Source organism: Clostridium gelidum (genome assembly GCF_019977655.1).
In the GTDB taxonomy this organism is placed as follows: Bacteria; Bacillota; Clostridia; order Clostridiales; family Clostridiaceae; genus Clostridium; species Clostridium gelidum.
In genome coordinates this window covers 4,160,905-4,218,575 of sequence record NZ_AP024849.1, presented here as the reverse complement: position 1 = coordinate 4,218,575, position 57,671 = coordinate 4,160,905, and the positions used below count along the sequence as shown (strand labels likewise).

The following is a 57,671-nucleotide window of genomic DNA, read 5'->3' as shown; positions in this document are numbered from 1 at the left end:
TTAGTATATGGTATTCCAGAATTTAGACTTCCAAAAGAAAAAGTAGTTAAAATTGAAGTTGAAAACATTAAGAAACTTGGTGTTAAAATTGAGACTAATGTTATTATCGGAAGAACAATAACTATAGATGAATTATTTGAAGAAGAAGGATTTAAAGCTGTATTTATAGGTTCAGGAGCAGGTCTTCCAAGATTTATGGGAATACCGGGAGAAAATGCTAATGGAGTATCTTCTGCAAATGAATTCTTAACAAGAGTAAATTTAATGAAAGCAGCTGTAGACGGATATGAAACTCCAGTTAGAGCTGGAAATAAAGTTGCAGTAGTTGGTGGAGGAAATGTTGCTATGGATGCAGCAAGAACTGCACTAAGACTTGGAGCTGAAAGTCATATTGTTTATAGAAGAGGCGAATCTGAACTTCCTGCAAGAATTGAAGAAGTTCATCATGCTATGCAAGAAGGCGTAATATTTGATGTTTTAACTAATCCAAGTGAAATTTTAGTAGATGAAAAGGGATGGGTTAAAGGGATGAAATGTATTAGGATGGAACTTGGAGAACCAGACGCATCTGGTAGAAGAAGTCCAGTTGAAGTTCCTGGATCAGAATTTGTTATGGATTTAGATACTGTAATAATGTCTCTTGGAACATCACCAAATCCATTAATTTCTTCAACAACAGAAGGATTAGAAATTAATAAGAGAAGATGTATAGTAGCAGAAGAAGAAACTGGGCTTACTACTAAAGAAGCAGTTTATGCTGGTGGAGATGCAGTTACAGGAGCAGCAACAGTTATATTAGCTATGGGCGCAGGAAAAAAAGCTGCTAGCGCTATAGATGAATACCTTAGTGCAAAATAGTAAGTAGTAATCTTACATATGTTAAAAGTATAACTTTGAAAATAGAAATTTCAAAGTACAAGCACTCCACTAAATGCGAATTTAGTGGAGTTTTTAAAATAGATATGGAATTTTAATAAAGATCATAGAATTTGCCAATATTTTAAATCTGAAGATAGTGGCAGAGGGGAATAAACAGGATTATCAGATGATAACATTAAAAGAATATACTTTAAATAAGAAAGGGGAATGTTAAATGAATACATTTATAAATTTAAGTGTTAAGAAAAAACTTGTTTCAGTATTTTTGTTAGTATGTATTTTTATGCTTTTACTAGGGGCAGAAGGTGTATTAAGTTCTGCAAAAATAAATAATAATGCAGCGGAAATGTATAACAACAATTTAACATCTATTAAGGCTTTGGAGGAAATAAAAGGAAATATATCTCAAGGTAGAGAATCTCTAATTAAAATTGTTCTTGAAAGAGATAGTTCGAAAATAAATGTTGATATAGCTACTCTCGATGCTTTAACACAAAAAAATGATGAGATAAAAAAGACATATGAAAGTACTCCTTCAACACCAGAAGAGAGGAAAGCTTATGATGATTTTAAGACTGACTTAGCAAAATATCGAGAATTACGAATTAAGATTATTGACCTTGCTAAAGCTAATAACTATGATGAAGCAAATAGACTATTCAATTCAGATGTAATTGCTCTTAAAAATAGCATGGCTGAAAAATTGCAAAAATGTATTGATATAAATGGAAAAGTAGCAGCACAAGCTAATTTAGATAATACAGCTGAGTTTAACAATGTTAGATACACGATACTAATTTTCACAGCCGTAGCATTTTTAATTATTATTCTTTTGGCGTACATATTAAGTAAAAATATAATAAATCCATTGAAAAAAACACAAGAATTAGCACAAAGACTATCAAACTATGACTTTTCAACTCCAATTATAATCACAAGAAAAGATGAATTTGGACAAACAGCTGTAGCATTAAATACTGCACAAGAAAATGTAAGTAGCTTAGTAAAAGTAATTATGGAAAATTCTAAAGATATAAGTGCTTCATCTGAAGAACTTTCAGTAACGGTTCAAGAGTTATCCGCTAAAACTATTACTATAAATCAAGCAGTAGATACTATTGCTTCTAGTATGCAAGAGTCAAGTAGCGTCACAGAAGAGATAAGTGCATCTATTGAAGAAGTGGATTCAAGTATTAATATACTTTCTTCTAAAGCTATGCAAGGAAGTAATAATGCAAATCAATCTAAGGAAAGATCTACAGAAGCTAAAGATAATAGCCAAAAAGCTATCTCGGAAACTAGAAAAATATCCTCTGAAAAACAAAATAAGATGGCAAAAGCTATTGAAGATGGCAAAGTGGTAAATAGTATAAAAGTTATGGCAAGTACCATTGGAGATATAGCAGAACAAACAAATTTACTTGCATTAAATGCAGCAATAGAGGCAGCACGAGCAGGGGAGCAAGGAAAAGGTTTTGCAGTGGTAGCAGAAGAAGTCAAAAAACTTGCAGAAGATTCATCACAAGCAGTAATAAATATTCAAGATACTATTATTAAAGTTCAGGGGGCATTTAAAAGTAGTATTGATACAGGTAGAGATATATTAGAATTTATAAATACACAGGTAAATGAACAATTTGATGCTTATGGTGAAACAGGTACCCAGTATTATAATGATTCAGATTTTGTAAGCAAAATGTCTGATGAAATTGCGACTATGTCTGAAGAAATAACAGCTATGGTGGGACAAGTAAGTGAAGCTGTTCAAAATATGGCATTGTTTTCACAAAAATCAAGTGGAGAAGCAGACACAATAAGAGAAAGCATGAATGAAACTACAAAAGCCATAGAACAAGTAGTATTAACGGCACAAAGTCAAGCAGAACTTGCTCAAAAGATTAATGAAATAGTTCATAAATTTAAAATATAATTAAGAGTTGATTTTGAGAGGAGCTATTATTGAAATAGTTAATAAATGCTATTCTGAGTTGCAATGATTTATGCTCATATGAATTAATGTAAAGTAAATGTTTATTTATGGTATTAATTATAAATAAGACTTACACAATTCCAATATTCTTGTTTTCAAGGTTTTAAATAACTATATAACCCTGAACCTTTTGTACCCCATAGCTGTTTACTCTATGCGAGTATTGTGTATCACTTTCCCCAGGTTCTCTTGCTATAAAGACATCTAATCTATTGTCTACACCAAAATATTTATCAGAGCCTTTATCATTAACAATAACGAGGCCATAACTTTCTAAATATATTTTAGTATTTTGAGGGATTACATTATTAGCTACACCACCTGGTGATAATGGTTTGTTTTGACAAGTAACTGCACCTGCACTGCTATTTTCAGATTCAAGAGATGTATAAAAAGTGAGAATAAACTCTTTCAATTCAGGTTCATTCTTTTTTTCTTCCTTTTCCTTTTGCATAGCAATTTCTTTTTGTTTGAATTTTTCATCTTGCAATTCAATAGGATTTTCAATTAATTCAGTCTGATCTTTATGTACTATTTCTATATTATTATCTTCTACAACCTTTGTTGCTAAAGCGTTAAATGTTGTTATTGTGCTTATAGTATAAGTATTAAATATAAATAAAATACTTAATAAGCAAAGTAACCTATTTACTCTTAGCATTTGTCCACTCTCCTTTTATGCATATTTAATGCAACACAATAGAACTCATTAATAAATTATAACACTAATGTAAAATATTTACAGTATAAATTTTATTATGTAAGAGACTAGTTACAAAATTCAATAACTAGTCTCTTAGGCTATGGATTATTTTTTTATAAATTCAATCTAATTTACCACGAACATCATATACATCAACATCTTTCTTTGTATTAGCATGAGCGAACTTTGCGAGTGTTGGTATTCCCCAAGTAGGGTTTGAGCTATTTTCATTTTGAGCAATTGTATCATTTGAACTAAAAGTAGATTTTGAGTGTGCTACATAGCTTTTAACCTCTCGAACTTTTTTAGAATCAAAAGAAGGGTCAGATTCTAGTGAATGGATATCAATTATTTTTTCAGTATCATAAACTTTTGGAGCTGGACCATCGGGTGTTCTTTGTTTGCTCACAGTAATCACTCCTAACATAATAATTTTAAAACTTATCAGTAATATATAATAATTAAATTAGATAAATAAAATTTAGTTACATCATTATTATCTAAAAAAATAGGTATATTAATACGTGAAGTATTCAGATTATAGAGAAAATCATGGTGAAGTAGAAAAGATAAATTTTTTTAAGATTCAGAAATCAAGAAAAGGTGTTAGGATAGTATTTAAATGTAACCAAGTGGATTTTCACTTGGTTACATTTTAGATTAAGATATTTAATTACCAAATCTGTTGAAATGTTGACTTTTAAAGCCCTGATTCTCTATAGACTTATGTTTTGCATTAGGATTATGGTTATGTCCTTCTTCAGTTATTGGAGTTTGATAATTACATTTTTCCATTCTTGCAATTTTATTATCTGGTTGACTATCTTTTGTCATTAAAATACCTCCTTGCATAGTATTTTTACACAGTTAGTTTGTACAATACTGTACAAATTATCCGCTTATCTAAAAAAACAAATACCAAAGTATACTTATGATTGATTTGTTGCATCAAAACAAGATATAATGTAACGAGAATTATATCTAAATATAAAGAAACTAAGCGAAAATTGTTTGTTGGAAAGGTAATGGTTAAATGAAAGAAGTAATGGTCAAATCATTGGGATTTATTTGTATCGTGATTCTAGGATACATACTTAAGAAAAATGGCTTTTTTAAAAAAGAAGATGGACTTTTTTTATCCAAGATAGTGATGAATATAACATTGCCGGCCGCGTTAATTGCTGGTGCAAGTAGTATGAACATAAATTATGTAGCAATTATTATTATTTTAGTAGGTTTAATTAGTAATTTATTTAATATTTTTCTTGTAAAATATATAGAGCGTAGAAATTCTCCAGTTACAAAAGCTATCAGTATAATTAACTGTTCAGGTTATAATGTAGGTAACTTTGCTATTCCATTTGCAGCCAGTTTTTTTGAACCAACAGCTCTTCTTTATATGTGTATGTTTGATATGGGTAATTCTTGTATGGTACTTGGTGGTTCCTATGCACTGGCTAAAAATGAAGTAGATGGTAGCGGAAGACTAAATATTAAAAAATTAATCAAGACATTATTAAGGACAGTTCCATTTGATGTCTTGATAGTTTTATTTGTTATTTCAATATTAAAAATATCAATTCCTAAAGAAATTACGACTATTGCTTCTATGATTGGTTCTGCTAATGCATTTCTTGCAATGTTAATGATTGGAATTATATTAGAAATTAATATTACTAAGACTCAAGCAAAAGGAGTTACTAAATTGCTTGGAATTAGGTATTTTAGTAATTTAATTTTTAGTTGTAGTGTTTACTTTTTTTTACCAGTTCCAATTTTAGCAAAGCAAATGATTGTACTTGTTTTATTTGCTCCATTGTCTACAATATCAGCAGTATATAGTAAAATGATAGATCCAGATAATCCAATTCCAGCTTTAGCTAATTCCATTAGCATCATATTAGGAATTTTCATAATGACGGGTTTATTGATTGTGTTTACATAAGGTAATTGCCAACTGTATTATTATTACAATGTTGTTGTTAGTAAAATTATCAGTTTAAATACATAAAATTAAAGGTATTATGTATGATATGTCGAAGTATATATGTATATTTATTTATAGGCAAAATATATTTTATGGAAGGTGATTTTTATGTATTTAACTTGGAATTGTAGTTTGAATATAGGAATTGATAGGATTGATAATCAACATAAAGAATTATTTGATTGTTTGGAGAAATTATTGACAGCTATTGAGGATGGGAAAAGTAATGATGAGGTTATTAAAACTCTAGATTTTCTTGAGGAATATGTAATTAAGCATTTTAATGAAGAAGAAGAAATTCAAAATAAAACAAATTATCCCCTAATGGATATACAACATATACAACATGAAGATTTTAAAAGTGATCTTAAAGAATTCAGAAGAGTTTTTGAAACTCATGGAGGATCAACAGTATTAGCTTTAAATATTCAGGAAAGCCTAGTTAATTGGTTGAAAAATCATATAATGAATTTAGATAAGGATTTAGGAGACTTTTTGATTGAAATTGGTTATAATAAATAACTTGGAAAATAAGATATGTATCTAAAACAACATATTGATATTGAAAGTGAACTTAGAGCATTTAATATCAATGATATTAATGTTCTTTAAAAAACAAGTAGCTATAATAGATATTATTAATGAGGTGACTAGAATAATGGAGTTTGTAGAAAAGACTTCGGGAATGAAGTATAGAAAAGACAAAAAGGAAAAGCAGCTATCTATATTAGGCTATGGTTGTATGCGTTTTACTAAAAAAGGAAGTAGCATTGATATTGATAAGGCAGAAAAAGAAGTTATGGAAGCAATAAATAATGGGGTAAATTATTTTGACACTGCTTACGTTTATTCAGGCAGTGAGATAGCATTTGGTGAAATTCTAAAAAGAAATAATTGTAGGGATAAAATATATATTGCTACAAAGCTTCCCCATTACATGGTTAAGTCAAAAAAGGATTTAGAAAAGTATTTTAATGAACAATTAAGAAGACTTCAGACAGATCATATTGATTATTATCTTATGCATATGCTTACTGATGTGAAGACCTGGGACCGCTTAAAAGCATTAGGTGCTGATGAATGGTTAAAAGAAAAAGTTAATAATGGGCAAATTCGTAATGTTGGATTTTCTTATCATGGGAATACAGATACTTTTATTCAGCTCTTGGATGAGTACGATTGGGACTTTTGCCAGATTCAATATAATTATTTAGATGAACATAGTCAAGCCGGAAAAAGGGGATTAGACGCTGCCAGTAAAAAAGGACTTCCTGTAATTATAATGGAGCCACTCCGAGGTGGACGACTTGTTAATTTGTTACCGGAGAAGGCTAAGAACATAATAAAGGAGAATTCAAGGAAGCGTACCGCTGCAGAGTGGGCATTCCGTTGGCTTTGGAATCAACCTGAAGTTACCTGTGTATTGTCTGGAATGAATTCTCTTGAAATGGTTCGGGAGAATGTAAAAGTTGCAAAGGATGTAACCGCAGGTGAATTTACAGAAGAAGATTTTGATCTTATAGAACAAGTTAAGAATGAAATCAAGAGAAACATTAAAGTAGGCTGTACAGGTTGTGGCTATTGTATGCCATGTCCTAAAGGGGTAGATATTCCGGGGACTTTTCACTCCTACAATATGATGTATGCTGAAAATAAGAAAAATGGCAGGAGAGAATATCTTATGTGTACTGCCCTGCGAAAAGATCCAAGCAGTGCGACCCAATGTATCGAATGTGGTAAATGTGAGATACGTTGCCCACAGCATATAGAAATTCGAAAAGAACTGAAGAATGCTCGTAGGGAGCTTGAAACACCTGTATATAAAATTGCAAAGACTGCGGTGAAATTATTTAAGCTATATTAAAAGCAGAGTTTGCAAGTAAGATTTCAATATCTTTAGCAACGAGTTATATAAGTTTGAGGATCCAAATTTTAATTTAGGTTGTCAAACTTATATATAAATAGAAGTAGGCACAATTAAAAAAATAACAAGTCCATTTGTCAATGTCATTTAGATAATGATTTATCCTTGTTAAAGCCATCTAAGTATATTAAAAATATACTTAGATGGCTTTTTCTTTTGATGTATAGGAAAGCATAGAATTGAGGGAACCTGAAAGGCTGACAAGAGAAATCTTATTTGCTACTCCCCTTATTAAAAAAACTATTTGATAATAATTATTAAATAGTATAGATTAGTTTGGAATAATATGATAATATATAATTAATATAAGAAAAGAAAATTTAATAGAGTTAGATCTCTATACAGGAGGGAATGAGAATGGGAAATATAATTAAAATTAATATGTATGCAGAAATTAAAAGAAAAAATAATAATCAAGTTAAATTAGAAACTGTAGAAGAAGCTATTTTAGAATATAACGATTGGATAAAAAATACCAACAGAGAGGATAAAATAGAGAACTATGAAAAATTTTTGCAAGCTCAATAATTATTTTTAGAAGTAGGTTAGACGTTATAGTTTAATCTACTTCATTTTTTATTTTGTGGAAAACTTGTCCGAATTATAGTATTATACATATAAAATAAGTTAATGATAAAAGTAGGGGATGATAATATGATTAAAGAACACATAAAGAAAGTAATAGCTTTAGGAATAATTACTACATCAGTATTGGCATTAAATTCAATTGGAGTTTGTGCGGAATGGAGAAAAGATAATAATGGATGGTGGTATACAGAAGGTAATTCATGGACTACAGGTTGGAGGAATGTAGGTGGCTCATGGTATTACTTTAATTCAAATGGTTATATGGAACATGATACTAGCATTGATGGATATTACTTAAATTCTAATGGAGCTTGGAACATAAATTCACCTGGAAATATGAATAATGAAAACAATAATAAACAAATGGTAACTTTTGCAGATGAAAATTTAGAAAAGGTAGTGAGAAAAACTATAGGAAAACCTACAGGAGATTTATATAAGAGTGATGTTGAAAAAATCACTGAATTAGATGCAGCATTAAAAAAAATAAAAGATATTAGCGGTATTGAAAATTTAAAAAATTTACAAACACTTGATTTATGGGGTAATAAAATAAGGGATATAAGTGAATTAAGTGGATTAACTAATTTAAAAGTAATTTCTTTAGATGGTTTTAGTGTTGATGGCATAAATACATTAAAGGAATTAACTAATTTGAAAGTGCTTACTATAATTGGTCAACCAAGAGGTCATATAAATGAATTAAAGGAATTAACGAATTTACAAGAACTTACTTTAAGTGGTAGTCAAATGAGTGATTTAGAGAAAGAATCATTTAAGAAAGCTTTATCTAACTGTTATATTTATTATAATTAAGAACAGATTTTAACAATAAGTATAATAAAAAAATATACAATCTAAAAGGTATTGAAGTTAATTCATGTTATAAATGTAAAGAGGTAATTTTAACTTGATGGAATTATAACAAGAAATCCTAATATACCAGTACCGCGATACAGCATGCAAGAAATATTAAAACTTGAAGGAAGTGACTTAAATCCATTATCTCCACTAGAACGTAGAAGATTGGAAAAGAAAGTTGAGGATTTAGAAAAAGAACTAATCATTTGTAAAGAGAAAATTGAAAAAGCAAAGATATGTTTAGGTTAGGATTTATATTTTTCTAGCCTATTTTTATCTGAATTTTTATAACACATATTAACACATAAGTTTTAACGCAATACAAAAAGTTGCATAATTATATGCAACTTAAACTGTTGGTAATACTAAGCTTTTATAAATGGTGACCCCTAGGAGAATCGAACTCCTGAATCCACCGTGAGAGGGTGGCGTCTTAACCGCTTGACCAAGGGGCCGTACAACAAATACAATTCTACTCTTATTTAACTATAATGTCAATGATTTTTTCACCAGAATAATAATAAGGTGGCATTTGTATTATTTAGAAATAAATAACATAGAGTTTTTTTGCTGAATTATTGAATAAATCATAATTTTCTAAATATTAAAAAAATACACTTGTTTTTCAGTGGAAATATGTTAAACTATAATATAGTTAGTAATTTAAACAGAGGTGTATATTACTAGATATACTCATCGCTCCTCTAGTATGATTAATAAATCATACTAAATTACGACTCCTTTTTAATATTTTGTGGGATATCCATTAAGATTTGACTGCTATACAGTTAAAATTTTAATGGATATTATTATTATATTCATTAAATTATTAGTCTAGGGCTTTCTTATATTTTAATTTAGTATAAAGTTAGAGTGATGATAGTAAATCGTACAATTCTACTATTTGCAAACATTGTTATTTAAAGTGCAATTTTCTAAATTCACACTATCTTTATTAGCTAGTAAATAATCACACTTATTATCGCTTATTTCTGAATTTTTTATTGTTATTTTGCTGTTGCTGATTCCAGAATAATCAATTGTGTTAAAGAAATAGACCTTATCGGATTGGAAGTCTGAGTTTACTGCTTTTGAATTGTTTTTTATTACACACTTATCTAGTAAGACATTTGAGTTATCTAATGCTTCAATAAAACTCCAACTGAAGTTATTACCTGCAATTTCGCATTTTTCAAATGTAATATCCTTTGATCCATTTATCATTATTATATTGCTGTAAGCTTCATGATTAACTATTTTATTTTCTGTAAATTTAATTGCTTCAGAATTATAAATCTGTATTGCTCTCAATGAACAGTGATCTATTTTACAGTTTGATGCGTTAAGTTTCTTTACATTATTTAAGCTAAGGCCTATACTTCCACAGCCATATAGTTCTGAATTCATTATTGAAATGGAATTACTATTGTTGAATTGAAACACGCCTGCATCACATTCATATCCTGTTGGTGTATGACCTGCAATAATGTTTTTTATAGTAATATTGCTGGTATTAGTAAAGTTCATTATATGAGCATAACGAGGTGCTACTTTTATTTCTACATTTCCCGATTCTATACCCTCGATAGTTAAATTATGAACGTCTTGAATATTTAATTCGTTTCCATCATATACGGTGTTCCATATTACTGAATTATCTGCTTTATTAATTTGATCAATATTTGATAGATTATATACTCCTGGTTTCAATAAAATTCTTTTATTGGAACCTATGGCATTAACAAATTCCTGAGCAGTTTCAACAGTAACCTCATCAATTTTCACATCTGAATTGCTTGTTGATGCTGCCTTTTGATTAATTACCCATGCACCATCAGAACCTAATTTAAAACCATCAATTGTTTTGTCATGAGCCATATAACCATCAGAATAAAAATAATACCATTTTCCATCAATTTTCATCCAGCCTGTAGCTGATGAATCTACTGTATACCACCATCCTTTACTATTTTGTCTCCAAGAAGCACTTGCTCCTATTGAATTTAAGGACAATACTGAAGCTACTACTAATAAACTAGCTATTACTTTTGTTAATTTTAACTTTTGCATATTGTTTATCCCCCTTTTTATGTTCTAATATATTTATTTTATCATAATAAACAATTTATGAGAAATGTTATATTTAATTCCAATTTGTAGGCATAAAAAAGAGTGCTATAAAAAACAACTCATGAATTAATCTATATATTTTTTTTATAGTAGAACTGCTAAGGGAATAGATTCTTTATTTCAGATTATTTTGCAGATGAGTGGACAATAAGAAAACACCAACAATTTAGATACCTAAATGTTGATGTTTACTATAGTGGTGATAAAAGGAGAATCGAACTCCTGATTCCGCCGTATACTACTTCATATTAAAGTTCTATTTTGCTAGCCAATCTAAAACAGCTTGGTTTGCAAATGCTGAAGATTTTGCATCTATTTTTGTTACAAAGATAAGATCTCCTTTGTTTGCTACGGAGCTAACTTCAGCAAATATTTCATTTGCAGATGAAGTTGTTTTAACAAAAAATCCTTGAGGTAAAAATTGAGCCCAAGCGCCTAAAGATTTAATTTTTCCAATTAAATGAGCTTCTCCATATACAGGTTCATCAGAATGAGAGTGATCTTCGCCACATCCACAATCTTCTTTTTCATGAGAATGTGCGTGATCTTCGCCACATTCACAATCTTCTTTTTCATGAGAATGTGAGTGATCTCCACCACATCCACAATTTTCATCATGTACATGATTGTGTCCAGTAGTATCGCTTATAAAATATGTAATCATATATGCTGACATAATTGCACCGCCTTTAAAATTTGTTATATTAATATTTTTTTTAGAAATCTGAAGTAATAAGTCAAATATATAACAGATATTTTCAGATGTCTTATATTAAAATTATACTAGAATAAAATGAATTGTAAATCAAAATTATTTCTGTCTTAAAAACTTTTGCAATGAATAATTAAATTAAAACTACTTTTGGGTTGAATAAAGTATTTTAGTACTTTATAATTTAGAGGTAAGGGATGTGAAAGGAATAATAAGTCAAGGACACGAAATAGATTAGTAATCTGACTTGGTAATTTTGTAATATATATATAGTTAAAAATGATTTTTAGGTTTTATTAAAAAATTAAAAGGGAAAGTAGTGCAAATCTACTACAGCCCCCGCTACTGTAATGGAGGACTAATCTCTAAAATATCCACTGAGAAATTATTCTTGGGAAGGAAGAGATTTAGGATGACACCAAAGTCAGGAGACCTGCCTAGAAGTTTTATAAAAAATGCTACCTTCGGAGGGAAGATACTAGCAAATGGTGGAATGTAGTTCTAAGTGAAGTGAAGCGTTTAAGTGGAGTTTTATATTATAGATAAGTTTTACATTCTTAATTTGTTATTATGTATCCTCTTTGCCTAAAAACGGGTAATGGGGATTTTTTGTATATTCAAAATAATAAAATTGATACATAAATTAAAAAAGTAATGAAATGAAATTTATTTTTTAGATTATTATTTAGGAGGAAATCAAATGAAAAAGGCTATTTTAGTAGTAAGTTTTGGAACGAGTCATTTAGATGCGCTTAAAAATTCAATAGAAAAGGTTGAAGATAGAGTTAGGGATGAATTTAAAGATTACGAAGTATTTAGAGCATTTACTGCTCATATTATAATAAAAAAATTAAGAGAAAGAGATAATTTAATCATATTAACTCCAGAAGAAGCTTTAGCAGATTTAAAAGCTAAAGGATTTGAAGAAGTTATAGTTCAACCATTACATATAATTCCGGGAGAAGAATTTGATTACATAAAAGGTGTTGTAGAAAATATAAAAGATGATTTTAAGGTTATTAAACTTGGAAGACCTATATTCTTTTATCAGGGAATGAATGGACTTCCTGAAGATTACTTCTTATTTATAGATAGTATTAAAGATGTTTTACTTGGAGAGGAAAGTGTTGTATTATTTGGACATGGCACTGAACATCCCGCCAATGCAGTGTATGGAATGCTTCAAACTGTTTTAATTGACAATGGTTATGAAAATGTATTTGTAGCAACAGTAGAAGGATATCCAACAGCGGATACTGTATTGAATAAGCTTAAGAATAAAGGAATAAAGAAAACAAAGCTTGTTCCATTATTAGTTGTTGCAGGGGATCATGTGAAAAATGATATGGCATCAGATGAAGAAGATTCTTTAAAGAGTATACTACAAAGAGAAGGAATAGAAGTAACTTTACATATGCATGGACTTGGCGAAGTAGATAAATTTAATGAACTTTATATAAATAGAATTTATGATTCTATTCATGAAAAATATTTAAATGCGGGAACAACTAAGAAACTTAGATATAAAAGCAATTAATAATTACTCATTGTAAATTTTAAATTAAAACTATAAATTTCAAACTGTACATTTGTGAAATAGAAAGGAAATTATTATGAAATCTATAATCATTTCTTCAAATTGTAGTGGTGGCGGAAAAACGACTTTTACCCTTGGACTTATGAAAGCACTTAAAAATAGAAAATTAGAGGTTCAAGGATATAAAGTTGGACCAGATTATATCGATCCAGCATTCCACACTGAGGTAACAAAAAAAGCGTCAAGAAATCTTGATACTTTTTTAATGGGTGAAGAAGGTACTATAAAAAGTTATATTAAAGGTAGTGGAGATGTTGGAATAATTGAAGGGGTAATGGGCTTGTACGATGGAATTGGAGTATCCGAAAAAGGTTCAACATATGAAATTTCAAAACTTTTAGGAAATATGCCAATTATATTAGTATTGTCTCCAAAGGGCCAAAGTGCAAGTTTGTGTGCTGAAATTAATGGCTTTAAGAATTATAGAAATGCCAATATTGTAGGCATTGTATTAAATTCTATTAGTGAAAAATATTATAAATTATTAAAGTATGCAATAGAAGAAAACTGCGAAACTAAAGTGTTTGGATACATTCCTAAAGATCATAAAATAAGTTTAAACAGTAGGCATTTAGGGCTTGTACAAAGCATGGAAATACTTAATCTTCAAGAAAAATTAGATATTTGCGGTAAATTAATTGAAGAATATGTGGACTTAGATGGAATTATAAGTGGAATGCAGGAATTTCAGATAAACAATGAGTTTGAATTAAAATATGAATCTGTAGTAAATAAAGAATTTAAATGGAACAATAAATTTAAAACAAGTAAGGAAAAGAACAAATTTGCAGATAAACCGTTAAGAATTGGTGTTGCTTTAGATAAGGCATTTAGTTTTTATTATAAAGATAACTTAGAACTTTTAGAGGAACTTGGAGAAATAATTTATTTTAGCCCAATTAATGATAAAGATTTACCACAAAAGCTAGATTTTTTATATATAGGTGGAGGATATCCAGAGGTATTTAAAAAGGAATTAGAAGATAATTATTCTATGCGAAATAGTATAAAGGAAGCTTTGGACAATGGATTAAGATGTTATGCAGAATGTGGTGGGCTTATGTATTTAACAAAATCAATAGATGGAGCACAAATGGTTGGCTTTTTTGATGGAGAAAGTGTAATGACAAACAAACTTCAAAATTTTGGATATTGCAAGGTTAAGATTGATAAAAAATACTTTGATGAAAAACTTGTAATAGAAGAAGACTTTGAAATAAATGCTCATGAATTTCATAAGTCACAAGTTAACTTAAATGAAAAAAATGTATATGAAATAGAGAAAATGAAGTATGATGGAGAGATTATTAAATGGCAGTGCGGATATTTTAAGGAAAATACATTAGCGGGATATGCACACATAAATTTCCTGGGAAATATGGAATTAATGAAAACTTTAGTTAATATAAGATAGTTTTAAAATTGTAGTTATAGTTCTAAAATAAAAGGCTTAAATTAATATGTACACAATTTTGAAACAAAGAAAAATATAGAGAAAAGCTGGTGATAATATGGATTATTTAAAAGATCCTATGGGCATTGAAAAAAGAAGTTTTGAAATTATTGGAGAGGAAATGGGAGCGCATTCATTTACAGAAGAAGAATTATTAATAGTTAAGAGGACAATTCATACTACTGCTGATTTTGAATATAAAGATTTAGTGGAAATAAGTAAGAATGCAATTGAAACTGCAAAGAATCTTTTTAGTCGTGGTGTTAAAATTTATACAGATACTAATATGGCTTTAAATGGGATTAACAAAATGGCATTAGCTAAAACTAATAGTAATGTTATTTGTTATGTTAATGAAGAAAGTGTACATAAAGAGGCTAAAGAAAAAAACATAACTAGAAGTATGGCAGCAGTTGAAAGAGCTTGTAATGATAATGTAGATATTTTCGTTTTTGGAAATGCACCAACTGCACTTTTTAGACTGAAGGAATTAATAAAAGAAGGAAGAGCAAATCCAAAGCTAATAATAGCAGTACCAGTAGGCTTTGTTGGAGCAGCAGAAAGTAAAGAAAATATGGATGAATTAAAAATTCCTTATATAAGAGTCAAGGGAAGAAAAGGTGGAAGTACTGTTGCAGCATCAATAGTTAATGCACTAATGTATATGGTTGCTCCGAGATAATTAAACAAAAAAAGTTAATTAGTTAATGGATAGTGTTAGTTAGAAATTGAATAATAATGATATTGGCAGAGTTTGTAGTTTTTAGAATGATACCATAAGGTAATATAAATAGGGAAATTATCAAAAATGACAAAATAGTTATAGAAACGGGGGAATAGCGATGATACTTTCAGGAAAAGAAATAAAAAATAAGTTGGGAAAAGAAATAGTAATTGAACCATTTACCGAGAAACAACTTAATCCGAATAGTTATAATTTAAGGTTGCATAATGAACTACTTGTTTATGATGAAACAATTTTAGATATGAAAAAACAAAATAAAGTAAAAAAGATGGTTATACCTGAAGAGGGTTTGATTTTAGAACCAGGAAAATTATATCTTGGTAGAACATTAGAATATACAGAAACAGATAAGTATGTGCCAATGCTAGAAGGAAGATCTTCAATTGGAAGACTAGGATTATTTATACACGTTACTGCTGGATTTGGTGATGTGGGTTTTCGTGGATATTGGACATTAGAAATATTTTGTGTTCAACCAATAAGAATTTATTCGGGAGTTGAATTATGTCAAATATATTATCACAGCATTGAAGGCGATTATGATATGTATTGTAGTGGGAAATATCAAAATAATGAAGAAGTTCAGGCAAGTCTTTTGTATAAGGATTTCGAGTAGAATGTAAGCTTTATAAGTATAGATTGAACTATAGTAGATATTATGCTTTTTATAACATGATAATGTGATTGTTAAAAGATATAAAAATAATCCTAATCCTATTATTAAGTAGAATAGGATTAAGAACATTTTGTATATTATCAATTTATTTTAAAGTTGTTAATTAATAAATGTAACATCTAATGGATTTCTCTCTACTAGTTTCTTATATTTATATTTTGGATATCCAACCATAACAGCACCTGTTATAACTCTGTCTTCAGGTATATTAAATAGAGAAAGCAGTGGTACAAAGTTTGAAAATGCACACATTTCAAATAGTCCAGCCCAGCAAGAACCAAGTCCAATGGAAGTTGCATATAGTTCAGCATAGGTAAGCTGAGAAATAGTATTTTCTCTTCCATTTTTAAATTCTTTTGGAGCTGTTGCTAGGATAAGATGTGGAGAATTACGTAACACGGTATCCATTCCGGTAGTCTTATGAGTTTGAACATGTCTTTGAAAACTCCAATGAGATGGATTTTCAAGTTGCTTTTCCATCCATTCATAAATAATGTTTATAGCCTTTTTCAATATCGTTTTATTTTCCACTATTACATAAGAAATGCCTTGGCTGTTACTGGCAGTAGGTGCATAATGTGCAATATTAATTAATTCTAATAAATTTTCTCTAGGTACAGGTGCATCTTTATAACAACGTATTGAACGACGAGATCTAAGAAAATGCTCTGCAGTTTTTGAATTTATAACTGGAAAGTTTTCTATGTCAATTTGGTCGGCTATAGGGGATTTTATATTATCTAGTGCTCCATTAGGACATACAGCAACACATTGTCCACAAGCAATACAGCTATTTGCATTAGTTACATTAGGTCCGGTTTTGTTTATAGATAAAACTCCACTTGGACATACTTTTGAACAAAGCCCACATTTAATACATTTTGATTGGTTTACATTGATTAAATTCATTAAATTTCACTCCTAATTAGTTAACAATATTTACTTCATAATCAAGTTTCTATGATATAATACACTTTACTTGATTATGTTAATATTATCTAGTACGCACTTTTTAGGAACGTAGTTACCATTTGTATACCATATAGAAGTGCTTAAAGATGTATGAAGGAGTTAAAAATGATAGAATTTAAAGGCATTGATTATAATTGTTCTATGGAATTAACATTAGATATTATAGGAGGTAAATGGAAACCTATTATTATTTGGCATTTAGGTAAAAAAACTATGCGTTTTAATGAGTTGAAAAGAAGTTTACCTAATATCACACAAAAAATGTTAACTCAACAGCTTAGAGCATTAGAAGAAAGTCAGTTAATTAATAGGGTTAGTTATAATCAAGTTCCACCTAAAGTGGAATATTCACTTACTGATTATGGAAGAAGTCTTTTGCCAGTTCTAACTGATCTTTGTGAGTGGGCAATTAATTATTCTAATTTAATTAGATGTGAAAATACATACAGACAAGAAACAAAATAAAAATAAAAATATTAAACAACTAAAAAATTCTTATATAGCCAAGTGGGTTTGAATGTAGAAATTTAATTGCAATATATATATTTAATAAATTTGGAGGTGAATATTATGTTTGAGATGTATATTGAGACTGGTGGAAAAAAATTAAGATGTGGATATACTACTGGTTCGTGTAGTGCGGGAGCTGCAAAGGCTGCTACTATGATTCTTTTTAATGAAGCAGAAACATTAAGGGAAATAGAAATAACATCTCCAAAAGGAATTAATATAACAATGAATATAGAATCTATAGTGAAATATGATGATTATGTTGAATGTACTATTTTAAAATATAGTGGTGATGATCCAGATAGTACAAGGGGAATTGAAATAAAGGCAAAGGTTAAAAAAATTGGGACAGTTGATAATACACAATGTACAGACAAAAGTAAAGATGAAGTAACTCATAATTCGCAGTGCAAACTGGATGATGATTTTAATGAAATTGAAGATGCAGATATGGTTGTACTCAAAGGTGGCATTGGTGTTGGGACTGTTACTAAGGATGGACTTTTTGTACCTAAGGGGCAGCCTGCTATTAATCCTGTTCCAAGAAAGATGATAAAAGATGAAGTAATGAAGGTTTTACCTAAGAAAGAAAGGGTTGAAGTAACAATTTCGGTACCACAAGGAATAGAAATTGCTAAAAAAACTTTTAATCCAAGGCTTGGGATTGAAGGTGGAATTTCAATACTTGGGACAACAGGAATTGTTTATCCAATGTCAGAAGAATCCCTTAAGGCATCTATAAAATTAGAAATTACTCAAAAAGCTTTAAATAATGAAAGATTAATTTTAACTTTTGGAAGTTTAGGCGATAATTATAGCAAGGAGCTTGGATTTAAAGAAGACGAAATTGTTATATGCTCAAACTTTATAGGCTTTGCACTAGAAACTTGTGTTTCATGCAAAGTTAAGTCTATTATTATAGTTGGACATATAGGTAAGATGAGCAAAATAGCTTATGGTTGCTTTAATACCCATAGTAGAGTAAATGGAGTAAGGCTTGAAGTTGTTGGATTGGAGCTTGCACTTCTTGGATATGATATTTCGCTTGTTAAAAAAGTTCTTGAGGAAAAGACTTGTGAAGGTGCAGTTAAGATGCTAGGCTTAGGATATTCAAAACTTTATGAAAACATTGGAAAGAAGATTGTTGCTAAAATTAGTGAATATGTTTATGGAGAATTAGAAGTTGAAGCAGTTATGTATTATGGAGCATCAAAACCTAATTTGCTTTGGAAGTCAGATGGAATTGATAAGGGGAATATTCACAGGAGGATGCAAAAATGATTTATATTGTAGGGCTTGGACCTGGACATAAGGATTATATTATGATTAAAGCTTTGGAAATAATGAATAAGTCTGATATTATAATTGGATTTAAAAGAGCAATAGATTCATTAAATTTCATTGATAAGAAGAAAATTTACATAAATAAGTTAAATGATATTGATAAGTTTATAGATAGTGAAGAAAATAGAGATAAGAATATTTCGATTGTTGCATCCGGAGATCCAACCTTTTATGGTATAACTAATTATATAAAAAGTAAAACTGTTTTAGAAATTGATGTGATACCAGGAATTAGCTCATTTCAATATTTAACTTGTAAGCTTAAGATGCCATGGAATAATGCATATTTAGGTAGTCTTCATGGAAGAAAACAAGAATTTTTAGAGAAGATTAATAATAATGAATTAAGTATTTGGCTTACAGACAAAGAAAATAATCCATCTGCGCTATGTAAAACTTTGCATGAAGCTCAAATTAATTGTAAAGTAATAATTGGAGAAAATTTATCTTATAAAGATGAAATTATAAGCGAAGGAAGTCCAAAAGACTTTTTAAGTGAAAATTATAGTCCACTAAGTATTTTTATAGTTAATAGATACAATGAAATGTAAAATTAAAAACATACACGTTTATACATTGGAAATTCTAAAATTCTTTAGAATATTAGAACTTTAGAATTCTAGAATTTTAGAATTTGCTTGCAAAATGCCAGTTAAGAGAGATCGGAAGGAAAACTTAGGCTCAGTATGTTAGTAAATTTGAGTTCTCTACAAAAGAAACTTAGGGCTCACATGCGTTCGCTGAGTACTCACAGAGTAAGCGACCATCATCAAATCATAGATTAGAGATGTCTGCTTAACTGATTCACAACAAAGTATTTTTTTTATAAGCTAACGAACTTAGGCTGTTAGTTAAGGCTGTGAGAACCTAAATGTAAAAGCTCACAGAGAAAGTTCGAAGAACGAAATGTAAAATGCTCGAAGAGAAAGTTCATGTTTCCAAATATAAAAGCTCTAAAGAGAAAGTTCTGCTAACCAAATATAAAATTTGGAGCATCACTTTTTGGACATTCACTTTTCGATTCTCACTTTTTGGACTCTCGCGTATCTACTTAAAACAGAGGAGGGAACTTTTATGGTTATTATAAAAGATGAAGAATTTATTAGAGGAAATTGCCCAATGACAAAGGAAGATATAAGAATACTTTCGATTGTGAAGATGAATTTAAACGAAAATTCTTTAGTTTTGGATGTGGGAAGCGGAACAGGAAGTATTACAGTTCAAGCAGCTAAGATTGCAAAAAATGGCAAGGTACTAGCAATAGAAAAAGAAGATGAAGCTTTTGAAGTTACTGAAAGTAATGTTAGAAAGTTTGAGTGTGATAATGTGAAAATAATGAAAAAAGAAGCAAGTAAGGTATTAGATAATTTAATTTCACAAAATCTAAAGTTTGATTCAGTATTTATTGGTGGGAGCAGTGGAAATTTAGAAGAGATAATGCTTAAAGTCAATTCTGTTCTAATTAAAAATGGAACAATAGTTATGAATTTTATTACTTTAGATAATGCATGTAAAGCAATTGAAATTATTAAAACTTTAAATTATAAATTTGAAGTTTCACTAATTAATATAAGTAAAAATCGTGAAAATACATTGATGATGATAGCAAATAATCCTATATATATAATTCAGTGTATTAGAGGTTAAGGCACAATCAAAAAAATAACAAGTCTATTTGCTAGTCTATTTTCCATTATAAAGGAAGCTCGACTCGCATACGCTCTTCTTGAGTAAGCGAGTCACACAAAATCATTTTTTAATGAGGTTAACACCCTTTGGTTGTTAACTAAGTTCGAAGAGCCAAATATAAAATTTGGACTCTCATTTATCTGCTCATCGGCCAATCGACCTAATAGGCTCGCTATGAGGGCGATTTGATGAAAAATATTCATGGCAACTTTGGGCTTGTTATTTATTTTCATGTGCCTAAATTAGAAAGTGAGGAATTAAACAAATGGCAACATTATACGGAATAGGGGTAGGACCTGGAGATTCAGAACTACTAACAGTTAAGGCAGTAAGAACTATAGAAAAGTGTCAAGTTATAGTTGCGCCATGTGCAACAGAAGATGGTGAAAGTATTGCACTTGAGACTGTTAGAGAATATATAAAACCAGGAACGGAAGTAATTATAAAGCATTTTCCAATGGGAAAAAAGGATAGAGTTATAAAAGCATTGGAAGCTTATGAATTTATAGAATGTAGACTTAAAGAAGGAAAAGATGTTGTATTTTTAACAATTGGAGATCCTTATGTTTACAGTACATATAGTCACATGTTAAAGCATGTTAGAGATTGTGGATTTGAAGTACAAACAATTCCAGGAATAACATCATTTTGTGCAGCAGCAAGTTTAGTTAATAAAACTTTAGTAGTTGGTGATGAAAAATTAGTAGTTATGCCAGCAACTAAGGCATGTGAAATAACTGATGAAAAGTTTGTTATAATAATGAAGTTATATAAACATGAAGAAGAGGTACTTGACATTTTAGAAGAAAAAGGTTTCGATTATGTTTACGCAAGTAGAGTTGGAAGAGAAGGCGAAATGGTTTCAACGGAGCGAGAAGAGATATTACAACTTAGAGATTATATGTCTTTAATTATAGCAAGCAGAAATTAGATCAATTAACAGTTAACAATTAACAATGAACAATTGAGGAGAAAATCTCTACGAGATTTTTTATAAAATATATTGTTACAGAAATTGCAGAGCAATTTCAACCTTAATTGTTAATTGTACACTGTTAATTGTTAATTGAATCAGAAGGAGTGTAGAATATGATTTATTTTATAGGTGCAGGTCCTGGAGCTGTTGATTTGATAACAGTTAAGGGGAGAGATTTATTAGAAAGAGCAGATGTTGTAGTATATGCTGGCTCTTTAGTTTCTAAGGAACATTTAGAATATTGTAGACATGATGTCCAAGTTTACAATTCTGCAAATATGACTTTAGAAGATGTAATGGAAATTATGACAATGGAAGAGCAAATGGGTAAATTAGTTGTAAGATTACATACAGGCGATCCATCAATTTATGGAGCTATAAGAGAACAAATGGTGGAGCTCGATAGAGTTAATATTTCTTATGAAGTTGTACCAGGGGTTAGTTCATTTACAGGAGCAGCAGCAGCAATTAATAGAGAATTTACTTTGCCGGGAGTATCTCAAACTGTTATTTTAACAAGGGTTGAAGGGAGAACTCCAGTTCCAGAAAATGAAGATCTTGAAGCGTTAGCATCCATTGGAGCATCAATGGCAATATTTTTATCAATTTCTATGATTGATAAGGTTGTTGAAAAATTAAGAAAAGGATATAAAAAAAATGTTGCTATAGCTGTAGTGGAAAGAGCAACGTGGTCAGATCAAAGAATAATAATGGGTCATTTAGATGATATAGCAGAAAAAGTTAAAGAAAGCAATATAACTAAGTGTGCTCAAATATTAGTTGGAGATTTTATTGATAGTGACTTTGAAAATAGTTTATTATATGATAAGAATTTTTCACATATGTATAGGGATGCTGAGGATACAAAATAATGGAGAAAAGCAATTCTTTGAGCGAAGATGTTAATTGTAAGAATAAAGAAATAGATAATAAGAGAATTGATAATGAGAAAAATGATGACGTAGCTTTTGGATATTCTGAAAAGAGCATAAGCATAGTTTGTCCATCGCCTAAAGGAAAAGAAATAGCTTTAAAACTGCAACAACACTTAAATGCAAAACTTTATATAAAAGAAAGTCATAATGAAGATTTTAAATTAAATGACATTACAAAAGAAGTTATGAAAACTTCAAAAGGAGTTATATTTATCGCTTCAACAGGAATTGCAGTAAGAGCAATTGCAACATTTTTAGAAGGTAAAGATAAAGATCCAGGAGTTGTAGTAGTTGATTTATCATCTAAATATGCAATAAATATTTTAAGTGGACATTTAGGCGGAGGCAATGAACTTACACTTAGAGTAGCACAAATTCTAAATGTTCAATCTATTATAACTACAGCAACTGATAATTTGGATTTAATTGCACCTGATGTCCTTGCAAAAGATAACAATTTAATCATAGAAGATTTAAAGAAGGCTAAGTATATAGCTTCACTTTTGGTAGAGGAAAAAACAATTGGAATAAAAGATGAATATGATATGATTAAAATTAGTAAGGGATATGAGAAAATTCAAGGTTTAAAAGAAAATTGCATTTGGATAACTCATGATTTAGAGAAGAATATTATCCAGGGGAAGTTAGATTATTCTAAGATATTAAGACTAATAAAAAAAGATGTGGTTTTAGGAATTGGCTGTAGAAGAGGTACACCTTATGAAAAATTATATGATTTTATAAATAATAGTTTGCTAAAATATAATTTAGATATAAGAGCAGTGGCATATATAGTCTCTGTGGATGTAAAATCAAATGAAGAGGGAATTATTAAATTATCACAAAAGATTAATTGCCCATTTAAAACCTTTGAAAGAGAAGAAATAAAAACTGTTCAAGATAAATATGAAAAAAGTGAATTTGTACTAAAAACTCTTGGAATAACTGGAGTTTGTGAACCTTGCGTAGATCTTGCAGGAGCAGAAGTTATTGTAAGTAAAGTAAAGCATGAGGGGATGACTCTAGCTATAGGAGTACTGAAAAATACTTAGGCACAATCAAAAAAATAACAAGTCCATCTGCCAGCCTATTTTCCATCATCCTGCGTCATTAAAATACCATAATAGGCCCGCTATGATGGCACTTTACTTCCTTGCATGATGAAAAATATTCATGGCAGTTTTGGACTTGTTATTTATTTTCATGTGCCTTAGCAGAATTCTTTACAAAATATGTTATGATAGTTATAGGTTATTCAATTTTCGTTACACGTGAGATTATTGCAGAAGGCAAAAATATTATTTTTAAAGTTAATGAATAGATTTTAGATAAATAAAATCTATTAAGGGAAAAGGGGGAGAATATGACGATTTTAGATATGTTAATTAGTAGACATACAAATAATAACTTAATAACAAATGCATTAGAGATTATTAAGGATGATTATACAAACTTAGTAAATGATAATTATGAATTGACAATCGATGAAAATAGTGAATTAGCAATTAAAATTCCCAGCTTAGAAAAGCGAGATGAATATGTATACAATAGTATAGCTGAATATCAATATCCTTTAATAATGTGTATGAGGATTTCAGAATCAAATAATAATGAAAAATATGGACATGTATTAGCTAAGTTTTTGGAATTATATAAAGATAAGTTAGAATTGTTTTTTAAAGATGTAATTACAGTTAATAAGTTAAAGGAAAGAATATTAAAAACTAAGTATAATATAGATACTGTAACTTATGCTTCAATAATTATAATGGTTTTAGGCGCAATATCTTTATGTATATTATCGGATGCGTCTCAAATAGTAAGAAATGTAATTGTAATAGGAATAGTGATATTTTCTATAACGGCTTTAGTAATGCAAATTACAAAAGAAGGACAAGTTAAAAATGTTGTAGACGCTTATATTAATTTAGTAAAAACAGAATGGTATGTAAAAGAATTAAAAAAACAATATGTGTTTCTTTGCAACTTTATGGGATAAAGTATTAAAAATTTAATACAATATTATTAATATAGATAACCACAGTGGAACTCATACTTATGCCTACATCCGCCGAAATTGAATATGCTCCTAAGTATAGTAAATGTTGAATATAATACCAAGCATAAGTAAAACTTTAGTAGTGGGCATCTATATGATTAAGACATATTTAAAATTTAAAAATAGCAACTTAAATGGACCTATCTGTAGTAATAGAGGGTCCTTTTATTATGCTAAAATTATTTGTAATAGTGTATTAATTATGGTAAGTATATATACTTAGTAGTAGGAAAACATATAAGGATAATTAAACTTGATTTTAGTAAAAAATTGACTTGATTTTACTTGTGATATACACTAAAAGTATATTAATTAATTTATGCAAAGTATTTGAATAGTATTCTAACTATTTATTTTAATGATTATTATTAATAAGGAGGAAATTCAGGTGGCTACTATAAAAGAAATAGCATCTCTTGCAGAAGTTTCTATATCAACAGTTTCTAGAGTTTTAAATTTTGATGAAACATTAAATGTTACTGATATTACAAGAGAAAAAATACTAAAAATCGCAGATGAGCTTGAATATATATCATCAAAAACTAAAAAGTCTAAAAACAAAAGATCTCAAAATATAGGGATTGTTTATTGGTATAATTATGAGGAAGAGCTAGGAGATCCATATTATTTATCAATAAGATTAGCAGCTGAAAAAAAGTGTAATCAAAATAACTTTAATTTAGTAAAATTGAGTGAAGATAGTGATATTAATGATATTAAAAATGTTAATGGAATAATTGCAATTGGAAGATTTACAGAGTCTACTATAGAAAAATTAGCAAGTGCAAATGAAAATATAGTGTTTGTAGATTTTTCACCTGATGAAAATAGATTTGATTCTGTAATGGCGGATTTAGGGAAATCTACAACTAAAATATTAAACTATTTATATGAACTTGGTCATAGAAAGATAGGTTTTATTGGTGGTAAGGGACCAGACGATTTATCTTATGAAAATATCAATGCGGATGAAAGATATATTAAGTATAGGGAGTTTATGGAGCAAAAGGGTATATATAATCCTGAATACAGATACCAAGGGGAAAGATTTTCGTTTAAAGTGGGATATGATCTTGCAATAGAAGCATTAAAATCTAAAGATAGAGTTACTGCACTTTTTGTTGGAAATGATACGATGGCAGTTGGAGCGTATAAGGCAATCTCAGAGGCAGGCTTATCTATACCAAACGATATTAGTATTGTTGGATTTAATGATCAACCTAGTGCGAAATATATGATTCCATCATTAACAACTATAAGGATACCAAGCGAGTACTTAGGAAGTGCAGCTGTTGATTTGTTAATTGAAAATATAAATGGAAGCAGAGAATATAACAAAAAGGTAATAATACCAACTGAATTTAAAATAAGAGAAAGTTGTACACCATTGAAAAAATCGGAAATGTAACCTAAAACTTATTAAGTGCAACTCCAAATTTTAATATAATAAAAAAGTTTACTAAAAACAATAAATATTTAGTAAACTTTTTTGTTGCATAAAAGAAATTATCTAACAAATTAGTAGGATTTCCTTACTGAACAACATAAAAAATTACTATAATCTAAAAAAAGAACAAATTTAATTTTTGATGTTATAAAATTATTACCAATTATCATTAATATTATAATAACGTTTACTATGCTGAAATTGCTATAATGTAAACAGATACATAAGTGATATAAATAAAAGAAGTTATGTATAAACCGAAAAAATTTAAGGGGGAATTATTTATGAAACTTAAAAAAATTATGGCAACTGTTTTAACTACTGCAATGGTATTTGGCTTGGTTGGATGTGGATCATCATCAAGTAGTAGTTCGGGATCAACAACTAAAGCAAAAGATGATAAAAAAATTACTGTTTGGGCTTGGGATGATACATTCAACATCAAAGCTGCAAATATGGCGAAAGAAAGATATTTAAAGGATCATCCAGATGTTACTATTGATGTAGTAAGTATGGCACAAGATGATGTAGTACAAAAATTAAATACAAGTCTTTCATCAGGTACATATGATGGACTTCCTAATGTTGTATTAATTGAAGATTATAAGATTCAAAATTATATACAATCTTATCCAGGAGAACTTAAAGATTTAAGTAGTAAAGTTGATAAAACTAAATTTATGGATTATAAATTAAATGTTATGACAGAAGGAAGTAAGTTATATGGAGTACCATTTGATAGTGGTGTAGCAGGATTATTTTATAGAACAGACTTAATTGAACAAGCTGGATATACGAAAGAAGATATGAAAGATCTTACTTGGGAGAAATATATTGAAATTGGAAAAGCTGTAAAAGCAAAAACTGGAAAAGCAATGCTTACTATTGATCCAAGTGATTTAAATCAACTTAGAATCATGATGCAATCAGCAGGTTCATGGTATGTAAAAGCAGATGGTAAAACAGTAGATATAGCTGGTAATGAAGCGTTGAAACAAGCTGTTACTATCTATAAACAAATGGTAGATGCAGGCATTACAAAGCAAGTATCTGGATGGGATGCATTCCTAGCAGCGTTCCAAAAAGGTGATGTTGCAAGTGTTGCAAGTGGTTGTTGGATTTCTTCTTCAATACAAGCTTCACAAGATCAAAGTGGAAAATGGGCAGTAGCTGCTATTCCAAGATTAGGAGCAAATGCGAAATCAGTAAATGCATCTAATAGCGGTGGTAGTAGTTGGTATGTTTTAGATAAAGTTGGCAATTCAGACTTAGCTGCTGACTTCTTAGGAAGCACATTCGCATCAAGCGATGATTTAATGAATGATTTAGTACCAGGAATTGGATTAGTTAGTACATTAAAATCAGCAAGCTCAAGCAAAAATTATACAGAACCTGTAAAATTCTATGGCGATCAAGCAGTATTTAAAGATTTTTCAGATTGGTCTACAAAAATCCCTACTGTAAACTATGGTCTTTACACATATAAATTAGAAAGTGTTATGTCAGAAGGAATGCAAAAAATCGTTGCTGGAGAAGACATAGATTCAACACTTAAGAATACACAAGCTCAAGCAGAAGCTGCAGTAAGTAAATAGTAAAATAACTATAATTAAAAAATAGAAATTTATAGAGACTATTTGTTAAAATTTTAAATATAGATTTAGCAAATAGTCTTTATAAATCCTAAGGGAGTTGATTAAAAATGAAGCGTAAAAACCATACAGGAATGAACAGCAAGGAAAACCTTTGGGGTTGGATATTTGTATCATTAGGCACATTTTTATTAGGATTATTTGTATTTTATCCTATGGTACAATCTTTAATTATGTCATTAAAAACAGGTAAGGGAAATAGTTTAAAGTTTAGTGGCTTAGATAACTATATAAGAATGTTCTCAGATCCAACTTTAATTAAAGCCGTAGGAAATACATTTATATTTTTATTAGTTCAAGTTCCAGTAATGATTATTTTTGCACTTATTATTGCTTCAGTTCTTAATGATAGAAAATTAAAATTTAGTGGATTTTTTAGAACAGCAATTTTCTTGCCTTGTGTAGCATCTTTGGTTGGATATTCAGTTATTATTAAGAGTATATTTTCATCAGATGGTTTAGTAAATAAATTACTTATGGCTATTCATGCTATTTCAGTACCAATTGAGTGGGTTACACATCCATTTTGGGCTAAAATATTAATGATAATTGCAATTACTTGGAGATGGACAGGATATAATATGATATTTTATTTAGCTGGGTTACAGAATATTGATAATTCAATTTATGAAGCAGCTGATATTGATGGAGCATCTCCATTTAAGAAATTTACAAGTATAACAATACCATTATTAAAACCTATAATTTTATTTACAACAATTACTTCAACGATTGGGACGTTACAACTATTTGATGAAGTTGTAAATATTACAAAAGGTGGTCCAGCTAATTCAACAATGACTATTTCAAAATATATATATGATTTATGCTTTACGTATACACCAGACTTTGGATATGCAACAGCAGTAGCTTATCTTATTGTTGTTATGGTAATAATATTAGCCTTAATTCAATTTAAAATAGGAGGCGACAAAAATGACTAGGAAGTTAAATTTAGCAATTAAGTATTTATTTTTAAGTGTAGCATCGTTAGTTTCTATATTTCCATTCTTTTGGATGATTATTAGTGCAACCAATAAATCAGTTGACGTAACAAGAGGGAAGTTATCTCCAGGAAGTGATTTTATGGAAAATTTAAATAATCTTTTAAAGCCAGAGCTGGGATTTGTTACTTCTTTGAGTATGTCAGCAAAAATTGCAATTATAACTACTATACTTGCACTACTCGTGTCATCTATAGCTGGCTATGGGTTTGAAATATTTAGAACTAGGTCTAGAGATAGATTATTCACAATTTTACTTTTATCTATGATGATTCCATTTTCAGCATTGATGATACCGTTATTTAAACTTTTTGCATCAGTAAATGGAACACCTTTGAAATTCATGGGATTAAATTCATTATGGGCTGTAATATTGCCTGGTGTTTGTACTGCATTCTTAATTTTCTTCTTTAGACAAAATACAAAAGCATTTCCTAAAGATATTTTAGAGGCAGCAAGAATTGATGGTTTAGGGGAAATTGCAATCTTCTTTAAAATATTTATGCCAACTATGAAATCAACTTATGCAGCAGCAGCAATTATTACATTTATGGGTTCATGGAATGCTTATTTATGGCCATTAATTGCATTACAATCACCAGAAAAGAAAACTGTTTTACTTATAATTTCCAAAATGTCATCAAGTTATTCACCTGATTATGGTTTAATTATGATAGCTATAGTAATTACAACTATACCTACTGCATTAATATTCTTCATTATGCAAAAGCATTTTGTTGCAGGAATGACTGGGGCAGTAAAATAACATTCCATAAAATTAGAAAATGTAATTTAATCACAAGAAGTTGAAATAGAGAATAAATTTCTTGTAAGATAATGAAAATAAGTGTGTTCATAAAATATTGGAGGAAAAGCTTATGAAGAACGAATTTACCATACTTAATAGTAAAATAAATGGATTTCTACACGGTGGTGATTATAATCCAGATCAATGGCTAAAATATCCTGAAGTATTAAAAGATGATGTTCGCCTTCTCAAACTTGCAAATTGCAATTGCGTTTCTATAAATATATTCGGATGGAGTGCAATAGAGTCAGAGGAAGGTAAGTATACATTTGAGTGGTTAGATAAAATTATGGATGACATGGCGAAAAATAATATTCATGTAATTTTATCTACACCAAGTGGTGCAAGACCTGCGTGGATGTCAGAGAAATATCCAGAAGTTTTAAGAGTAAATGGTGATAGAACTAAAAACCTTCATGGGCAAAGACATAATCATTGTTTTACTTCACCAATATATAGAAAAAAAACTTATGAAATCAATAAAATTTTAGCTAAAAGATATAAAGATCATCCAGCTTTAATTATGTGGCACATTTCTAATGAATATGGAGGCGAGTGTCATTGTGAACTTTGCCAAGAAGCATTTAGAAATTATCTTAAGGGAAAGTATAATAATGATTTAGAAAAATTAAATGAAGTATGGTGGACGGGATTTTGGAGTCATAGATTTAATAGTTGGTCACAAGTAGAAAGTCCATCAGAAAAAGGTGAAATATATGTTCATGGACATAATCTTGATTGGAAGAGATTTGTTACAGAGCAAACTATAGATTTTTATAAAAATGAAATTGCACCAATAAGAGAAATAACTCCAAGTGTTCCTGTAACAGCTAATTTCATGGGAAATTATCCTCATATGGGATTATTCACAGGCCTTGATTACTGGAAATTCGCAAAAGAAGTAGATGTAGCATCTTGGGATAACTATCCTGCATGGCATAATGATTTTGAAACTACTGCTGAACTTGCAGCTAATGTTGGATTTGTACATGATATATATAAATCTTTAAAAGGAGGGCAACCGTTTTTAATTATGGAAAGCACGCCAAGTCTAGTAAATTGGCATGATACTAATAAATTAAAACGTCCTGGAATGCATTTACTATCATCAATGCAAGGTTTAGCTCATGGGGCAGATTCGGTTTTATATTTTCAATGGAGAAAAGGAAGAGGAGCTTCAGAAAAATTCCATGGAGCTGTAGTAGATCACTCAGGACATGAAAACACTAGAGTGTTTAGGGAAGTAACAGAAGTTGGAGAAACATTAAATAAGTTAAAAGAAATTCAAGGATCAACTAGCAAATCAGAAGTAGCAATAATATATGATATTGAAAATAAATGGGCTATTGATGATGCACAAGCTCTAAAGAAATATAAAAAGGGCTATGAAGAGAGCTGTCAAGAATGTTATAAGGTATTTTGGGGAAATGGAATTCCAGTGGATATTATTAATATGGACTGTGATCTTTCAAATTATAAACTTATAGTAGCACCAATGTTATATATGATTCGTCCGAATGTTTCAGAGAGAATTAATGAATTTGTAAAGAATGGTGGAACACTTGTAACTACTTATTTTAGTGGGATTGTAGATGAAAATGATCTTTGTTTCTTAGGAGGATTCCCAGGACCGCTCCGAGATGTTACAGGAATTTGGTCAGAAGAAATAGATTCCTTATATGATAATGAAGTAAATTATATAGACTTTAATGATGTCAAAGTAGATGGATTAAAAGGCAGTTACAAAGTGAATGATTATTGTGATTTAATTCATGCAGAAACTGCAGAGGTTCTTGGAGTATACAAAAATGATTTTTATGCAAATATGCCAGCACTCACAGTAAATAACTATGGAGAAGGAAAAGCATATTATATAGCAGCAAGAACAGGTGAAGATTTTAATAATGATTTCTATTTAAAGCTTACTCACGATTTAGACATAAAGAGTGTTATTGATGGAAAATTACCTAAGGGTGTTACAGCGCAAATGCGTAGTAATAAAGATAATAAATATACATTTATCATGAATTTTACAGAAGAAGAAAAGAAAATATCACTGGGAAAAGAAGAATATGTAGATATGATTACAGGAGAAAAAGTGAGCAAGGAAATTATATTAAATCAATATGGGGTAAAAGTGTTAAAACAATAAACTGATTGAGGGTTTGTGATATTTTTGGGAATTGAACTGTTATCTCTCTAATTCTTGAAAATATTATTTGATAGGAATAATTTTTAGTAAATATAAAGTTAACTTGCTTTCATAAGAAGGGTGAAACTATGAAAATTAAAGCGAAATTAGTTTTAGCATTTGTTTTAATTGTAAGTACTATTTCAATAAGTATATTTGCAATTATTTATTCTAATATTAGTAAAATGGCTTATGCTAATTATGAACAAACAGTAACTACTACTAGTAAATTAGGTTATGCATATGTGGATATGAAATACCTTGGTAAATGGAAAGCTTCTGATGGAAAACTATATAAAGGGGATTTCAAAATTAGCGATAATAATCAAATCGTAGATTATCTTCAAAATGAAAGTGGTGCTATGATTAGTATATTTTTAGGAGATACTAGAGTTTCTACAAACGTTATGGATGAAAAGGGGAATAAAGCAGTAGAAACAAAGGCTTCTGATGAAATCATTGATTTAGTTTTGAAACAAGGAAAAACATATGTTGGAAAAGCACAAGTGTTAGGTAGAGATACATTGTGTCAATACACGCCTATTAAAAATGCCCTTGGGGACACAATAGGAATGTGGTCTGTTGGTATAGATTATAGTGTTATAACTCAATATGTATTTAGGACTATTTCAAGCATTGCTATAATAATTTTAATACTTATAATTATAGGAATAGTCATATTTAATAAAATAGGATCTATTATTGTTAAATCAATTCATAAATTTAATGAGTGCTTATTAGTTATGTCCAGTGGTGATTTTACAGTTGCTTTAGATGATAAATTCTTGAAAGCAAAAGATGAAACAGGTACTATGTTTAAGAATCTAACAGTAATGCAAAACAACATAAGATTAATACTGAAAAATATAGAAAATCAGATATACTTGACTTCAAATACGAGCAAAGAATTAAATTTAACAGTTACAGAATTAAACTCTATTGTTGAAGATGCCAATATTGCTACTGAACAAATTGCAGCAGGATTAGAAGAATCAGCTGCATCTACAGAAGAAATAAGTTCAACAACTAATGAAATGGAAAATTCCGTTGAAGGAATTTCTGATACTACTAAAAAAGCATTATTATATTCAGAAGAAATTAAAAATCGAGCTAATAATTTTAAAACTGATTCTATAAACTTAGAAAACGAAACGCTTAAACTATGTAGTGAAAATAGTGATAAATTAAAAGAAGCTATAGATAAATCTGCTAAAGTGAATGAAATAAGTAATTTACTTGATGCTATATCTGATATAAGCAGTCAAACAAATCTTCTTTCTTTAAATGCATCAATTGAAGCAGCAAGAGCAGGTGAATCAGGAAAAGGATTTGCAGTAGTTGCAGCAGAAATCAAAAAATTGGCAGAAGAATCTGATATGACAACTAAAAGGATAAGAGATATAACCACTCATGTAATTCAAGCTGTGGATTCTTTGGTTACTAGCTCTACAAGTATATTAAAATTTATTGATGAGACAGTTATTGAAAATTATAAACAATTTTATGGAATTAGTAATTTTTATAGCAGTGATGCAAATTATTATAATGAAATATCACAAAAAATTGAAGAAGATGCGATGCAATTGTTATTATCAACAAAAGAGATTGCTTCTGCAATTAATAATGTTGCAATTTCGTCAGGCGATGGAGCTAATGATGCTGTGAATATTGCATCTAAAATTAATTTGTTATCAGAGAAATCACAAGATATTGAAAGAAATTCTAAACAGTGTGAAGAAGTTTCTAATCAATTGGGTAAAGCAATTGGTCAATTTAAAATATAGAATATCATACTTGCGTGTATCATCTGTGGAAATAAGCTGTTGAAACTTCTTAATGGAGGGTCATTCCATTTTTGCTTGTCCTGAGCTTGCAGAAGTGGGTGCACCCCTCCATTTAGAAGTTTATAGCAAAATTTTCCTAGTCCTGTGGAATAATATGCCACCTGAGGGCACAAATATGTATCCAATTTCGGTGAATTATACGCATTAGTCTTCTATAAATTCTTTTTGAGCAGGGATTATTACTTTTACAGTGGTTCCTTTGTTTAATTCACTCGTAATTGTTACCCCATAATCATCTCCATAAATAAGTTTTATTCTATCATTAACATTATGAACACCAATACTTGTGAAGTGTTCATGTTTTTTAGTAGATTTCTTAAGTATGCTTTTCATGTCCTCACTTGCTATTCCAACACCATTATCTATAATTTCACAAATTAAATTTCCAGCTTGTTCATTTACAAATATGTGTATAGAACCAGTTGATTTATCAGTAAATCCATGAAAAAATGCATTTTCAATAAATGGTTGCAATATTAATTTAGGAATAATATAATCCTCACAATTAGGAATTACAAAAAAGGTTACGTTAATGCTATCACCATAACGAATGTGATTAATTAAAACGTAATTTTTTAAATTGTCTATTTCCTCGAGTATGGTTATCATCTCATTTTTATTGCTAATTGTATTTTGAAGAAGAGAAATAAATGCATCAATAGTTTCGGTTGATTTTTCAATATTTCCTTGCCACATAAGCCACTTAATTGAAGATAAAGTGTTATAAATAAAATGTGGATTAATTTGCATTTGTAATGCATGGATTTCTGCTTTTCGTTTTTCCTTTTGCATTTTTATTTGTTCCTGAACATAATTATTTAATCCATCTAGCATATAGTTAAATGTAGATGATAATTCACGAACTTCATAGCCACCAACAACAGGAAGATGATTATTAAAATCACCGTGAATGATTTTAGGCATTGTTTTTACCAGAGCAGAAATTGGTTTTGTTGTCCTTCGTATAATAAAGAATGTAAGAATAATAAACAGTAATGCAATTAGTATAATAACCATAATGATTTGAGAAGAATTATATAGTTCATCTAAAACTATGTTTTTATCAATAGTGCCTACTATATTAAAATTATAAGTAGGTAAATGTTTTGATAATATTGCTACATCTGAAGAATTCAAATGAGTATTAATATATTTAAGATTATTTTCTAGAATATTATTTGATATATTATATAAATCTAAATTTTTAGTACCTATATTAGAAGTTAGATTGGAAGAAACAATAGTACCATCACTGGACATAATAGCAATATTGTTACCATTACCTACAAAATAATCGTAATATTTTTTGAATGTATTTTGATTAATGAGTACATAAACAAATCCATAAGGCACTCTAGTAAATTTATCACATAAAACTTTTGTTGTTACAATGGTACTAGAGTATTGTGTGTATTTTGTAAAACCGTGATCTAAATATTGATATAAAACCATATTTTTACTAGCTAAAGCATTCTTTGTAATATTATTATTTAAAATATCATTTACATCTGTAGTGATACAATCACTATTTCCAATAAAAGTTTTACCATTAAGTCCTATGGTTAATATAGTGATATCAAGAAAATCTTTTTTTGGCGCTATTTGATTTAAATTTGTAGACATATTATAAATAGTTTTATAATTAAGTTGTGGACTCAGCTCTGCTTCAGTAAGGTATCTTTCAAAATCTGGTATACTTTCAATTGCATTCATAGCATTAATTATCTTATCATTTAGAGAAATATAATTTTCAGTAATTTGAGTTAAAACCTTATAATTTGATTTACTAAAGGTATCAACAAGTGCATCTTTTGAGATTTTAATTGCAATCATACTAGTAGAAAAAGATACTAGTATAATACTTATAAGTACAATTGAAGCAACTCTAAAAAATAAGCTAGTAGAATGAAGAAATTTTAAAATTTTCAACATAGTTTTTATTCCCTTCTTGATATAAGTGTTAATTTTAAACATAATGAATTAATTAGTTTAATCATTAATTTTAATGCCATTTTTTCTAAAATTACTAGGAGTAAGTCCTGTAAATTTTTTAAAAACCTTGCAAAAGTAGCTATGATCAGAATATCCTACCATGCTACTAATATCAGAAATAGGAATATCTTGTTTTAAAAAATCACAAGCTTTTTCTATTCTGATTTTATTAAGAAATTCATTAAAACCTTCTTTGTTATGAGAGCTAAAGTAGGATGATAAATAGTAGTAATTAAAATTAAATAACTTTGAAACATCTGTTAAATTAAGTTGTTCATCATAATGAGCATGAATATACTGTATAATTTTATTAATCATATGAGTAGTTATTTTGCTTTTATGTTCTTCTATTATTTCTGTGAAATAGCTTAATATAGATTCATAATTTAGCATTAAATCTTCTGCATATCTGCTATTATCAATTTTATCGAAGCAATCACGTTTTAATATATTTGATGTAGCTGGATCAAAATTTAAATATTCTAAATTAGAAATAGCATTATAAAAAGAATTTTGTATTAAAGTTTTAAGTTCAAATTCCGTAAGAGATTTATTAGAAATTGCTTTTATAATGTACTGGGTTAACATTTCAAAAGCATTTGAAATTTGTAGTATAGCAATTGATTCAGAAAAACTTTTAAAATTAAATTTATCCATTGATGGTGGAATTTCAAAATTTTCAGAACACAAAAAATGAATATTTTTATTATAAAAATATTGTTGTGTTAAGACTGAAAAATCTTTATCATATACGGTTTTAATATTTGCAATAGAATCAAATTTTTTGCTTAAAACAAAAAATACTTCAGGAAAATTACGTGAAACTGTATCACAAATTTCAGCTAATTTAGTTACTATATTACTATAATTTTCATTGTGAAAATTTATAACAAAAACAATGATTTCGTTTTCAATATTTACGAGTTGAATACTTTGATTTTGGTTAACATCCTTTGAGGAAAATTCTTGATCAATTTCAGAAATAATGAAATCAAGCATTTTATTACGTTTATCATAGATATTATATGTATTTTTTGCATTTATGCCAAATAGACAAAAAGATGGATTAATGAATAAAGTATTTAAATAGTCAAAATCGATATTACTATCAAAGCCGAGAATAAGTCTATTTAATATACTATTTGCATTAACAGCACCTTTAGTAGGTAAAGTAAAGTTTTGTACTTCACTTGAAGCCTTTTTTAATGTTTTAATTAGTTCCGCTGGATTCAATGATGGTTTTAAAATATAATCAACAGCGCCATGTTGAAATGAAGACTTTACATATTCAAAATCACTAAAACTGCTTAAAATGATAATTTGAATTTGAGGATATTTTTCTTGTACGAATTTAGCTAATTCAATACCATCCATTTGTGGCATTAGAATATCTGAAATAATAATATCGGGGGGATTATCTTTGATAATTTCAATAGCTTCTTGACCATTTGAAGCTTGACCGATAAATTGAAAGCCTTCTTGCTCCCAATCAATCATGTGAGTAATTCCCTGGCGCATGATAAATTCATCATCAACAATCAGGATTTTACAAAATTCACTCAATAACTGCACCTCAATTCTAAATTTCCGCAATATTTAGTATATAATATTTAATATTTTGACAATTATAGTATATTGTTTAATTTCAATTATAGCTTATAAATAAATTATTTTCAATCAAGAAAAATGTTTTACTGAATTTTTACTAAAAAGCATTGATATTTTAGTAAAACTTTAATACAATAAAAATATGAATTACTTAAAATTATAAATATAACTAAGGCGTTGGTATTTATCAAAAACAATGCTATAAAGATAAGAAAGTGATGGTATAAAATGAAAGATATTAAACCTACATTAGATTGGTTAGAAGATCCAGAAGTTTTTAGAGTAAATAGAATTGATGCACATTCTGATCATTGGTTTTATGAAGAAATGGAGCAAGTTAAACTAGAAGATGAAATGATTCTTAAGCAAAATTTAAATGGAAGATGGAGATTTTCATATAGTGAAAATTCATCTTTAAGACTTAAAGATTTTTATAAAGAAGATTTTGACGTAAGTGGTTTTAAATATATTGAAGTACCAGGGCATATCCAATTGCAAGGATATGACAAATGTCAATATATTAATACTATGTATCCTTGGGAAGGTCATGATGAACTAAGACCACCTCATATTTCAAAAACTTATAATCCAGTGGGAAGTTATGTAACATTTTTTGATGTAAAGGAAGAATTGAAAAATAAGCAAACTTTTCTTTCATTCCAAGGTGTTGAAGCAGCATTTTATTTATGGATTAATGGTGAATTTGTAGGATATAGCGAAGATACGTTTACTCCATCAGAATTTGATATTACAGCTTACCTAAAGACTGGAGAAAACAAACTAGCAGTAGAAGTTTATAAAAGAAGTAGTGCAAGTTGGATTGAAGATCAGGATTTTTGGAGATTTTCAGGAATATTTAGAGATGTTTATTTATATGCAATTCCTGAGACTCATGTAAATGATCTTTTTGTGAAAACAGAATTATATGATGATTTTATAAATGCAAAACTTGATGCAGATTTAAAAATAATAGGAGATGCTAATACTAAAATAGAAGGATATCTAGAAGATAGTGATGGAAATAAAATTGTTGAAAGTGAGAAAGTCTCATTTAAGAATGATTTAACATTATCTTTTGATGTTAAAAATGTTAAGTTGTGGAGTGCAGAAGAACCGAATTTGTATACTCTTTATGTAATAATTAGCAAGGAAGATAATACTTTAATTGAGGTGGTTAAGCAAAAAGTTGGTTTTAGACATTTTGAAATGAAAGATAAAATAATGTGTCTTAATGGAAAAAGAATAATATTTAAAGGTGTTAATCGTCATGAGTTTAATCCAAGACGTGGACGTTCTATTACGAAAGACGATATGCTTTGGGATATTAAGTTTTTAAAACAACACAATATTAACGCAGTTAGAACATCACATTATCCAAATCAAAGTTTATGGTATAGACTTTGCGATGAATATGGTATTTATCTAATTGATGAAACTAACTTAGAAAGTCATGGATCTTGGCAAAAGATGGGGCAATGTGAACCATCATGGAATATACCAGGTAGTCTTCCAGAGTGGCAAGAAGTAGTAATAGATCGTGCAGCTTCAATGCTAGAGCGTGATAAGAATCATCCATCTGTTCTTATTTGGTCATGTGGTAATGAATCTTATGCTGGAGAAGATATATTCCAAATGTCAGAATATTTTAGAAAGAAAGATTCTTCTCGTTTAGTTCATTATGAAGGTGTATTTTGGAATAGAGAATATGAAAAAACAAGTGATATGGAAAGTAGAATGTATGCTAAACCAGTAGATATAGAAGAATATCTTAGTAATGATCCTAAGAAACCTTATATTAGTTGTGAGTACATGCATGCTATGGGTAATTCTTGTGGTGGAATGATGAAATACACAGAACTTGAGGATAAATATCCAATGTATCAAGGTGGATTCATTTGGGATTACAGCGATCAAGCCCTTTATAGAAAAGCACCAAACGGAAAAGAAGTTTTATCTTATGGAGGAGATTTTACTGATCGTCCATCTGATTATAACTTTTCAGGAAATGGTATAGTTTATGCAGATAGAACTGCATCACCAAAAGCTATGGAAGTAAAACATTTATATCAAAATATAAAAATAATTCCAGATGAAAAAGGTGTTACTATTAAGAATCAAAATCTTTTTGTAAATACGGAAGTTTATGATTTGTTTTATGTTTCTGAAATAGAAGGAAAGCTATTGCAAGAAGGCAAAACAAAAGTATCCGTAGCAGCGGGAGAAGAAAAGTATATAGAATTACCTTTTGAATATCATAATTATTCAGAAGAAATTGTATGTATTATTTCGCTAAGATTATCAGAAGATACTATTTGGGCAAATAAAGGTCATGAAGTAGCTTTTGGACAAAAAGTTTTTGAGAGAAAAGAAGAGGTAAAGAATACATTTAATAATAAGATAAAAGTTGTTCATGGTGATGTAAACATAGGTGTTCATGGGGAAAATTTCAAAGTGATATTTTCTAAACAAGAAGGGGGAATTGTTTCTCTAAGATATAATGGAAAAGAGTTTATCACAAGAACTCCTAAGACATTCTATTGGAGAGCAACTACAGATAATGATAGAGGAAATAAACATGAATTTAGATGTGCTCAGTGGCTTAGTGCTACAATGTGCCAAAAATATGTGGATTTTTCAATGGGAGAGCATGAAGATAAAATTATATTAGAATACACTTATGAATTACCAACAATCCCATCTACTAAGGTTAAGGTAACTTATGAAGTTACTGAAAATGGAGCAATTAAAGTTAATGTCTTATATAAAGGAGTAGAAGGATTACCAGAACTACCAGTTCTAGGCATGAATTTTAGACTTCTAACTGAATTTAATTCATTCTCATGGTATGGTATGGGACCAGATGAAAATTATATGGATAGATGTGAAGGCACTAAATTAGGGATTTATAAAAGTACACCAATAGATAATCTATCTAAATATTTAGTTCCACAAGAATGTGGTAACAGAACTGGTACTAGATGGGTAACTATTAAAAATGAAAATGGAGACGGACTTAAGTTCTCTTATGAGAAATCACCATTTGAATTTAGTGTTTTACCGTACAATAATATGGAACTTGAAAATGCTCTTCATCAAGAAGATTTACCACCTATTAACTTTACAAATGTTAATATTATAGGTAAACAAATGGGTGTTGGTGGAGATGATAGCTGGGGAGCACCAGTATTACCTGAATTCTGTATAGATTCTAGTAAAGATTTAGAATATAGTTTTATGATTTCTAATATATAGATACCCACAGTGAAAATCTTACTTATAAGGATAACCACCGAAATTGAATACATGTTTGTTCCGTAGGACTAAGAAAATTTCGCTGGAAGCCACTAAATGGCAGGTTGCATCTATTTTAGTTTGCTCCCAATGTAAAATTGGGACAAACTAAAATGGAACAACCAGCCATTAAGTGGCTTCATCAGCTCATTTTCTAATGCCTACTGCACAAACATGTATCCAATTTCTCTGTTTGTGTCTACGCATAAGTATGGTGGGTATATAATTTAATTGTACGTATAAGAAAAACTTGCATTGTGGTTATATATATGTAGGTGCGCAAGGAGAAAATTGTACTTATGCATGTATTCCACTTAAATGAGGGGGCATGCATTTGTTACATTTACTTAAGATTCTGAGGAGGTAAATAATGCAAAATATATTTCTTTTTATTTCAACTTTATTAGCGTACTTTGTAAAAAGTATAACCGGATTTGGAAATACACTTGTTATGGGTTCATTATTTTCATTTGTAGTATCAAATAGATTAACTACACCTGTAGATCTAATTTTTAGTATTCCAACAAATATGTATATAGCTTGGAGAGAACGGAAAAATATTTCTCTTAAAGTTGTTATTCCATTATCACTTATGCTATTAGTAGGTATTATTCCTGGTACATTTTTTCTAAGGGTAGGTAATGATAGGATATTAAAATCAATATTAGGAATAGTAGTTGTGGGAATGGCATTAGAAATGTTGACAAGAAAGCCTACTGAAAATGAAACAAAGAAAAATAGTCCTATTTTTCTAATAATTATAGGCATAATTTCAGGTGTTTTAGCAGGATTATATGGAATTGGTGCTCTTTTGGTTGCATACATTAGCAGAACTACTAATAATAAAAGTGAATTTCGTGCAAACATCTGTTGTGTTTTCTTAGTAGATAATGTATTTAGATTTTTTTTATACTTGTTTACTGGTATATTAAACAAAGAAATATTTATGTTAACGCTAATTCTTTCACCAGCAGTTATTTTAGGGATGATTATAGGTGTTAAGGTTGACTCAAAGATGAAAGAAGAAACTGTGGAAAAATCAGTTATTGCTTTACTTGTAATAAGTGGAACAGTTTTGTTGATTAAAAGTCTTTTATATAATTAATATAAAATCAATAAGTGCATGAAAAATATTATAATTTATGGAGGTTATTATGACAATTAGAGAGAAAATGAAAAATGGTATGTTGTATAGAGATGTAGGAGAGGGTCTTGAAGATGAACGTAAAAGGTGTCAAGAATTATTATATGATTATAACCATACACGTCCAAGTGAAGAAACAAAAAGGAAAGATTTACTGAAAGAATTATTGGGTGATATGGGCGAGAATATTTATATTGAGCCACCAGTACATATGGCATATGGTACAAACGTACATATTGGGGAGGGTTTTTATGCTAATTTTAATCTTGTAATTGTAGATGATATTGACGTTTATATAGGTAATAATGTTATGATAGCACCTAATGTAACAATAACACCTACAGGGCATCCAGTTGACGCAGAACTTCGCAGATATGGCACTCAGTTTTCAATTCCTGTAAGAATTGGCAACGATGTATGGATAGGCTCCAATGCAGTGATTTTGCCAGGAGTCACCATAGGTGATAATTCAGTTATAGGTGCTGGAAGTGTTGTTACACATGACATTCCGGAAAATGTTGTTGCTGTAGGAAATCCATGTCGTATATTAAGAAAAATAAATGAACGTGATAAAGAATATTATTATAAAAATAGAAGGGTTGAATAACTTTTATAATATTTCAATACTATATAAAAATATAGGTAAAGTTTAAAATAAAATTAATAATTATAAGAAGAAAGATTTAGAAGATCAAACTCAAGAAGAAATTTGATCTTCTTTTTAATATGTCCGTAGTTGGTAACGATTTAGTGAACGTTATAGTTAAGGCTAATTATCAATGGTGAAGAAACTAAAAACATGTAGAGTATATTCAAAAGTATCCCTAAAAACCAAAAAAATATTAATTGGATTAGTTGAAAATAATAACAAGAATATATCGTATAAAAATAATTTGTGAATTTATATTTTATTTAATAAAAAAACCTTTACAAAATAAAATAGAGCGATTATAATAAATTTGTAAACAGTTACTAAAGATTATGGACAAATACAAAACCGGTTTCGTATTTTGAAAGAAATATAAAACTTTTTATTTTATCATTTTACGAAATGGGTTTCGAAAAAACTGTGTTAAGAGAATATATTAATAAATATTTTTTTACAAAGTATCGAAACTGGTTTCGAAAAATAAAGTTTTAAAACTTTTTTAAAAACTAAATTAATTTTGTTAGGATATACCTTTAGTAGAAATTAATCTTAAGGGGGAAATTATAATATGAAAAAAAATTATTTACAAAAAGTATTAATATTTGCAATGTCAGTTGCAATAGTGGGATCTGTTTTCACAGGTTGTGGTAAATCACAAAGTTCAACTGAAACAGCAGCAACCGCATTTACAGAGAAGGATCCAAAGGAGTACAAAGGAACAATCAATATGTGGTCCTTTACAGATGAATTTAAATCATCACACTTTATCGAAAAATTTAACGAAGTATATCCAAACATTGAGATTAAGTTGACAGTTATACCGACTGATAACAATGCATACTCAACAAAACTTTCATCAGTATTAGCTTCAGGATCAGGTGTACCTGATGTTTTCACTTCAGAAGTTGCAAATGTAAACAAATATGTTAATACTGATTACTATGAAAATCTTTCAAAAGCTCCATATAACGCAGATGAAATTGCAAAAAGTGAGGCTCAATATGTTGTAGATCTTGGAAGAAATGCAGAAGATAAGAGTATTAGAGCACTTTCTTGGCAAGCAACTCCAGGTGGATTATTCTACAAGAGAAGTTTAGCTAAACAATATCTTGGAACAGATGATCCAGATGAAATTTCTAAGAAATTTAGTTCATGGGATTCTTTAATTGCAACTGGTAAAGAATTAAACGAAAAAAGTGGTGGTAAAGTTAAGTTACTTCCAAATTATTCTGAAGGATTCGTTGTTGCAACTGGAAGTAGATCACATGGATGGGTAGAAAATGATAAATTAGTTATCGATGATAAGATGATGGAATTTGTTGATAATTCAAAGAAAATCAGAGATGCAGGTATAGACGCTAAGTTTAATACATGGTCAGCACCATGGTCAGCATCAATGGCTGGCGCAGTAGATGGGACAAACGTATTAGCTTATGCACTTCCAACTTGGGGGTTACCATACGTAATAGCTACTAATGCTAAAGACACAAAGGGAGATTGGGGACTTGCTAAAGCACCAGCAGCTTACTACAATGGTGGTACTTGGTTAGGTATCTACGGTAAGAGTGAACAGAAGGAACTTGCATGGCAATTTGTTAAGTTCTTCAATTCTAAAGAATTCCAAACATGGGATATGAAAACAAATGGTGATTTCTCATCTATGACAGACGTAAGTAAGCAATTTGCAACTACTGATGATGGAAAAAATGATTTTGCAGGTAAACAAAATTTAGCTAAGACATATAATGATATAATTCCATCTATCACTGGTAAGTTAGTTACTAAGTATGATGAAACTCTAAACAGTAAATTCCAATCTGATTTAGACTTATATGTAAGTGGAGAAAAAACAAAAGAAGAATTTTTACAACAATTTAAAGCAGATGTTAAGACTGCATTCCCAGATATAACTGTAGAATAACTTTATAAGAACTTATTAGCTGTTTATTATATTTTAAACAGCTAATAAGGAATTTAAATTAGGAGGCGTTTTGATGCCAAAGAAAAAAAACAAAGTAGATAAAGGGAAATATGGAATATACTTTGTTATTCCATATTTTATTACATTTTTATTATTTGCATTATATCCTGTTATATATACTTTAATTATAAGTCTTCAAAAGTGGGATGGAATGTCACTAAATCCAAAGTTTGTAGGACTTAAGAATTATGTTACTCTTATACATGATGCTTTATTTTATCAATCTATAGCAAATACATTCATAATGTGGATTTCAGCTGTAATTCCACAGATGGCTTTTGCACTTTTACTTGCAGTATTATTTAATAGTGCAAAAAAGATTAGGGGAAAAGAATTTTTTAGAGCAGCTATGTATCTTCCTAACCTTATTACACCATCAGCAGTAGCAGTATTATTCTTCTTTTTATTTGACTGGCAAACTGGTGCAGCTAACAAAATCCTTTTAAATTTTAATTTGATTAAGGAACCTATTAACTGGTATTTAACTGCACCTAGCTATAGAGGAATAATATCACTTATATCATGGTGGATGTGGTTTGGATATAGTACAATAATTTTTGGGGCTGGTTTAAACAATATACCGGCAGAATTGTATGAGTCTGCTAGCATAGATGGAGCAACTCCTTGGCAGAGTTTTAAGAGCATAACAATGCCGCTTTTAAAACCAACTATATTATTTGCTGCTGTAACATCACTTATTGGTGGTATGCAGACATTTGATATTCCTTATATTATGACTCAAGGACAAGGAAATCCTAATAATAAGACATTGACAGTAGTTATGTATCTATATAATACTGCTTTCCAAAATTCAAACTATGGATATGGTTCTGCTATTGGATATGGTTTATTTATTTTGATACTCGTATTTTCTATAATAACTTACAAGTTTATTAATAGAAATGCTGAGAATGATTAGGGGTGATATTAATGGAAACAAAAGTTAAAAAAACTAATAATATCAGGACAAGTAGTAAAAAAGTGGGTTGGTATATATTTTTAATTATTCTTACTCTTATATGTTTAGTTCCCTTCTATATAATGATCATAGATGCTACTCATACCAATGGGGAAATAGCATCAAAATTGTGGCTTTTACCAGGTACAGCATTATTAGATAATTACCATAGGTTAGTTGAAAGTGTTCCTATATGGAAAGGATTTGCCAATAGTTTATTCATTGCAGTTGCTGTTACAGCAGTAAGTGGGTATTTTAGTGCTCTAACTGCATATGGATTTTCAAGATATAAATTTAAGGGTAATAAAATGCTTTATGCAATTGTATTAGGTTCAATGATGATTCCTATGCAGTTAGGATTCATAGGATTTTATCAATTAATAAGCAAAATGCATTTACTTAACAGTTATATTCCTTTAATAATTCCTTCAATAGCTAATGCAAGCTCTGTTTTCTTTATTAAAGGATATACAGATGGTGCGGTTAGTGAATCGCTAATTGAAGCAGCGAGAATAGATGGTTGCAATGAATTTTCTATATTTAACAAAATAGGATTACCTCTTATTATGCCTTCCGTTGCAACGATGTCTATATTTACATTTATAGGAACTTGGAATAACTATTTAACACCTCTTATTCTAATATCGGATATGGAAAAATATACGCTTCCAATTATGCAGGTTGTTGCAAGAGGTGTTTACAAGACTGAATTTGGTGCAATATATACATGTATTGCAATTTCTGTTGTTCCAATAATGATAGCATTTGCATTCTTGTCAAAGAAGATAATTGGTGGGTTGACAATCGGAGGAGTAAAAGGCTAAAGGTAAACATAACATAATAAGACATAGGATTGATTCTTTGTGTATAGTTGAAAATAAAAATTAAATGTTAATTTAAACTAATGAAGCAGACTTATACTAAAATCAAATCTTAAATGAAGATTTTAGGGATAATAACTTAGGGGTGATGTCAGAATGAATAAAAGACTAAAAAAACAAAAAAATTCCAATAAAAACGTTGGAGATTTTAAAAAAAAATATTTAAAAAGTAGTTTTTTTCAAAGTGTTTTTTCAAAACTATCATTTAAAAATATAACTATAATTAGAAGTTTTATCACTATAGTAGTTATTTCGATTTTAACTACTTTAGTTATCGGAATAACATCTTTTGTTACTATAAATGGGACCTATATCAATCTTAAGTTAATGTATACAAGCTGTCTTCAAAGAGAAATTTTATTTAATTCAATTAATGTACACTTAAATATATTGAGGGAAAATGTTTCGCTTCACATAGAATATCCACAAGATCAATATAGTAATAATATTAATAAGGAAATTGATAGCGTTTATGAGGAATTAGCTCAATTTAAATCACTAGAACTTTCAGGTGATAATGATGAAATGAATAAGATTATAGATCAGCAATTTCTCATTTTAAAAAATCGCTGTAGTACTATAACTCAACTTAAAAATACTAATACTCTTACCAAGGACTCAAAGGATAAGAATAAGCTTAGTTTTCAAGGAGAGGAGTCTAATTTTTCATCTTCAATTTCAACAGCGGTTACTAAAAATAAAGATGAAGCAGAGCAATTATTTAGTAAAACTGAAAAAGCTTATGTAAGTGGCATTGCTATTTTGGTTATATTATTTATTATTTCAATTATATTGATATCCTTAATTGCAACTGTAGTTATTAAATCATTAAAGAAATCCATCAAATCATTTACTGGTATTCTAGATACTATGTCCATGGGAGATTTTACTGTTGATATTAAAACAGATGAAAAATCTGAAATAGGAATAATGAAAAAGAATCTAGCATCTACTATAAGCTCAATTTCTCATATTTTTAAAGAAATTAAGGAAGGTAGTTTATTGACTTTAGAAAAGGCTGAAGCATTATCCGCTGTATCAAGAGAAATGGATGGCACAATGCAGCAAGTTGCTGTTGCAATACAAGGAATGGCTGAGGGTGCTTCAGTTCAATCAACCGAATTGATGGTGATAAATGATACTTTTGATAAATTTGGTGATGAAATTGGAAGTATTGTTACATCAATTAAAGTTGTTGATCAAAATACTAAAGCTGTTAATCATAAGGCACAAGGAAGTAATGTTCAATTATCTTCTCTTGTTGAAACAATAAATGATATTAGTAATTCATTTGAGAATACTAGTGGAAAAATACAAGGGCTAGGTATTAAAATTTCAGAAATTAATAAAATAACAGATATTATAAAGAGCATTGCAGAGCAAACTAATTTGTTGTCATTAAATGCCTCTATAGAAGCCGCAAGAGCAGGTGAAGCTGGAAGAGGATTCGCAGTTGTAGCTAATGAAATTAAAAAATTAGCAGAACAATCAAAGAGCTCATCTAATGATATCAATAGTTTAATCCAAGATATTTCTAAGGAAACAGGAGCTGTAGTAAGTACTACTAATGGAGTTAATGAAGATTTAAAACAGCAAATAACTGTTATTGAAAATTCAGTTCAAGATTTCAAAGAAATAATTGAAGATATTAATGATATTCTTCCGCAAATAGAAGAAATAAATAATACTGTTGAAGGAATTAACAATAAGAAAGATCACATTGTTGAAATAATACATTCTACAGCTAGCATAGCAGAAGAGAACTCAGCTTCTTCAGAAGAAATAGCTGCTTCAACACAAGAAGTTACAGCATCAACTGAAAGTTTAGCTAATACTGCACAATTACTTGAAGATACTTCTAATAATCTTATAAAACAAGTTAATAACTTCAAATTAAAAGAAGATATAAGATAAAGTGAATGTATATATCTTTTAGAAAGTAATTTTCATTATAAAAATGGTTGTTGGAAGCAAAAATATATTTGTGAAAGAGATAGGAAAAAATTATGAGTAAAAAAAGAGAATTCGATGATGGTGTTGTTGTTAAATTTTTTAATTATGTATGGTGTTTTTTATTAGGAGACTTTTATTTTTGGATTTTAAATATTCCATTTATATTTGTAGCATTAGGAATGATAATTAATAACACTGTTAATGTGACTATGATTGTTATTTTAATGTTGTCCTCAATACCTATTGGACCTGCACTAACTGCACTGCTAAGTTTGATGGGTAAGCTCACCAGAGATGGATATACAGATGTTACAAAAGACTTTTTTGAAGCCTATAAGGTGAATTTTAAACATTCAGTATTTTTTTGGATAGTAGGGATGAGTATTTTAACATTAGCATGGGTTGAGTTATTATACTTAAATAATAATTCTAGTTTGACTCAAGTGGGAATTATACCTCTTGTAATTATTTTTGTATGTATTGCTGTAGGGAGTTATATCTTTCCTATAATATCAAGATTTTATATGAAGAAAAAAGAAGTATTAATATTATCTATAATATGTTTGTTTAAAAAAAGTTATATATGTATAGTATCTATTGCAACAACATGTGTACTATGGGTTATACTCATTAAAATTAAATTATTTATAATACTACCATTATTTTTTGTAAGTATTATATGTTATTTAATAATGCTTATGGAAAAAAGTATGCTTCAAGATATTGAAGAGAAATACAATAATAAGGACATTGAAGTTCAATAAATATAAACAAATAAAATAATATAAATTAATATATTTGGGAGGCAAATAATGAGAGAAGTTGTAGCTAGAAAAGTTGAACAGTCTGCAGAGCAGAGATTAAGAGAAATATTTAATGAAAGAATTGAAAAATACGCTGTTATAGATGGTATATTCTATGATAGTACATATAAAAAAGCAGTGGGCGTTGCTAATTTACCAATTAAAATTCCTGTTACCTTAGAAATGTTTAAGAATAGAGAAATAGCGGTACTGTTAGATAGAATTTTAGAAGACAATGAATTTGTAATCATAAAACTTACTAAAAATATAGATGATGCTACTTTATTAGCATTTAACAAAGGATTGATTACTGAAATAAACTTAGACATTGAGATTAGCAATAAGATAAACAGAATAGTAGAAAAGATAACTTATGGTGTGGGAAGTATTAATGAAGATGGAGAACATGAAATAGATTTATTAGCGCCAGCTCCTGGACCACATTTTTATACAAATTTATTGTTAGGAAATAGAATTGACTTTTCTCATCCCTTACAAACTACCCCAAAGAGCGTAGTAGATAAACTAGGAAGAGGAAGCTTTAGATCTCATGCTGCTACTCAAGTATTAGCTACAAGATGGGATATGCTTCAAGAAGAAAATGGTTTCCCTGCAAGTCGTCAGTTTTATTTAGTGGAAGATGGAAAACAAATATTTTACTCAGCAAATGTCACAGATGAAAATATAGAATCTGGTAAATGTATTCATTCTCAAAATCACACTAAAATTATCTATAAGACTAAATGTGGATTAGAAATTGAAAGATTAATTTTCTTACTTCCTCAAGAAGAAAACATGCCTATAGCTGTTGAAGCACAACAAATTAAAATAAAGAATAATACAAATAGAGTAAGGAATATTAAAATAGTTTATACTGGTATGTTTGGAAGTGCTGCTCCGAGTGCATTGATGGAGGATGTTTTATACAGTAATGTAATTATGCAAGCAAAGGTATTGCTCAATGATGAAGGCTCTGTAATGGCTATATCTTCAGATTATTATCCAATGTATACAAGCGGCGACTACAGATTTCATACTATGATTACCCATAATGAAAAGGAATCAGTACTTCCGAAGGAGTTTTGTACAAGCTATAGTGAATTTGTGGGAAGTGGTTCGTTGGAAAGACCAGAGGGATTATACAAACTTAGCAGCAATTTAAATAGAAAAGGACCAGGTTTCTTTGCTGTTAGCAGTGAGATTACAATACAACCAGTAGCTGAAATTTCTATTGATAATTTAACAGGATTAGTTTCAACTAAGACAAATGATAACTTTAATGAAAATACCTTCAAAACTGAGGTGCAAAATCTAATTATTAAGTATAGCAATAAAAAAGAAATACTTAATGCCTTTAATAAAAGTATGAACTTTATTAATGAATATAGAAGTTATCTACAAGTTATTTCAGGAGATCAGCAATTTGATACTTATGTTAATAAGAATTTACCTTTTCAAGTTCTATATCAAACCTTTGTATCACGTTCTTTTGATCAAACCCAAAAAGGATATAGAGAAATGGGATTTAGAGAAATTCAAGACATTTATGCATCAATGTACTACTTTATAGGAATGGGTAAAAAAGATCTAGCTAAAAATTTGATAAAGGAATGGTCTGAAAAAGTATTTGAATTTGGTTATGCCTACCATAATTTCTTTTGGGTTGGTAAAGAACCAGGAAAATGGTCTGATGATGGATTATGGTTAATTCAGGCTGTATATAGATATATAAATCTTACTGGCGACATTGGATTCTTGGATGAACAGTTCATTATAGGAGGAAGTAATCCAATAAAGAAAAGAAGTTTATATGACACAATTAAAGCTATTTTAAGATATTCCGGAGAAATTTCAATAGGAAAACATGGAATACCTCTACTTGATTTCGCAGATTGGAATGACTGTCTAAAACTTGATACTGATTTTATAAATGGTGTTGAAAAAGAAAGAAGATATAATGAACAGATAGCTAGAACAGGAAGAGATGGAGAGCCATTTGAAAGTGATTATTCTGAAAGTATTATGAATGGATTCCTATTGAAGGTTGCTATGGACGAAATGATTGAAATTGGAAAACAGAAGGAAGATACATTGTATTATAGTAACCTTGAAAAATCTTCTAATAAACTTTATGATAATCTGCAACAATATGCATGGAAAGAGGATTTCTTTGCAAGAGTTTTATTTAATAGATACAAAGATGGAGAGTTCACTTATCTTGGAGCTAAAGGTGATAATCTTTCAGCAGATCCAAATAAAGACGGCACATATTTTTTAAATTCTTTCAGTTGGGCAATTTTATCTAATTCGGCAACTGAAGAACAAATTAAAATAATGCTTGAATCTATAGAATCTCATTTAAAAACTCCTTATGGATTAAAACTTATTAGTCCAACAGATTTAGAGAAGGTTGCAACTGGAACTGCTACAGGAGAATATTTCCCTGGAGATAGAGAAAATGGTGGAATATTTAAGCATGCTACAATGATGGCTACTAGTGCTATGCTAAAAGCTGCTAAGATGGTTGAAAGTGATGAATTAGCAAGAAAGCTAACTAGTACAGCATATTGGATGATAAATCTAGTTTTACCTTACAACACAATGAAACATCCATATGAAACATGTGGAAACCCAAGATTCTGTACTCAATATAACAATAGTGATACTGGTGAAAATATAGGGCCTACATTAAGTGGTACGTCTACTTGGCTTACATTATCATTATTTGATGCCTTTGGTGTTGAATATACAGCAAGTGGTATAGAGATAAATCCAATACTTGCAGAAGAGCAAAAGTCACTAAACTTGATTCTTAATACTGGTAAGGCTAGCTTTAATATTATGATTTCAAAACCTGAAGGTTTTTATAGAATGAAGGATTCTTTATATTCTATAAGAGTTGATGGTGAAAAAATTGAAGGAAATGTTATAAAGAATTTTGAGGATGATAAGGAGCATAGTGTTGAGATATGCTTCTAATATAGAAGTGTTAAGGTGTGAACAGTAAATAAAAAACTACTAATTATCATTTTAGCAGTATCAGTTGGAACTACATTTATGAGTAAATTATTTAATTTAAGGAGGAAAATATATGAATAAGAAAAAAATTAAGAATGCAACATTAGGAATGCTAATAGGTACTTTTTTAATAGGAGCTTTAATACCAATAAAAGCTTTCGCATTGACTACAACGCATTTTGCTGATTCATTTAATTCTGCTAATCCATCAGCTTGGTCAAAATCAGATGGATGGACCAATGGGGGAATGTTCAACTGTACTTGGAGATCTAGTAACGTTAATTTTAGTAGCGGAGTTATGAATATTACTCTTAATAAAGATACCAAAGGAGGAACTAAGCCATATGCAGGTGGAGAATATCGCACAAATGATACCTACGGTTATGGACTTTATCAAGTAAATATGAAACCAGCAAAAAATACTGGTATAGTTTCTTCATTTTTTACTTATACAGGTCCAACAGATAATACTCCTTGGGATGAAATTGATATAGAGTTTTTAGGTAAAGATACCACAAAGGTACAATTTAATTATTTTACAAATGGTGTAGGTAATCATGAGTACCTTTATAATCTAGGGTTTGATGCTTCAACAAGTTACCATACTTATGCTTTTAATTGGCAACCAACTTATATTGCATGGTTGGTAGATGGCGTGGAAGTGCATAGAGTTACTAGAAACATACCATCACATCCTGGCAAAATTATGATGAATTTATGGCCTGGAACAGGTGTAGATTCATGGTTAGGTTCTTATAATGGTGCAACTCCACTTAATGTATATTATGATTGGATCTCTTACGATCCAGTTAAATAAAGTGAAACTTAGCTTCATTTTGGAATATAGTATGGAAATTATAGGGGGGAAAGCACCCCCTAAATATAGATAAGAGGTGTTTTATGAAGGAAAAAAATGAAGTAAAGAATGATTATATAGATGAATTAGGATTTTATGTTATAGAGAATTATGACAAGAAAGCGCCTTTTGCTAGTTTTTTATCAGGTATTGCTGGAGTGGAAGGAATACCAATGTGGTCATTTTATGTTAACAGGGGACAAGCGATAAGCAGTATTGGAATAAGGGATAAAAGTAATTGTATAATGGAGTTTTTCCCAGCTAATGAAGCTTATAAAATGGTGTATAGTAATGGATTTAGAACTTTCATAAAGGTTATAAATAATGAAAAAGAATTTATTTTCGAACCATTTTCTATGACTACAAATGAAAATATAAAAAGAATAATAAAAATAAAAAATAATGAATTAAGATTGGTAGAAATAAATAGTGAATTAAATTTTAATATAGAAATAACTTATTTTACAATTCCTAATGAAGAATTTTCAGCACTAGGAAGAAAAGTAGAAGTTGTAAATACATCTAATAAGAAAATTCAAATTGAAATATTAGATGGATTAACTGCTATATTACCATATGGATCTGTTAATGTAGAATACAAAGAAATGTCAAACACTTTAAGAAGTTGGATGGAAGGAGAAATCAAAGAAGATAAAACTGCTATATTTAAGGTGAGATCTTCTACTGGAGACACAGCAAAAATGGATAAAGTAGAGAATAGTTATTTTTATGTAGCTTTTGATGAAAATGAAAATATCTTAAGTCCAATAGTTGATCCAGAAAACATATTTGGATATGATACATCTTTAAAAGAACCAATAGAATTTCAAAATAGTACTATTGGAGAATTACTCAAAACTAATAACATTTGTAATAATAAAGTTCCTTGTGCATTTACAGGAAAATCAATGTGTTTAGAAAAAAATGATGGAACATATATTTATAGTTATATAGGATATATGAATAATCGTGATGATGTTAATAAATCATTAAAGAGAATCTGTAATGAAAGTTATTTTAATATAAAAATAAATGAAAGTAATAAACTAATAGATAATATTAGCAAGCATGTTGATACTAAAACTGCATATCCTCTATTTGATGAATATGTAAAACAATGTTATATAGATAATGTTTTAAGAGGTGGATATCCATTAGAGTTCGGTAATGTAGATAAAAAGATATATTATGTATATTCTAGAAAACATGGCGATTTAGAAAGAGATTATAACTTCTTTAGTATAGAACCTAATTTCTATTCTCAAGGCAATGGAAACTTTAGAGATGTAAATCAAAATAGAAGAATGGATGTTTATATTCACCCATTTACAGGAACAGAAAATATTAAATTATTTAATGATTTGATACAGCTTGATGGTTACAATCCTTTGGTTATAAAAGGAAAGAAGTTTTATATAGAGGAAAGTAAAAAAGAAAATATATTAAATTTAGTAAGGGTATATAAAAGTGAAGAATTAGTAAAAACTTTAGATGATAAATTCACTGCAGGTGAATTGTATTCTTCATTAAGAAATATAAACGGTATTGGAAGTAAAAAAATCAATGAAATAATGAATAATATTATAGAAATGTGTAGTGAATCTGTAGAAGCAGAATTTGGAGAAGGTTTTTGGAGTGACCACTGGACTTATAATCTTGATTTGATTGAAGAGTACTTAAACATTTATCCAGATAAGATAAAAGAATTATTAATTCAAGATGAAAATTATAAATTTTATAATTCACCAGAATCCGTATTACCTAGAAAAGATAAATATAGTGTAGATGATGGGAAAGTTAGACAATATGTGGCTTTAGAAAAAAAGGAAAATATATCAGATGATTGCATCCATGACAGTCATGGTAATTTATATAAAACAAATTTATTTGCAAAGTTATTAATTCTTGCAGGAATTAAATTTATGACTTTAGATCCTATGGGATTTGGAATAGAGATGGAAGCAGGAAAACCAGGTTGGAACGATGCTATGAATGGACTTCCAGGATTACTTGGATCAAATTTTTCGGAAACTGCAGAGTTAAAAAGATTATTACTATTTATAAAGGGAAATTTAGATGTTGTAGAAGACTTAATAAAATTGCCAGAAGAATTTTATAAAGCTATATGCGAAGTAGAAAATATTCTTTCATTAAATTTAAATGAGGAATTAAGTCAATTAGAATATTGGGACAAAGTTTCAACAATAAGAGAAGAATATAGAGAAAAAATCCAATATTCAATAAGTGGAAATAATTCAAATTTAGAAGTGACAGCTATTGAAAGTATAATTAACAAAATGCTTTCAAAGATTGATTTGGGAATTGAGAAAGCAAAGAACATGAATGAAAGTAAAATTCCTACATTTATGTATTATGATGTAACTAAATATGAAATAGATGATAAAGAAGTAATAAAACCATTAGAGTTTAAAACTAATTTCTTACCATTATTTTTAGAAGGACCTACCAGATATTTCAAGACCAAATTAGATTATGTTGAAAAGCATGAATTATATAAATCTATTAAGGAAAGTAATGTTTATGATAAAAAATTAAAAATGTACAAAACTTCAGAATCATTGGAAGATGTATCATTTGAAATAGGAAGAGCAAGAAGTTTTACAGCTGGTTGGCTTGAAAGAGAATCAGTATTTATGCACATGGAATTTAAGTACATTTTAGAATTAATAAAAAATGGATTATACGAAGAATTCTTTGAGGATATAAAAACTGCAATGCCACCATTTATGAATCCAGAAGTATATGGAAGAAGTATACTAGAAAATTCATCATTTATTGCAAGTAGTAGCAATCCAGATGAAAGAACTCATGGAAGAGGATTTGTAGCAAGATTAAGCGGTACAACTGTAGAAATGCTTAATATTTGGAAATTAATGATGGTTGGAGAAAAGCTATTTGCATATGAAGATGGAATTCTAAAATTTAGATTAAATCCTATTTTAACAAAAGATTTCTTTAAAGATAGTGCTTTGATTACTACAATTTTAGGTCATATAAAACTTGTTTATACAAACATAAATAATAAAAATACTTTTGAACCTAAAAAAGGAATAATAGAAGAAATTACTTTAGTTGATACAAACAATAATATGAGTAAATTTAAAGGAAATGAAGTATGTGGAGAATTTGCTGAAAAAATTAGAAATAAAGAAATAGTAGAAATTCTAGCTACTATATTATAATAAAGGAAAATAATTAATAAATTTGATGTATATGTAACGTATAAGAATACAGAGGACTCACTAAAATATTATGAATTAAAAAAATATTGTAGAAGAAGAAAAAATAGTGAAAATAGTGTTAGAATGGGTATTATAAAGAAATATAAATAAATACTTGGTTTTGGAGGAGCTTTAACATAAGCAAGTGATTATCTATTTCAAACATAGATGAAAATACAATAATAAAATTAAAAGCAAATTCTATGTATACTATTGTTGAATAATAATAGTATATAAAAAACCACAGATAAGAAGGGAAGATACGGAGTATGAGTACAATTTATGAAATAGCAAAAATTGCAGGAGTTTCACCAACAACAGTATCAAAAGTAATAAATAATTATCCAGATGTAAGTGATAAAACTAGAGCTAGAATACAAAAAATTCTTAATGATGAAAATTTTTTGCCAAACTCACAAGCTCAATTTTTATCAACTAAGAAAACATGGACATTAGGCATTGTATATTTTGAAAATCTTGGAGTTGGACTTAATCATCCCTTCTTTTCGGGAGTAATAGAATCCTTTAAAAAACAAGCAGATGAATATGGGTATTCATTATTATTTGGTTCTAAAAATGATAGATTAAAGAATGATACTTTTCTAGAATATTTTAAATATAGATGTGTTGAAGCAGTTGCTATAATCTGTACAGATCCAAAGGATAAAGAAACTTTAGAACTTATAGAAAGTGATTTTCCAATTGTAGTAATAGATATGTTTAATAAAAATACATCTACAGTAACTTCAGATAATGTAGAAGGATGTAATTTAGCTATTAAATATTTATATGATTTAGGACATAGAAAAATTGCACATATATCTGGTGCAAATTATTTAGATAACTGGCCAAGTGCAATAAGAGAAGAATGTTATATTAAAGAGATGAACAAATTAAATTTAGAAATATTAGATGGATATATCGCAAATGGAGTAAATTTTGATGTTTCTGGTGGTTATACTGCAATGAAAGAGTTACTAAAGCTTAAAGACAGACCAACAGCAGTATTTGCAGCCGGTGATAAGATAGCAATTGGTGCAATAAATGCAGTAAAAGAGGCTGGATTAAGTGTACCAGATGATATATCAATAATAGGATTTGATGATATAGAGGTAGCGAGATATATTACTCCTAAGTTAACAACTATAAGACAAAACTGTAATGAAATTGGAAAGACTGCTGTTGATTTATTAGTAGAACAAATTAATCAAAAGGCGAAACTTAAGATTAATAAGATAATTCCAGTAGAACTTATCGAAAGAGATTCTTGCAAGAAAATAGATTAATGGAGATAAATGAAAAAGTAAAAGTAGAAATATATTTAATGGAAATATTGTAAAGGTGGTTTTAGTAGTATGGCGAATTGTGAATTTATAAATAATAAAGGAAATTTTAAGCTTAAAAATCCTGAAAATAATAGTTATATGTATTTTCCTATTGCAAACGAGGCAGGTGTTATGTCTAGTATAACTCCAACTTTAAATGGTGATTGTAAAATGGGGCAAAACACATTTTTGCTTGCACCAGTAAGTAGTGAAGATCTTCATAACAACAGATCATCAAGAAATTTTTGGATATATATTGATGGCATGGGTGCCTGGTCAGCTACAGGGGTCTCA

Annotated in this window: 47 protein-coding genes, 1 tRNA gene and 1 riboswitch (2 of these 49 only partly in view); of the genes, 39 read left to right on the top strand and 9 right to left on the bottom strand. The window is 29.1% G+C overall.

Translation table 11 applies throughout. From position 1 onward, the window contains the following. Both gltA and psyc5s11_RS19360 read left to right on the top strand, forming a co-directional pair. Positions 1-858 carry the 3' portion of an NADPH-dependent glutamate synthase gene (gene gltA / locus psyc5s11_RS19365; RefSeq protein ID WP_224034124.1) on the top strand. Its footprint begins 537 nt before the window's first position, so only the last 858 of its 1,395 coding nucleotides appear in the window; its start codon lies off the left edge, out of view; it ends in the stop codon at positions 856-858. 235 nt (positions 859-1,093) lie between these two features. Then, positions 1,094-2,809 (top strand): methyl-accepting chemotaxis protein, encoded by a 1,716-nt coding sequence (locus psyc5s11_RS19360; RefSeq protein ID WP_224034123.1) that lies wholly within the window; start codon positions 1,094-1,096, stop codon positions 2,807-2,809. 163 nt (positions 2,810-2,972) lie between these two features. Here psyc5s11_RS19360 and psyc5s11_RS19355 read toward each other — a convergent pair whose 3' ends face one another. From psyc5s11_RS19355 to psyc5s11_RS19345, 3 genes are all read right to left on the bottom strand, one after another. Then, positions 2,973-3,530 carry a 3D domain-containing protein gene (locus psyc5s11_RS19355; protein WP_224034122.1) on the bottom strand — a complete coding sequence of 186 codons (558 nt, stop codon included), beginning with the start codon at positions 3,528-3,530 and terminating at the stop codon, positions 2,973-2,975. 163 nt (positions 3,531-3,693) lie between these two features. Further along, complete coding sequence (locus psyc5s11_RS19350; RefSeq protein WP_224034121.1) at positions 3,694-3,981, bottom strand: hypothetical protein; 288 nt, start codon at positions 3,979-3,981, stop codon at positions 3,694-3,696. 260 nt (positions 3,982-4,241) lie between these two features. Continuing rightward, positions 4,242-4,406: a hypothetical protein gene (locus psyc5s11_RS19345; RefSeq protein WP_224034120.1), complete on the bottom strand. Its 165-nt coding sequence runs from the start codon at positions 4,404-4,406 to the stop codon at positions 4,242-4,244. 199 nt (positions 4,407-4,605) lie between these two features. Here psyc5s11_RS19345 and psyc5s11_RS19340 point away from each other — a divergent pair, with 199 nt between their 5' ends. The 6 genes from psyc5s11_RS19340 to psyc5s11_RS19315 all read left to right on the top strand — a co-directional run bounded on the left by psyc5s11_RS19340 (position 4,606) and on the right by psyc5s11_RS19315 (position 9,181). Further along, positions 4,606-5,517: an AEC family transporter gene (locus tag psyc5s11_RS19340; protein ID WP_224034119.1), complete on the top strand. Its 912-nt coding sequence runs from the start codon at positions 4,606-4,608 to the stop codon at positions 5,515-5,517. 150 nt (positions 5,518-5,667) lie between these two features. Continuing rightward, positions 5,668-6,081 (top strand): bacteriohemerythrin, encoded by a 414-nt coding sequence (locus psyc5s11_RS19335; protein WP_224034118.1) that lies wholly within the window; start codon positions 5,668-5,670, stop codon positions 6,079-6,081. A 136-nt stretch (positions 6,082-6,217) separates the two neighbouring features. After that, entirely contained in the window at positions 6,218-7,423 is a 1,206-nt protein-coding gene (locus psyc5s11_RS19330; RefSeq protein ID WP_224038227.1) for an aldo/keto reductase, read from the top strand. Positions 7,424-7,840: 417 nt separating this feature from the next. Next, positions 7,841-8,011 carry a hypothetical protein gene (locus psyc5s11_RS19325; RefSeq protein WP_224034117.1) on the top strand — a complete coding sequence of 57 codons (171 nt, stop codon included), beginning with the start codon at positions 7,841-7,843 and terminating at the stop codon, positions 8,009-8,011. 126 nt (positions 8,012-8,137) lie between these two features. Beyond that, a complete protein-coding gene (locus psyc5s11_RS19320; RefSeq protein WP_224034116.1) occupies positions 8,138-8,887 on the top strand; it encodes a leucine-rich repeat domain-containing protein in 750 nt (249 codons plus the stop codon). A 144-nt stretch (positions 8,888-9,031) separates the two neighbouring features. Next, positions 9,032-9,181, top strand: coding sequence for a hypothetical protein (locus psyc5s11_RS19315; RefSeq protein WP_224034115.1), 150 nt, complete (start codon positions 9,032-9,034; stop codon positions 9,179-9,181). Between the two features lie 131 nt (positions 9,182-9,312). On the opposite strand, the gene psyc5s11_RS19310 is transcribed toward psyc5s11_RS19315, so the two are convergent. The 3 genes from psyc5s11_RS19310 to psyc5s11_RS19300 form a co-directional block, all read right to left on the bottom strand. After that, positions 9,313-9,387: transfer RNA gene (locus psyc5s11_RS19310), tRNA-Glu, on the bottom strand. Positions 9,388-9,832: 445 nt separating this feature from the next. Beyond that, the gene (locus psyc5s11_RS19305; RefSeq protein ID WP_224034114.1) at positions 9,833-11,002 is read right to left on the bottom strand and encodes a right-handed parallel beta-helix repeat-containing protein; all 1,170 of its coding nucleotides are present in this window, start codon (positions 11,000-11,002) and stop codon (positions 9,833-9,835) included. Between the two features lie 316 nt (positions 11,003-11,318). Next, positions 11,319-11,738 (bottom strand): hypothetical protein, encoded by a 420-nt coding sequence (locus psyc5s11_RS19300; protein WP_224034113.1) that lies wholly within the window; start codon positions 11,736-11,738, stop codon positions 11,319-11,321. Positions 11,739-12,045: 307 nt separating this feature from the next. After that, positions 12,046-12,229: riboswitch (cobalamin riboswitch) on the top strand. 245 nt (positions 12,230-12,474) lie between these two features. On the opposite strand from psyc5s11_RS19300, the gene psyc5s11_RS19295 reads away from it, so the two are divergent. The 4 genes from psyc5s11_RS19295 (at position 12,475) to dcd (ending at position 16,185) form a co-directional block, all read left to right on the top strand. Further along, a complete protein-coding gene (locus tag psyc5s11_RS19295) occupies positions 12,475-13,311 on the top strand; it encodes a sirohydrochlorin cobaltochelatase (protein ID WP_224034112.1) in 837 nt (278 codons plus the stop codon). Between the two features lie 76 nt (positions 13,312-13,387). Beyond that, positions 13,388-14,785, top strand: coding sequence for a cobyrinate a,c-diamide synthase (locus tag psyc5s11_RS19290; protein WP_224034111.1), 1,398 nt, complete (start codon positions 13,388-13,390; stop codon positions 14,783-14,785). 97 nt (positions 14,786-14,882) lie between these two features. Further along, positions 14,883-15,506, top strand: a complete 624-nt coding sequence (locus tag psyc5s11_RS19285) for a precorrin-8X methylmutase (RefSeq protein ID WP_224034110.1) — start codon at positions 14,883-14,885, stop codon at positions 15,504-15,506. 160 nt (positions 15,507-15,666) lie between these two features. Further along, on the top strand, positions 15,667-16,185 hold the full coding sequence (dcd, locus tag psyc5s11_RS19280; RefSeq protein WP_224034109.1) for a dCTP deaminase: 519 nt from the start codon (positions 15,667-15,669) through the stop codon (positions 16,183-16,185). Between the two features lie 159 nt (positions 16,186-16,344). Here the strand turns inward: dcd and psyc5s11_RS19275 are convergent, their stop codons facing one another. Then, positions 16,345-17,154 (bottom strand): nitroreductase family protein, encoded by an 810-nt coding sequence (locus tag psyc5s11_RS19275; protein ID WP_224034108.1) that lies wholly within the window; start codon positions 17,152-17,154, stop codon positions 16,345-16,347. A gap of 168 nt (positions 17,155-17,322) precedes the next feature. Between psyc5s11_RS19275 and psyc5s11_RS19270 the strand changes: the two genes are divergently transcribed. From psyc5s11_RS19270 to psyc5s11_RS19205, 14 genes are all read left to right on the top strand, one after another. Beyond that, positions 17,323-17,682 carry a winged helix-turn-helix transcriptional regulator gene (locus tag psyc5s11_RS19270; RefSeq protein ID WP_224034107.1) on the top strand — a complete coding sequence of 120 codons (360 nt, stop codon included), beginning with the start codon at positions 17,323-17,325 and terminating at the stop codon, positions 17,680-17,682. A 105-nt stretch (positions 17,683-17,787) separates the two neighbouring features. Then, positions 17,788-19,008, top strand: a complete 1,221-nt coding sequence (gene cbiD / locus psyc5s11_RS19265; RefSeq protein ID WP_224034106.1) for a cobalt-precorrin-5B (C(1))-methyltransferase CbiD — start codon at positions 17,788-17,790, stop codon at positions 19,006-19,008. Beyond that, a complete protein-coding gene (cbiE, locus tag psyc5s11_RS19260) occupies positions 19,005-19,622 on the top strand; it encodes a precorrin-6y C5,15-methyltransferase (decarboxylating) subunit CbiE (protein ID WP_224034105.1) in 618 nt (205 codons plus the stop codon). The genes cbiD and cbiE overlap by 4 nt, the downstream gene beginning before the upstream one ends. Positions 19,623-20,145: 523 nt before the next feature. After that, positions 20,146-20,718 (top strand): precorrin-6Y C5,15-methyltransferase (decarboxylating) subunit CbiT, encoded by a 573-nt coding sequence (gene cbiT, locus psyc5s11_RS19255; protein WP_224034104.1) that lies wholly within the window; start codon positions 20,146-20,148, stop codon positions 20,716-20,718. Positions 20,719-21,025: 307 nt separating this feature from the next. Next, a complete protein-coding gene (locus psyc5s11_RS19250; RefSeq protein WP_224034103.1) occupies positions 21,026-21,691 on the top strand; it encodes a cobalt-factor II C(20)-methyltransferase in 666 nt (221 codons plus the stop codon). Positions 21,692-21,849: 158 nt separating this feature from the next. Continuing rightward, positions 21,850-22,608 (top strand): precorrin-4 C(11)-methyltransferase, encoded by a 759-nt coding sequence (gene cobM / locus psyc5s11_RS19245; RefSeq protein WP_224034102.1) that lies wholly within the window; start codon positions 21,850-21,852, stop codon positions 22,606-22,608. After that, positions 22,608-23,723 (top strand): cobalt-precorrin 5A hydrolase, encoded by a 1,116-nt coding sequence (gene cbiG, locus psyc5s11_RS19240; protein WP_224034101.1) that lies wholly within the window; start codon positions 22,608-22,610, stop codon positions 23,721-23,723. The genes cobM and cbiG overlap by 1 nt, the downstream gene beginning before the upstream one ends. A gap of 311 nt (positions 23,724-24,034) precedes the next feature. Then, entirely contained in the window at positions 24,035-24,670 is a 636-nt protein-coding gene (locus tag psyc5s11_RS19235; RefSeq protein WP_224034100.1) for a hypothetical protein, read from the top strand. Positions 24,671-25,118: 448 nt separating this feature from the next. Further along, entirely contained in the window at positions 25,119-26,138 is a 1,020-nt protein-coding gene (locus tag psyc5s11_RS19230; RefSeq protein ID WP_224034099.1) for a LacI family DNA-binding transcriptional regulator, read from the top strand. A 323-nt stretch (positions 26,139-26,461) separates the two neighbouring features. Next, a complete protein-coding gene (locus psyc5s11_RS19225; protein WP_224034098.1) occupies positions 26,462-27,772 on the top strand; it encodes an ABC transporter substrate-binding protein in 1,311 nt (436 codons plus the stop codon). A gap of 107 nt (positions 27,773-27,879) precedes the next feature. Further along, complete coding sequence (locus psyc5s11_RS19220) at positions 27,880-28,773, top strand: carbohydrate ABC transporter permease (protein ID WP_224034097.1); 894 nt, start codon at positions 27,880-27,882, stop codon at positions 28,771-28,773. Continuing rightward, positions 28,766-29,599 (top strand): carbohydrate ABC transporter permease, encoded by an 834-nt coding sequence (locus tag psyc5s11_RS19215; RefSeq protein WP_224034096.1) that lies wholly within the window; start codon positions 28,766-28,768, stop codon positions 29,597-29,599. The genes psyc5s11_RS19220 and psyc5s11_RS19215 overlap by 8 nt, the downstream gene beginning before the upstream one ends. A gap of 112 nt (positions 29,600-29,711) precedes the next feature. Then, positions 29,712-31,793 (top strand): beta-galactosidase, encoded by a 2,082-nt coding sequence (locus psyc5s11_RS19210; protein WP_224034095.1) that lies wholly within the window; start codon positions 29,712-29,714, stop codon positions 31,791-31,793. Positions 31,794-31,921: 128 nt separating this feature from the next. Next, complete coding sequence (locus psyc5s11_RS19205; RefSeq protein ID WP_224034094.1) at positions 31,922-33,616, top strand: methyl-accepting chemotaxis protein; 1,695 nt, start codon at positions 31,922-31,924, stop codon at positions 33,614-33,616. Positions 33,617-33,820: 204 nt separating this feature from the next. Here the strand turns inward: psyc5s11_RS19205 and psyc5s11_RS19200 are convergent, their stop codons facing one another. Then, complete coding sequence (locus tag psyc5s11_RS19200) at positions 33,821-35,608, bottom strand: sensor histidine kinase (protein ID WP_224034093.1); 1,788 nt, start codon at positions 35,606-35,608, stop codon at positions 33,821-33,823. A gap of 57 nt (positions 35,609-35,665) precedes the next feature. Continuing rightward, positions 35,666-37,231, bottom strand: coding sequence for a response regulator (locus psyc5s11_RS19195; protein ID WP_224034092.1), 1,566 nt, complete (start codon positions 37,229-37,231; stop codon positions 35,666-35,668). Positions 37,232-37,504: 273 nt separating this feature from the next. Here psyc5s11_RS19195 and psyc5s11_RS19190 point away from each other — a divergent pair, with 273 nt between their 5' ends. The 13 genes from psyc5s11_RS19190 to psyc5s11_RS19130 all read left to right on the top strand — a co-directional run. Beyond that, the gene (locus psyc5s11_RS19190; RefSeq protein ID WP_224034091.1) at positions 37,505-40,528 is read left to right on the top strand and encodes a glycoside hydrolase family 2 TIM barrel-domain containing protein; all 3,024 of its coding nucleotides are present in this window, start codon (positions 37,505-37,507) and stop codon (positions 40,526-40,528) included. Between the two features lie 409 nt (positions 40,529-40,937). Continuing rightward, positions 40,938-41,672, top strand: coding sequence for a sulfite exporter TauE/SafE family protein (locus psyc5s11_RS19185; RefSeq protein ID WP_224034090.1), 735 nt, complete (start codon positions 40,938-40,940; stop codon positions 41,670-41,672). A 49-nt stretch (positions 41,673-41,721) separates the two neighbouring features. Then, on the top strand, positions 41,722-42,318 hold the full coding sequence (locus tag psyc5s11_RS19180) for a maltose acetyltransferase domain-containing protein (protein ID WP_224034089.1): 597 nt from the start codon (positions 41,722-41,724) through the stop codon (positions 42,316-42,318). A gap of 610 nt (positions 42,319-42,928) precedes the next feature. Beyond that, positions 42,929-44,281: an ABC transporter substrate-binding protein gene (locus psyc5s11_RS19175; protein ID WP_224034088.1), complete on the top strand. Its 1,353-nt coding sequence runs from the start codon at positions 42,929-42,931 to the stop codon at positions 44,279-44,281. Positions 44,282-44,354: 73 nt separating this feature from the next. Further along, positions 44,355-45,260 (top strand): carbohydrate ABC transporter permease, encoded by a 906-nt coding sequence (locus psyc5s11_RS19170; RefSeq protein WP_224034087.1) that lies wholly within the window; start codon positions 44,355-44,357, stop codon positions 45,258-45,260. 11 nt (positions 45,261-45,271) lie between these two features. Then, a complete protein-coding gene (locus psyc5s11_RS19165; RefSeq protein ID WP_224034086.1) occupies positions 45,272-46,123 on the top strand; it encodes a carbohydrate ABC transporter permease in 852 nt (283 codons plus the stop codon). Positions 46,124-46,276: 153 nt separating this feature from the next. Next, positions 46,277-48,094 carry a methyl-accepting chemotaxis protein gene (locus tag psyc5s11_RS19160; RefSeq protein ID WP_224034085.1) on the top strand — a complete coding sequence of 606 codons (1,818 nt, stop codon included), beginning with the start codon at positions 46,277-46,279 and terminating at the stop codon, positions 48,092-48,094. Positions 48,095-48,186: 92 nt separating this feature from the next. Further along, the gene (locus tag psyc5s11_RS19155; RefSeq protein WP_224034084.1) at positions 48,187-48,897 is read left to right on the top strand and encodes a DUF624 domain-containing protein; all 711 of its coding nucleotides are present in this window, start codon (positions 48,187-48,189) and stop codon (positions 48,895-48,897) included. A 48-nt stretch (positions 48,898-48,945) separates the two neighbouring features. Continuing rightward, entirely contained in the window at positions 48,946-51,915 is a 2,970-nt protein-coding gene (locus tag psyc5s11_RS19150; protein ID WP_224034083.1) for a GH36-type glycosyl hydrolase domain-containing protein, read from the top strand. A 112-nt stretch (positions 51,916-52,027) separates the two neighbouring features. Beyond that, positions 52,028-52,771 carry a beta-glucanase gene (gene bglS / locus psyc5s11_RS19145; protein ID WP_224034082.1) on the top strand — a complete coding sequence of 248 codons (744 nt, stop codon included), beginning with the start codon at positions 52,028-52,030 and terminating at the stop codon, positions 52,769-52,771. Between the two features lie 83 nt (positions 52,772-52,854). Next, positions 52,855-56,013, top strand: coding sequence for a hypothetical protein (locus tag psyc5s11_RS19140; protein ID WP_224034081.1), 3,159 nt, complete (start codon positions 52,855-52,857; stop codon positions 56,011-56,013). Between the two features lie 308 nt (positions 56,014-56,321). Beyond that, entirely contained in the window at positions 56,322-57,338 is a 1,017-nt protein-coding gene (locus psyc5s11_RS19135; protein ID WP_224034080.1) for a LacI family DNA-binding transcriptional regulator, read from the top strand. 69 nt (positions 57,339-57,407) lie between these two features. Beyond that, a protein-coding gene (locus tag psyc5s11_RS19130; RefSeq protein WP_224034079.1) for a GH36-type glycosyl hydrolase domain-containing protein crosses the window boundary here: on the top strand, positions 57,408-57,671 show its 5' end (the start). Its footprint extends 2,439 nt past the window's final position; only the first 264 of its 2,703 coding nucleotides appear in the window; its start codon is at positions 57,408-57,410; its stop codon lies off the right edge, out of view.

Bases quoted from the DNA above. Each gene is read 5' to 3' on its own strand.
- psyc5s11_RS19155 (WP_224034084.1), top strand. From the start codon at position 48,187: ATGAGTAAAAAAAGAGAATTCGATGATGGTGTTGTTGTTAAATTTTTT.
- psyc5s11_RS19160 (WP_224034085.1), top strand. From the start codon at position 46,277: ATGAATAAAAGACTAAAAAAACAAAAAAATTCCAATAAAAACGTTGGA.
- psyc5s11_RS19175 (WP_224034088.1), top strand. From the start codon at position 42,929: ATGAAAAAAAATTATTTACAAAAAGTATTAATATTTGCAATGTCAGTT.
- bglS (WP_224034082.1), top strand. From the start codon at position 52,028: ATGAATAAGAAAAAAATTAAGAATGCAACATTAGGAATGCTAATAGGT.
- psyc5s11_RS19180 (WP_224034089.1), top strand. From the start codon at position 41,722: ATGACAATTAGAGAGAAAATGAAAAATGGTATGTTGTATAGAGATGTA.
- psyc5s11_RS19325 (WP_224034117.1), top strand. From the start codon at position 7,841: ATGGGAAATATAATTAAAATTAATATGTATGCAGAAATTAAAAGAAAA.
- cbiE (WP_224034105.1), top strand. From the start codon at position 19,005: ATGATTTATATTGTAGGGCTTGGACCTGGACATAAGGATTATATTATG.
- cbiD (WP_224034106.1), top strand. From the start codon at position 17,788: ATGTTTGAGATGTATATTGAGACTGGTGGAAAAAAATTAAGATGTGGA.
- psyc5s11_RS19320 (WP_224034116.1), top strand. From the start codon at position 8,138: ATGATTAAAGAACACATAAAGAAAGTAATAGCTTTAGGAATAATTACT.
- psyc5s11_RS19275 (WP_224034108.1), bottom strand. From the start codon at position 17,154: ATGAATTTAATCAATGTAAACCAATCAAAATGTATTAAATGTGGGCTT.
- dcd (WP_224034109.1), top strand. From the start codon at position 15,667: ATGATACTTTCAGGAAAAGAAATAAAAAATAAGTTGGGAAAAGAAATA.
- psyc5s11_RS19185 (WP_224034090.1), top strand. From the start codon at position 40,938: ATGCAAAATATATTTCTTTTTATTTCAACTTTATTAGCGTACTTTGTA.
- psyc5s11_RS19205 (WP_224034094.1), top strand. From the start codon at position 31,922: ATGAAAATTAAAGCGAAATTAGTTTTAGCATTTGTTTTAATTGTAAGT.
- psyc5s11_RS19295 (WP_224034112.1), top strand. From the start codon at position 12,475: ATGAAAAAGGCTATTTTAGTAGTAAGTTTTGGAACGAGTCATTTAGAT.
- cobM (WP_224034102.1), top strand. From the start codon at position 21,850: ATGATTTATTTTATAGGTGCAGGTCCTGGAGCTGTTGATTTGATAACA.
- psyc5s11_RS19135 (WP_224034080.1), top strand. From the start codon at position 56,322: ATGAGTACAATTTATGAAATAGCAAAAATTGCAGGAGTTTCACCAACA.
- psyc5s11_RS19165 (WP_224034086.1), top strand. From the start codon at position 45,272: ATGGAAACAAAAGTTAAAAAAACTAATAATATCAGGACAAGTAGTAAA.
- psyc5s11_RS19190 (WP_224034091.1), top strand. From the start codon at position 37,505: ATGAAAGATATTAAACCTACATTAGATTGGTTAGAAGATCCAGAAGTT.
- cbiG (WP_224034101.1), top strand. From the start codon at position 22,608: ATGGAGAAAAGCAATTCTTTGAGCGAAGATGTTAATTGTAAGAATAAA.
- psyc5s11_RS19360 (WP_224034123.1), top strand. From the start codon at position 1,094: ATGAATACATTTATAAATTTAAGTGTTAAGAAAAAACTTGTTTCAGTA.
- psyc5s11_RS19225 (WP_224034098.1), top strand. From the start codon at position 26,462: ATGAAACTTAAAAAAATTATGGCAACTGTTTTAACTACTGCAATGGTA.
- psyc5s11_RS19335 (WP_224034118.1), top strand. From the start codon at position 5,668: ATGTATTTAACTTGGAATTGTAGTTTGAATATAGGAATTGATAGGATT.
- psyc5s11_RS19355 (WP_224034122.1), bottom strand. From the start codon at position 3,530: ATGCTAAGAGTAAATAGGTTACTTTGCTTATTAAGTATTTTATTTATA.
- psyc5s11_RS19170 (WP_224034087.1), top strand. From the start codon at position 44,355: ATGCCAAAGAAAAAAAACAAAGTAGATAAAGGGAAATATGGAATATAC.
- psyc5s11_RS19215 (WP_224034096.1), top strand. From the start codon at position 28,766: ATGACTAGGAAGTTAAATTTAGCAATTAAGTATTTATTTTTAAGTGTA.
- psyc5s11_RS19210 (WP_224034095.1), top strand. From the start codon at position 29,712: ATGAAGAACGAATTTACCATACTTAATAGTAAAATAAATGGATTTCTA.
- psyc5s11_RS19290 (WP_224034111.1), top strand. From the start codon at position 13,388: ATGAAATCTATAATCATTTCTTCAAATTGTAGTGGTGGCGGAAAAACG.
- psyc5s11_RS19345 (WP_224034120.1), bottom strand. From the start codon at position 4,406: ATGACAAAAGATAGTCAACCAGATAATAAAATTGCAAGAATGGAAAAA.
- psyc5s11_RS19305 (WP_224034114.1), bottom strand. From the start codon at position 11,002: ATGCAAAAGTTAAAATTAACAAAAGTAATAGCTAGTTTATTAGTAGTA.
- psyc5s11_RS19250 (WP_224034103.1), top strand. From the start codon at position 21,026: ATGGCAACATTATACGGAATAGGGGTAGGACCTGGAGATTCAGAACTA.
- psyc5s11_RS19300 (WP_224034113.1), bottom strand. From the start codon at position 11,738: ATGTCAGCATATATGATTACATATTTTATAAGCGATACTACTGGACAC.
- psyc5s11_RS19140 (WP_224034081.1), top strand. From the start codon at position 52,855: ATGAAGGAAAAAAATGAAGTAAAGAATGATTATATAGATGAATTAGGA.
- psyc5s11_RS19200 (WP_224034093.1), bottom strand. From the start codon at position 35,608: ATGTTGAAAATTTTAAAATTTCTTCATTCTACTAGCTTATTTTTTAGA.
- psyc5s11_RS19340 (WP_224034119.1), top strand. From the start codon at position 4,606: ATGAAAGAAGTAATGGTCAAATCATTGGGATTTATTTGTATCGTGATT.
- psyc5s11_RS19285 (WP_224034110.1), top strand. From the start codon at position 14,883: ATGGATTATTTAAAAGATCCTATGGGCATTGAAAAAAGAAGTTTTGAA.
- psyc5s11_RS19270 (WP_224034107.1), top strand. From the start codon at position 17,323: ATGATAGAATTTAAAGGCATTGATTATAATTGTTCTATGGAATTAACA.
- psyc5s11_RS19235 (WP_224034100.1), top strand. From the start codon at position 24,035: ATGACGATTTTAGATATGTTAATTAGTAGACATACAAATAATAACTTA.
- psyc5s11_RS19150 (WP_224034083.1), top strand. From the start codon at position 48,946: ATGAGAGAAGTTGTAGCTAGAAAAGTTGAACAGTCTGCAGAGCAGAGA.
- psyc5s11_RS19220 (WP_224034097.1), top strand. From the start codon at position 27,880: ATGAAGCGTAAAAACCATACAGGAATGAACAGCAAGGAAAACCTTTGG.
- psyc5s11_RS19315 (WP_224034115.1), top strand. From the start codon at position 9,032: ATGCAAGAAATATTAAAACTTGAAGGAAGTGACTTAAATCCATTATCT.
- psyc5s11_RS19330 (WP_224038227.1), top strand. From the start codon at position 6,218: ATGGAGTTTGTAGAAAAGACTTCGGGAATGAAGTATAGAAAAGACAAA.
- cbiT (WP_224034104.1), top strand. From the start codon at position 20,146: ATGGTTATTATAAAAGATGAAGAATTTATTAGAGGAAATTGCCCAATG.